This is a genomic window from Capnocytophaga sp. CM59, assembly GCF_000293175.1.
Lineage (GTDB): Bacteria > Bacteroidota > Bacteroidia > Flavobacteriales > Flavobacteriaceae > Capnocytophaga > Capnocytophaga granulosa.
Window position 1 is genome coordinate 1 of the sequence record NZ_ALNN01000008.1, and the last position, 55,105, is coordinate 55,105.

43 protein-coding genes are annotated in these 55,105 nt (G+C 42.3%); 25 read left to right on the top strand and 18 right to left on the bottom strand.

The genetic code is table 11. The annotated features are described in order from the left end of the window. Positions 1-32: 32 nt before the first annotated feature. From HMPREF1154_RS02295 to HMPREF1154_RS02305, 3 genes are read right to left on the bottom strand one after another with little or no spacing between them, the layout of a single operon-like run. Positions 33-470, bottom strand: coding sequence for a hypothetical protein (locus tag HMPREF1154_RS02295; RefSeq protein WP_034566741.1), 438 nt, complete (start codon positions 468-470; stop codon positions 33-35). 7 nt (positions 471-477) lie between these two features. Further along, on the bottom strand, positions 478-2,112 hold the full coding sequence (trpD, locus tag HMPREF1154_RS02300) for an anthranilate phosphoribosyltransferase (RefSeq protein WP_009640973.1): 1,635 nt from the start codon (positions 2,110-2,112) through the stop codon (positions 478-480). Beyond that, complete coding sequence (locus HMPREF1154_RS02305) at positions 2,109-3,386, bottom strand: anthranilate synthase component I family protein (protein ID WP_009640945.1); 1,278 nt, start codon at positions 3,384-3,386, stop codon at positions 2,109-2,111. Before HMPREF1154_RS02305 ends, trpD begins: the two co-directional genes overlap by 4 nt. Before the next feature lie 187 nt (positions 3,387-3,573). On the opposite strand from HMPREF1154_RS02305, the gene radA reads away from it, so the two are divergent. Genes radA through HMPREF1154_RS02325 form a run of 4 tightly spaced genes read left to right on the top strand, consistent with a single transcriptional unit; the run spans position 3,574 to position 8,345 of the window. Beyond that, positions 3,574-4,950 carry a DNA repair protein RadA gene (radA, locus tag HMPREF1154_RS02310; RefSeq protein ID WP_009640950.1) on the top strand — a complete coding sequence of 459 codons (1,377 nt, stop codon included), beginning with the start codon at positions 3,574-3,576 and terminating at the stop codon, positions 4,948-4,950. Between the two features lie 34 nt (positions 4,951-4,984). Continuing rightward, on the top strand, positions 4,985-5,779 hold the full coding sequence (locus tag HMPREF1154_RS02315; protein WP_009640941.1) for an alpha/beta hydrolase: 795 nt from the start codon (positions 4,985-4,987) through the stop codon (positions 5,777-5,779). A 17-nt stretch (positions 5,780-5,796) separates the two neighbouring features. Further along, positions 5,797-7,131 (top strand): hypothetical protein, encoded by a 1,335-nt coding sequence (locus HMPREF1154_RS02320; RefSeq protein ID WP_009640935.1) that lies wholly within the window; start codon positions 5,797-5,799, stop codon positions 7,129-7,131. Between the two features lie 14 nt (positions 7,132-7,145). Further along, positions 7,146-8,345, top strand: coding sequence for an RHS repeat protein (locus HMPREF1154_RS02325; RefSeq protein WP_009640932.1), 1,200 nt, complete (start codon positions 7,146-7,148; stop codon positions 8,343-8,345). A gap of 10 nt (positions 8,346-8,355) precedes the next feature. Here HMPREF1154_RS02325 and HMPREF1154_RS02330 read toward each other — a convergent pair whose 3' ends face one another. The 3 genes from HMPREF1154_RS02330 to HMPREF1154_RS02340 form a co-directional block, all read right to left on the bottom strand. Next, complete coding sequence (locus HMPREF1154_RS02330; protein WP_009640967.1) at positions 8,356-9,444, bottom strand: PD40 domain-containing protein; 1,089 nt, start codon at positions 9,442-9,444, stop codon at positions 8,356-8,358. A gap of 160 nt (positions 9,445-9,604) precedes the next feature. Then, a complete protein-coding gene (locus tag HMPREF1154_RS02335; RefSeq protein WP_009640938.1) occupies positions 9,605-9,964 on the bottom strand; it encodes a ribosomal maturation YjgA family protein in 360 nt (119 codons plus the stop codon). After that, positions 9,961-10,476: an NUDIX hydrolase gene (locus HMPREF1154_RS02340; RefSeq protein ID WP_009640943.1), complete on the bottom strand. Its 516-nt coding sequence runs from the start codon at positions 10,474-10,476 to the stop codon at positions 9,961-9,963. Before HMPREF1154_RS02340 ends, HMPREF1154_RS02335 begins: the two co-directional genes overlap by 4 nt. 144 nt (positions 10,477-10,620) lie before the next feature. Here HMPREF1154_RS02340 and HMPREF1154_RS02345 point away from each other — a divergent pair, with 144 nt between their 5' ends. After that, the gene (locus tag HMPREF1154_RS02345) at positions 10,621-12,162 is read left to right on the top strand and encodes a YifB family Mg chelatase-like AAA ATPase (RefSeq protein WP_009640966.1); all 1,542 of its coding nucleotides are present in this window, start codon (positions 10,621-10,623) and stop codon (positions 12,160-12,162) included. A gap of 7 nt (positions 12,163-12,169) precedes the next feature. Here HMPREF1154_RS02345 and HMPREF1154_RS02350 read toward each other — a convergent pair whose 3' ends face one another. The 3 genes from HMPREF1154_RS02350 to speB form a co-directional block, all read right to left on the bottom strand. Beyond that, the gene (locus tag HMPREF1154_RS02350) at positions 12,170-13,699 is read right to left on the bottom strand and encodes a lipase (protein ID WP_009640947.1); all 1,530 of its coding nucleotides are present in this window, start codon (positions 13,697-13,699) and stop codon (positions 12,170-12,172) included. Positions 13,700-13,773: 74 nt separating this feature from the next. Then, positions 13,774-16,509, bottom strand: coding sequence for a PD-(D/E)XK nuclease family protein (locus HMPREF1154_RS02355; RefSeq protein WP_009640946.1), 2,736 nt, complete (start codon positions 16,507-16,509; stop codon positions 13,774-13,776). 76 nt (positions 16,510-16,585) lie between these two features. Beyond that, on the bottom strand, positions 16,586-17,473 hold the full coding sequence (gene speB / locus HMPREF1154_RS02360; RefSeq protein WP_009640972.1) for an agmatinase: 888 nt from the start codon (positions 17,471-17,473) through the stop codon (positions 16,586-16,588). Positions 17,474-17,619: 146 nt separating this feature from the next. On the opposite strand from speB, the gene HMPREF1154_RS02365 reads away from it, so the two are divergent. The 5 genes from HMPREF1154_RS02365 (at position 17,620) to HMPREF1154_RS02385 (ending at position 24,071) form a co-directional block, all read left to right on the top strand. Beyond that, positions 17,620-18,789 (top strand): DNA polymerase III subunit, encoded by a 1,170-nt coding sequence (locus HMPREF1154_RS02365; protein WP_009640958.1) that lies wholly within the window; start codon positions 17,620-17,622, stop codon positions 18,787-18,789. A gap of 140 nt (positions 18,790-18,929) precedes the next feature. Further along, entirely contained in the window at positions 18,930-21,005 is a 2,076-nt protein-coding gene (metG, locus tag HMPREF1154_RS02370) for a methionine--tRNA ligase (RefSeq protein WP_009640937.1), read from the top strand. A gap of 15 nt (positions 21,006-21,020) precedes the next feature. Next, positions 21,021-21,515: a hypothetical protein gene (locus HMPREF1154_RS02375; protein WP_009640942.1), complete on the top strand. Its 495-nt coding sequence runs from the start codon at positions 21,021-21,023 to the stop codon at positions 21,513-21,515. A gap of 4 nt (positions 21,516-21,519) precedes the next feature. Further along, a complete protein-coding gene (locus tag HMPREF1154_RS02380; RefSeq protein ID WP_009640951.1) occupies positions 21,520-21,849 on the top strand; it encodes a nucleotide pyrophosphohydrolase in 330 nt (109 codons plus the stop codon). A gap of 14 nt (positions 21,850-21,863) precedes the next feature. Then, positions 21,864-24,071, top strand: a complete 2,208-nt coding sequence (locus HMPREF1154_RS02385) for a patatin-like phospholipase family protein (RefSeq protein WP_009640960.1) — start codon at positions 21,864-21,866, stop codon at positions 24,069-24,071. A 1-nt stretch (position 24,072) separates the two neighbouring features. Here the strand turns inward: HMPREF1154_RS02385 and HMPREF1154_RS02390 are convergent, their stop codons facing one another. Then, the gene (locus tag HMPREF1154_RS02390) at positions 24,073-24,780 is read right to left on the bottom strand and encodes a tRNA threonylcarbamoyladenosine dehydratase (RefSeq protein WP_009640934.1); all 708 of its coding nucleotides are present in this window, start codon (positions 24,778-24,780) and stop codon (positions 24,073-24,075) included. Between the two features lie 242 nt (positions 24,781-25,022). Here HMPREF1154_RS02390 and dapF point away from each other — a divergent pair, with 242 nt between their 5' ends. From dapF to dnaK, 8 genes are all read left to right on the top strand, one after another. Then, entirely contained in the window at positions 25,023-25,829 is an 807-nt protein-coding gene (gene dapF / locus HMPREF1154_RS02395) for a diaminopimelate epimerase (RefSeq protein ID WP_009640931.1), read from the top strand. A gap of 4 nt (positions 25,830-25,833) precedes the next feature. Beyond that, complete coding sequence (locus HMPREF1154_RS02400) at positions 25,834-26,331, top strand: GNAT family N-acetyltransferase (RefSeq protein ID WP_009640965.1); 498 nt, start codon at positions 25,834-25,836, stop codon at positions 26,329-26,331. A gap of 115 nt (positions 26,332-26,446) precedes the next feature. Next, the gene (locus HMPREF1154_RS02405; RefSeq protein WP_009640949.1) at positions 26,447-27,445 is read left to right on the top strand and encodes a beta-ketoacyl-ACP synthase III; all 999 of its coding nucleotides are present in this window, start codon (positions 26,447-26,449) and stop codon (positions 27,443-27,445) included. A 186-nt stretch (positions 27,446-27,631) separates the two neighbouring features. Next, complete coding sequence (accB, locus tag HMPREF1154_RS02410) at positions 27,632-28,138, top strand: acetyl-CoA carboxylase biotin carboxyl carrier protein (RefSeq protein WP_034566744.1); 507 nt, start codon at positions 27,632-27,634, stop codon at positions 28,136-28,138. Between the two features lie 41 nt (positions 28,139-28,179). Beyond that, positions 28,180-29,538 (top strand): acetyl-CoA carboxylase biotin carboxylase subunit, encoded by a 1,359-nt coding sequence (gene accC, locus HMPREF1154_RS02415; protein WP_009640954.1) that lies wholly within the window; start codon positions 28,180-28,182, stop codon positions 29,536-29,538. A gap of 21 nt (positions 29,539-29,559) precedes the next feature. Then, on the top strand, positions 29,560-30,501 hold the full coding sequence (gene trxB / locus HMPREF1154_RS02420; RefSeq protein ID WP_172539824.1) for a thioredoxin-disulfide reductase: 942 nt from the start codon (positions 29,560-29,562) through the stop codon (positions 30,499-30,501). 7 nt (positions 30,502-30,508) lie between these two features. Next, positions 30,509-31,177, top strand: coding sequence for a uracil-DNA glycosylase (gene ung / locus HMPREF1154_RS02425; protein WP_009640929.1), 669 nt, complete (start codon positions 30,509-30,511; stop codon positions 31,175-31,177). Between the two features lie 94 nt (positions 31,178-31,271). Then, the gene (gene dnaK / locus HMPREF1154_RS02430) at positions 31,272-33,179 is read left to right on the top strand and encodes a molecular chaperone DnaK (RefSeq protein ID WP_009640936.1); all 1,908 of its coding nucleotides are present in this window, start codon (positions 31,272-31,274) and stop codon (positions 33,177-33,179) included. A gap of 65 nt (positions 33,180-33,244) precedes the next feature. On the opposite strand, the gene HMPREF1154_RS02435 is transcribed toward dnaK, so the two are convergent. Beyond that, the gene (locus HMPREF1154_RS02435; RefSeq protein WP_009640933.1) at positions 33,245-34,564 is read right to left on the bottom strand and encodes a 5-methylcytosine restriction system specificity protein McrC; all 1,320 of its coding nucleotides are present in this window, start codon (positions 34,562-34,564) and stop codon (positions 33,245-33,247) included. Next, on the bottom strand, positions 34,545-36,659 hold the full coding sequence (locus HMPREF1154_RS13665; RefSeq protein ID WP_009640955.1) for an AAA family ATPase: 2,115 nt from the start codon (positions 36,657-36,659) through the stop codon (positions 34,545-34,547). Before HMPREF1154_RS13665 ends, HMPREF1154_RS02435 begins: the two co-directional genes overlap by 20 nt. A gap of 137 nt (positions 36,660-36,796) precedes the next feature. Between HMPREF1154_RS13665 and lipB the strand changes: the two genes are divergently transcribed. Beyond that, positions 36,797-37,489, top strand: coding sequence for a lipoyl(octanoyl) transferase LipB (gene lipB, locus HMPREF1154_RS02445; RefSeq protein ID WP_009640970.1), 693 nt, complete (start codon positions 36,797-36,799; stop codon positions 37,487-37,489). Positions 37,490-37,493: 4 nt separating this feature from the next. On the opposite strand, the gene HMPREF1154_RS02450 is transcribed toward lipB, so the two are convergent. Continuing rightward, positions 37,494-39,179: a L,D-transpeptidase family protein gene (locus HMPREF1154_RS02450; protein WP_009640964.1), complete on the bottom strand. Its 1,686-nt coding sequence runs from the start codon at positions 39,177-39,179 to the stop codon at positions 37,494-37,496. 103 nt (positions 39,180-39,282) lie between these two features. Here HMPREF1154_RS02450 and HMPREF1154_RS02455 point away from each other — a divergent pair, with 103 nt between their 5' ends. From HMPREF1154_RS02455 to HMPREF1154_RS02465, 3 genes are all read left to right on the top strand, one after another. Further along, entirely contained in the window at positions 39,283-42,258 is a 2,976-nt protein-coding gene (locus HMPREF1154_RS02455; protein ID WP_009640957.1) for a VIT domain-containing protein, read from the top strand. 85 nt (positions 42,259-42,343) lie between these two features. Further along, the gene (locus HMPREF1154_RS02460; protein WP_009640959.1) at positions 42,344-45,295 is read left to right on the top strand and encodes a VIT domain-containing protein; all 2,952 of its coding nucleotides are present in this window, start codon (positions 42,344-42,346) and stop codon (positions 45,293-45,295) included. Positions 45,296-45,298: 3 nt separating this feature from the next. Beyond that, positions 45,299-48,238 (top strand): VIT domain-containing protein, encoded by a 2,940-nt coding sequence (locus HMPREF1154_RS02465; protein ID WP_009640940.1) that lies wholly within the window; start codon positions 45,299-45,301, stop codon positions 48,236-48,238. 68 nt (positions 48,239-48,306) lie between these two features. Here the strand turns inward: HMPREF1154_RS02465 and HMPREF1154_RS02470 are convergent, their stop codons facing one another. Together HMPREF1154_RS02470 and HMPREF1154_RS02475 are read right to left on the bottom strand one after the other, a co-directional pair. Then, positions 48,307-49,848 carry a flotillin family protein gene (locus tag HMPREF1154_RS02470; RefSeq protein ID WP_009640953.1) on the bottom strand — a complete coding sequence of 514 codons (1,542 nt, stop codon included), beginning with the start codon at positions 49,846-49,848 and terminating at the stop codon, positions 48,307-48,309. Between the two features lie 76 nt (positions 49,849-49,924). Further along, positions 49,925-50,491 (bottom strand): NfeD family protein, encoded by a 567-nt coding sequence (locus tag HMPREF1154_RS02475; RefSeq protein ID WP_009640962.1) that lies wholly within the window; start codon positions 50,489-50,491, stop codon positions 49,925-49,927. Between the two features lie 156 nt (positions 50,492-50,647). On the opposite strand from HMPREF1154_RS02475, the gene HMPREF1154_RS02480 reads away from it, so the two are divergent. The 3 genes from HMPREF1154_RS02480 to HMPREF1154_RS02490 are packed head-to-tail and all read left to right on the top strand — an operon-like array spanning position 50,648 to position 53,518. Next, on the top strand, positions 50,648-51,136 hold the full coding sequence (locus tag HMPREF1154_RS02480) for a cytidine deaminase (RefSeq protein WP_009640971.1): 489 nt from the start codon (positions 50,648-50,650) through the stop codon (positions 51,134-51,136). A 17-nt stretch (positions 51,137-51,153) separates the two neighbouring features. Next, a complete protein-coding gene (bshC, locus tag HMPREF1154_RS02485) occupies positions 51,154-52,794 on the top strand; it encodes a bacillithiol biosynthesis cysteine-adding enzyme BshC (protein WP_009640969.1) in 1,641 nt (546 codons plus the stop codon). A gap of 25 nt (positions 52,795-52,819) precedes the next feature. Then, complete coding sequence (locus tag HMPREF1154_RS02490) at positions 52,820-53,518, top strand: metal-dependent hydrolase (protein WP_009640961.1); 699 nt, start codon at positions 52,820-52,822, stop codon at positions 53,516-53,518. A 3-nt stretch (positions 53,519-53,521) separates the two neighbouring features. Here the strand turns inward: HMPREF1154_RS02490 and nadD are convergent, their stop codons facing one another. The 3 genes from nadD to HMPREF1154_RS02505 form a co-directional block, all read right to left on the bottom strand. Then, positions 53,522-54,109, bottom strand: a complete 588-nt coding sequence (gene nadD, locus HMPREF1154_RS02495) for a nicotinate (nicotinamide) nucleotide adenylyltransferase (protein ID WP_009640952.1) — start codon at positions 54,107-54,109, stop codon at positions 53,522-53,524. Between the two features lie 13 nt (positions 54,110-54,122). Then, on the bottom strand, positions 54,123-54,686 hold the full coding sequence (gmk, locus tag HMPREF1154_RS02500) for a guanylate kinase (RefSeq protein ID WP_009640956.1): 564 nt from the start codon (positions 54,684-54,686) through the stop codon (positions 54,123-54,125). A gap of 202 nt (positions 54,687-54,888) precedes the next feature. Then, positions 54,889-55,105: integrase core domain-containing protein (locus HMPREF1154_RS02505; protein ID WP_009640930.1), on the bottom strand; the 217-nt coding region annotated here is incomplete at its 5' end.

Below are 55,105 nucleotides of genomic sequence, written 5' to 3' on the forward strand. Positions count from 1 at the left end.
ATTATACAGATATTTTTAACTATTGATTCGCATTAATGGTTAATGCTTTCTATTTCTTTAATGAGCTTATTTGTCAGAAGAACATATATAATCATAAGCATAGGGAAATATCTATAAGAATTCCAAAATATAGTAATCCATGTCTCCTCAAAAGAATAAGTATTCCAAGCGGCAACTCTATCTACAAAGAGCATATAATTAATATAGTAGAGCGTGGATAATAGAAATAATAAAATCAATCCATACAAATACACACTCTTCTTCACTACTCTAAACAAAAGAGTAAGTAGTACCCCTAAAACACCTATTTTTATGAGTAAAAATACAAAAATATCCTCTCCTAAGGAACATTCTAAACAAGAAGAGGACATACCCCCCTTATAATCCTTCATGGATAAGAATAGGAAAATAACATCTGTTACAAAAACAGCTATTAGAAACAGTATGTATTTTAATAGCTTTTGTCTCATACTCCTTTTACCTTTTATCTTTTACCTTCAAATAGTGTTCGTACACCTTTCCGCTACGGATAGCCTCCTCTATAAGCGGTTTAGCCTCGGCAGGGTGCTTGACAAAGTCAGCTGTATAGAGGGCAAACATAGCATTGAGTATCACGATATCCGACTTAGGCGATTGCTCCTCGCCCTTGAGCGTTCTTAGCAGTATGGCCGCATTTTCCTCTGGAGTACCTCCTTGTATATCGGCATGGAAAGCCCTTTTGAAGCCAAACATCTCAGGGGCTATGGTATATTCAAGTATCTTTCCGTCCTTGACTTCCACAATCTTAGTCTCATCGCAGAGGGTAATCTCGTCCAACCCATCATTACCCCTTACGACCAAGGCATGTTTTCTACCCAATAGCTGGAGCGTCTCGGCATAGAGGCGCTGTACAGGCTCGTGGTAGAGACCTACCAGCTGATACTTGAGCTTGGTATTGGGGTGCAATAAGGGGCCTAAGACATTGAACACCGTACGTATACCGAGCCTTTGCCTAACCTCCTTCACCTCCCCTACCAAAGGGTGAAAGAAAGGCGCATGGAAGAAAGCCAAGTGCTCTTTCTGGAGGTGTGTTAGTTGTTCCAAGAGTGATGTTTCCAAAGGAATCCCCAATTGGCCTAATACATCAGAGCTACCACTCTGGCTGGTTACTGAGCGATTGCCATGTTTGGCTACCTTTACCCCCATAGCAGCGACGATGAAGGCCACGGTAGTGGAGATATTAATCGTTTTAAGGCCATCACCCCCTGTCCCACAAAGGTCTATCATAGGACTCTCGTCGGCAAAGGTAGTACTATAGGCCAAAATATTCCTTACAAAAGCAGTCAGAGATTCAGGATAAAGACTTTTCTCTGAAATCAAGACCAAAAGAGCCCCTAACTGAACAATATCATACTGTTTGGTATGGATAACAGCGCAAATTTCCTTGAAATCTTCGTTGGCTAAAGGGATATTCTCCTGCAACTTCTTCAGTGCTGCCTTGAATACCTCATTGGCTCTTGCCTTCTCAAGCGTATGATCAGCTTGTGAGGGTTGTACCTTCTGAGTATGGGTGATAAAGTTCTTGATGATATGTTTGCCATACTCGGTAAAAAATGATTCGGGGTGAAACTGTATGCTATATATAGGCTTTTCCTTATGTTCTAAGGCCATAATGATATCATCGTCCGAAAGAGCTGTCACACGAATATGCTCAGGGAGTTGCTCCTTTCCTACATAGAGAGAGTGGTAGCGCATCACCTGAAACTGTTTGGGTAAGCCACTGAAAAGCAGGGTGTTATCATCAGTTACCGTAAGGGTAGAAGTTTTCCCATGTAGGGGCACTTCCATACGCTTAATTTCTGCCCCATTGACCAGACCAAAAGCCTGATGTCCTAAGCAGATACCCAATACAGGAATGGTAGTAGTCTTCTGAAGAATCTCCAAACAGATACCACTATCCTTAGGATGCTTTGGCCCTGGAGAAAGCACAATGCGAGAGGGTTGTAGGGCGGTGATCTGCTCCCAAGTAATCGCATCGTTGCGTACGGTTCTCACCTGCTCATCGGTGAGTTCTTGGAGGTATTGAGCGACATTGAATACAAAAGAATCGTAATTATCTATCAGTAATATCATTTCTCTTTACAATTTTTGGTAAATACATTCAGTACAGAAGCCCGCTTATGGCAGATTTCGTCATACTCCCTTTCTGGGGAAGAATCATAGACAATGCCTGCCCCTGCTTGGATAAAGACCTTTGAGAGCTGCTTGTCCTTGTCTGTTTTCTCAAAAAAGGCACTGCGTATGACAATAGCCAGCTGTACGTTGCCATTGAAGTGTAGGAAACCTATCCCCCCTCCATAGACATTACGACGGAAGGATTCGAGTTCGCTTATGATCTCCATCGCTCGTATTTTGGGAGCGCCGCTGAGGGTGCCAGCGGGGAAAACGATAGAAATCACCTCGAAGGGAGACACTTCGGCACGCTTGGTACCATATACATGGGACTCTATATGCATGATATGTTCGTAGCGAAGTATATGCATCATGTCTTTGACCACTACGGAGCCTTTTTCAGCAAATTTGCCAATATCATTGCGCGCCAAATCCACCAACATACGATGTTCAGCGCACTCTTTGGGGTCAGCCAAAAGCTCCTGTTCTAAGCGTAAGTCCTCATTGGCATCTTTTCCACGTGGGCGAGAACCTGCAATAGGGGCTATATGAATTTGGCTACCTGTGATATCTACTAAAATTTCGGGAGAAGAACCCACCACATCGCCATATTGGGTTGGAAAGTGGAACATATAGGGAGAAGGATTGGCCTTACTTAAATAGCGGTAGAAATCAAGCGAATCCAAATTACTCTGCAAAGACAACTGCTCACTGAGTACCACTTGGAAGACATCGCCTGAACGTATATACTCCTTGGCTTTCTCTACCATTTGATAGAAATGTGCCCTCTCCTGGGCAAGGTCGGTCTGTAGCTGGTAAAAAGCCTCTTGTGCTGGGGGTAACTCTTGGTTATTAGCCTCCTCTAAGAAGTGGAAATACTGCTGCTCATCACCATAGAAAGAATACACCTTACTCACCTTGGAGTAGTGCAGATAAGCCTTGGCGTTGGCAAAGACAAAAGCAGGAAAATCATACTGCCTTTGGGCTTTCTCAGGAATTTGTTCAAAGAAATGAATCGTCTCATAAGAAAACACTCCAAAAAGCCCCGCAAAAGGAGCAATGGCTTTCTGCTGCTGATGATACTGTTCTAAGGAAGAATAACTATATTGGTTAGCATCTAAGTAATCACAGTCAATGCCTATAATCACCTGATTGACGTCCTCTGCCAAATAGGAGTTTTCGTATCTTTCTCTGATACGTGTATAATAAAAAAGAGGGGCGGCGGTTAGGAACATATTTTCAGTTGTTAGTTGTCAGTTATCAGTGGTTAGTGATTTAAGGCGCAAAGATAAAAAAAATTTGGTGATTTACCAATTATTTAGCATATATTCAGCAGTAAATTAGTTTTTGGCAAAATAACTCATTGGCAAATGAGCTAATTGACAAATTATTCTTATCTTTGCTGTCAAAACAAAAGACAAAATGGCAAAGACAAAAACTGCTTTTTTCTGCCAGAACTGTGGGGCACAATACAGCAAATGGCAAGGACAATGTTACGCTTGTAAAGAGTGGAATACCATTGTGGAAGAGGTCATCCAAAAGGAAGAAAAACACCAATGGAAAAAGGAAGATGAACAGGATGATACCCCCCGCTCAAGGAAAACCAACAAATACGTTCCCTTACATGAAATCACCACGGAAAAGGAAATGCGATTGGATAGTGGTGACCAAGAGTTGAACAATGTACTTGGGGGAGGTATTGTACCTGGTTCGGTTGTACTCATAGGAGGCGAACCTGGAATAGGGAAGAGTACACTGCTGCTACAAATCGCCATGCGTATGCCCTACAAGACCCTATATGTATCGGGCGAGGAAAGTCAAAAACAGATCAAGATGCGTGGAGAGCGTATCACCAATGCTCGTAACAATTGCTATATACTTACTGAAACCAAGACCCAAAACATTTTTCAACAGATAAAAGACCTTGACCCTGAAATCCTTATCATAGACTCCATACAGACACTCCACTCGGATTATATAGAGGCCTCGGCAGGGAGTATCTCCCAGATTCGGGAATGTACAGCGGAGCTCATCAAGTATGCCAAGCTCACAGGCGTACCCGTGATTATCGTGGGTCATATCACCAAGGATGGCACCATAGCAGGGCCTAAAATATTGGAACACATGGTAGATACCGTCTTACAATTCGAGGGCGACCGCAACCATGTATTCCGTATCCTTAGAGCGCTGAAAAACCGCTTTGGCTCTACCTCCGAATTGGGTATCTATGAGATGCTCTCCACAGGCCTTAGAGAGGTGAACAACCCCTCGGAAGTGCTCCTTTCCAAGACCGATGAGAATAGCTCTGGCACGGCCATAGTGGCTACTATTGAGGGTATGCGTCCGCTTATGATTGAAATACAAGCGCTTGTGAGCAGCGCTGTATATGGTACCCCTCAACGCTCCACCACGGGCTTCAATGCCAAGCGCCTGAATATGCTCCTTGCGGTACTGGAAAAGCGCGCAGGCTTCCGCTTAGGTAGCAAGGACGTGTTTCTAAACATCACTGGAGGAATCTCGGTAGATGATCCTTCCACTGACTTGGGCGTGGCTATGGCTATCCTCTCCTCCAACGAAGATGTGGCAATCCCTAAGACCTTTTGCTTTGCTGCCGAAGTAGGCTTAGGAGGAGAAATACGACCCGTACAGCGCGTAGAACAACGTATCTCGGAGGCGGAAAAACTCGGTTTTGACACCATCTTTATCTCTAAATACTGCAAGCTCACCGCTGCTAAAAGCAATATCAATGTCATTGCCTATGCCAAAGTAGAAGAGGTCATCGCTCACCTCTTTGGCTAATGCTATATTTCTATAACCCTAAAACCCTAAGATTATGAAACAGATCTTTTTACTCATCGGTCTTGTCCTATCTCTCTCTTGTTCAAAGACCACTCATACAGGCAGTGCCCCAGCGCCCCCTTCCTCTGATGCCGCCATAGACCTCTCCCCTACCCTTGAGAGCAGGATCTTGGGCGGGAAGCAACACTATGCGGTATATCTTCCCCCCAGCTATGCCAAGGAACCCGAACGCAAGTATCCTGTGCTCTATCTGCTACATGGTATGTATCAGGACTATAAGAGTTGGTTCAGCGACGGAGGCCTACAGGCGGCAGCCGACAAAGCCATAGCCGAAGGCGCTACAGAGATGATCATCATCTGCCCTAATGGGTTCAACTCTTTCTATTACAATAGTAGCGATATGCGTTATGAAGACTTCTTTATCCAAGAGTTTGTTCCTGAGATAGAAAGGAGATACCGTATTCTTTCTGAAAAGGAACACCAAAACATAGCGGGGCTTTCTATGGGCGGCTTTGGAGCAACTTACTTAGCTTTCCAACATCATGAGCTCTTTGGCAATGCTTATTCTACCAGCGGCGGATTTATAGAACCTGCCACTACCCTACTCAAAAACATTATCAATGCTAAATTAGCTACAGAGAAAAGCCATTTTCCTACTTACACCTTGGAATGTGGCGAAGAAGATGCTTTAGTGATTGAATCCAACAGAACACTCAGTCAGTTCTTGGACGAAAAACAAATAAACTACACCAAAATATTCCGACAAGGCACTCATAACTGGAAGTTTTGGAAGGAATCACTACCAAAAATACTCCGTTCTGTAAGATAAATTTAATTTGTAATGCTATGAAAAACTATTTATTTCCCTTTTTATTCCTTTTCTCTATTGTTATATGTGGGCAAAATGCAGCTAACAAAGTAGAAAAATACAGAATAGATCCTGAATTAGCTTATCCTTTTAAGAAACCTCTTTTAGGAAAGGTAAAAACTATGCATACTGCCCACTATTTTATAGAATATAATAAATATGACACTATAAAAAAGGAGCTTTTTGATAATAATTATACTTATGGCTTTGATAAAGAAGGAAAAGAAATTCTATTTATCAAATATGATATGCACGGCAATATAAATAGCAAATATGAAAGGAGATACAACGAAAAAGATAGTCTTATTTATCTAAGAGAATTTATATGGGGAGAAAACTTTGGAACTTATATAGAAGAAAATTCTTATTTCTATAATCCATTAGGACTATTACAAGAATTAAAAGGTTATAGTCTTAAAGAAAGTGATCCTCTTTTTATTTACCGAGAGCTATACAAATATAATGACAAGCAACAGCTCTTAGAAAGTCATTATTACAGCAATGATACACTCACAGAAACTACTATCTATTCTTACAATAACAAGGGAAAGCTTATAAAGAAACTTGATTATTTAAAAGGAAAATTAGACTCTGAATACAAACTTGAATATGATGAAAGAGGCAACCTTATCAAAAAAGATTATTATTTTACACAATTCTCTATCAGTCAAAAAAGTATCACTAAGTACCAATATGATGACCAGAACAGACTTATCTTGGCTACAGAAAATATAGATGGAGATGAAAATATTCTCATCAAGAACATTTATAAAGACAACTTACCTATAGAAAGTTATGAGAAGAAAAGGAATGGAGACGAAATACATATATTTTATCATTATAAAGACAACCAACTTATAGAAGAAGAAAAATTTACCAAATTTTTTAACGGAAATTATTACAGTACTACTAAAGAAAAGATACAATATGATGAAAAATGTCGTATAAAGAGATTCTATGATTATGAAGAAGAAAAGATAGTAAGAACTTATACTCATTATTATGATGATAAGGATAGAATAATAAAAACAGAACTATTATATGACAATAATAAAAAAGAATATTGTACAAATAGTTATGATATGGCTGATAATCTTACAAAAACTATTTATAAAAATAATAAAGAAGCCAACAAAGATATTTATAGATATGACAAAAACAATAACTTACTCTCTAAAATAATTTATAAAGGAAATAAAACAATAAGAAAAATACTTTATACTTATGATAGCTATCAAAATCTTATCAAAATAGAAAAATATAATAATGGAAAGAACTATATCTACGAAAGAACTTTTACCTATTATGAATAAAATATTTTAATACTATGAAACATTTTTTATTTAGTTTGTTATTTTATTTTTCTTCTTGTTTTTATGTATCTCTTTTAGCACAAGAAGATGACCCTAATAGATATACTAACGAACATCTTAGAAACTTAGGTATTACTCCTCAAGGAAAAGTAAAATCAGTAGAGAAATTCATTTACCATTATGAAAATAAAAACGGAAAAGAGGCAAAGATATTTCCTAAGAATGCCAAAGTAGAACGTATGCCCGTACATAGCCGATACATCTTTGATAAAAAGGGAAATATCATAGAATTTTATAACTACTATACCGATGGGAAACTTTTCCAAAAGATATTTTACCAATACAACACGGATAATCTACTTACAAAAGCTGATGAATACAAATACAAAGAGGAAAACAATCCCGAACATATAGAAGAAGAAATTTTCTACGAGGGAAAAGTAATGATCTCTAAAAAATACAAGATTGATGGCAACTTATTTGAAATAAGAATGTTGTTTGATAAAAACAAAAGGAAAAAAGCTATTTCAGAATATAGGAATAATACACTCATTAATAAAAATAGATATTCATATAATAGCAAAGGGAATATTACATATGAAAAAAACAAATCTACTAGCCTTTTAGGTGATGAAGCCTATGATACTTGGTATACATATACGAAAGAAGGTACATTGCTTGCTGAAAAGAAAGAATGTTACTCCTTGTTTTGTTTTTATACTACTTATCAATATTTAGCCAATAATGAAGTATATGAAGAGACCACCTATACAACTCCTTTACATGATGAGAAAGATATCTCTGACAAGAAAACAAAATATTATATCTATGACTCCAAAGGAGCTATAGTAGAGATACAAACATACAAGGGAGATGAATTTCGTTCCTACCACTGTATGGAAAACGATAAGGAAGTAGAAACTTATAGTTATTTTCTAGAAGGAGAGGTTATAAAGACTATTTTTTCTTACAACAAGGACAACCAATGTATCAAAAAAGAAAATTTTAATCTCCTTACAGGCGATTTTACCTCTGGAACGTATTATACGTATGATGAGAAAGGAAATTTGCTACAAATAGATGACGGACAGATTCCTTCCCCTAATAGAACCATCTACCACTATGACAAATTCAACAACTGCACAGAGGAAATTTGGTACAAAAATAACAAACCTGCTGCCATTGTAGAGCGCATCTTTACCTATTATCAATAAGTGACTTCTTTTATCTCCAGATGAGTCGTTGCTCTGCTGATATGGGGTATTTCCCATCTTTGGGATAGAATATAGTACCGTCATTATCGGCATCAAGATCTCTGGTTTTGCCATTATTCTCTATAATGATAAGCATATTGACTACCCCTGCAGTCCCAAATACCGCTGGGTCATAGGCATAGGGCACTGCAGAGTGTCTGGGCTGTCCTGTAAAGGCAATATACTTCCCATCTGGAGAAAAGGATGGGAGACGCTCTCCACCTGAATAATAAGTTCTTGCATCGGTAATGCCATCTACCTTTGAAGTAGTTACTTGGTAGGATGAGTCCTCTTGTATATCATAGAGCCAAATATGCTTATCACCCCTTCTGAAGACAAATTGTGTCCCTTGTGAGTTCATATTGAGCATCTCTATATCATCAAATGGGAGCTTTTTTACATAGATCATACGCCAATTATTGCTTTCTGAGGCTTTTGCTAATTCATTATCTACACTAAGGAAAAGTTCCCCAGCACTTGACCAGCCTACGATATTGATCCTATGCGGCTGATATCCGTCAATATTAAATTCTTTTAGCACACGCCCGCTACTCCTATCCAATATACTTGCAGGATTATCATCATTATAACCCATAGATTTTTGGGCTTGTACAGCGACAAAGCACTCGTCAGGCGAGAGGAAAAAACCTACCCCGCCAGCGGCACCTACCTCATAACCATTGAAGTCAAAGGAATTGATTTGACGCTTCTCGAAATCATCATCACTGGTAGCTGCACCAGATTTCTTCTCAAGCATAGGCAGATAGGTAAATTGAAGATAATCCGTCTGATATTGGCCATAAGGTCGTTTTGCCCAAGCTACCAATAGCTTCTGGCCATCCCAAGAGACATCATACTTATCAACTATATTGCTCTTGAATATCTCAGTAATGTTTCTCCCTGAGCGAAGGTCATAATACCCATACCCTCCTGCAAATTGGTAGTATATACCACTGCCTGTAACCCCTAAGGTACCTGCTGCTGATGTCTCATTATCTTTACTGCAAGAAAAGCACAAAAATAACGAGGCAATAACTATTGTAAAAGTTAATTTCTTCATATCTATATTATTTATTGAGGACAAAAATATAAAATCCTGAAATACAAAACAAAATTACACCTTTATATTTTTGTTAATCTTCATCTCTAAAAAGTTAATCCTCAATGGATAGCAGGCTTTGCATGAAAAGGAAGAAATCGTTACTTAAAGTAAAATCCTGTTATTTGTCAAAGATAAATACTAAGAAACAGCCAGTGGCATAGCAAAGAATATCCTCATAGGAAAAATGATTCCCTAAAAGAATATACCCAAGAGTACCTTTGCCAAAACCGAAGAAAGTAGCCAGCTTAAAGTACTGTAGTATCTCCACAAATACAGCAAAGCAGAAAATCCCTATAAGTAATTTCTTGGTGTTCTTGATACGGAAAAAGGCTCTAATAAAGCAATAAATCAGTATCACTACCAGAATATCCCCCAAGTATGCCCGTACAAAGGAAACACTCTTGAATAAAGTGGCTATGGCTACCTCTACCAAAAAGATGATCAGGGCAGCGAAGAAGTATTTGGAATTGAATTTCATTGGTTTAAGTAATATTTTTCAATGACTGTTCTTACAGAGACGAAACCTATTTTACTAAGGTTTATTTCAGGTATGGGAATCCATTGTAAGGACTTTATTTCATCGGCTGCCCTTACAGAAACAGGCACATCCAAGGGGCATTCGTAGAAGATATCCATAGTGCGATAGGGAATATTCTTGTACAAATAGTGATTGGGTTGAGTCGTTACATATTTTAGTTGGCTTGGCGTTATCTCTAAGCCCAATTCTTCATTTACCTCACGACAAGCAGCGGCTTCGGCATTCTCATCAGGATCTATAAAGCCTCCAGGGAGGTCAAGCTTGCCCTTGTCAGGGTCTATATTTCGCACCGCAAAAAGGATCTCCCTCTCGTGCCTAAAGATAACTGCCACGGCAGCAGCTATATTGTGGTAATACACAAAACCACAATGGTGACAGAGAAAACGCACCAAATTAGGAAACTCTATATCCTTGCTTCCACAGTGGGGACAATAGGTAAAAATATTTTCCATGATTACTCATTTTAGAAAGACAAAAGTAGTGAAAATTACGGATATAGCCATGTAGAAAAAGAAAAATCATTTTTATAACCCAAAATTCGTTATTTTTTCGTAAATTTGCTCTACACAAAAAATCTTTTTTCAAAAACGAAGAGCATGTTAGTAAAGATCTATGGCAGTGCTGTTTATGGCGTAGAGGCAATTACCATTACCATTGAGGTCAATATAGATAAGGGTGTGGGCTACCACTTAGTAGGCCTACCCGACAATGCAATAAAGGAAAGTAACTTCCGTATAGAGGCAGCGCTACACAATAACCAATACAAAATCCCTGGAAAAAAAATCACGATCAATATGGCGCCTGCCGATATGCGCAAAGAGGGGTCGGCCTATGACTTGAGCTTTGCTATAGGCATCTTGGCGGCCAACGGACAGATACAGTGTGAGGAGATAGAGCGGTATATCATCATGGGTGAGCTCTCCTTGGACGGAAGTCTACAACCCATCAAGGGTGCACTGCCTATTGCGATCCAAGCTAGAAAGGAAGGGTTCAAGGGATTTATACTCCCTATGCAAAACGCCAAAGAAGCTGCTATTGTCAATAACTTAGAGGTGTATGGTGCGGAGAATATCAAGCAGGTTATAGACTTTCTCAATGGGGAAGATAGCTTGCAGCGGGTAGAGCTAAACACCCGTGAGGAGTTCTTCAAGCATGTGGAGACCCCTGAGTTTGACTTTGCCGATGTCAAAGGCCAAGAAAGTGTCAAGCGCTGTATGGAGATTGCCGCGGCGGGCGGACATAACATTATACTCATTGGCCCTCCTGGTTCTGGTAAGACCATGCTGGCCAAGCGCCTACCTGGCATACTGCCTCCTATGACCTTACAAGAAGCCTTAGAAACTACTAAGATACACAGTGTAGTGGGGCGGGTCAAAGACAATGGACTTATCTGTCAGCGGCCTTTTCGCAGTCCGCACCATACCATATCGGACGTGGCGCTAGTGGGAGGAGGTAGCTATCCACAGCCTGGGGAAATCTCCTTGGCGCACAATGGAGTACTCTTTTTGGACGAACTTCCCGAATTTAAGCGTAGTGTATTGGAGGTGATGCGCCAGCCCTTGGAGGACAGAGAGGTTACTATCTCTCGCACTAAGTTCTCCATCACCTACCCCGCTTCGTTCATGTTGGTTGCCAGTATGAATCCTTCACCCAGCGGTTATTTCAATGATCCTGATGCACCTATGGTAAGCTCCCCTGCCGAGATGCAGCGGTACTTGAGCAAGATTTCTGGGCCTTTGCTCGATAGGATAGATATACATATAGAGGTCAATCCTGTACCTTTTGAAAAACTTGCCCAGCGGGAAAAGGCCGAAAGCAGTACCGCCATTCGCGAGCGGGTTATACGCGCTAGAGAGATACAGACCCAGCGGTTTGCCCAGTACGAACATATCCACTACAATGCCCAGATGAGTAGCCAACAGATAGGCAAATACTGCCATGTAGAAGCCTCCTCCTTGGCCATGCTCAAGAAAGCCATGGAACGACTTAACCTTTCAGCGCGTGCCTATGACCGCATCCTAAAGGTAGCCCGTACCATAGCCGACTTGGAAGGAGCGGAAACCATACAGGAGCACCATATAGGCGAGGCCATACAATACCGCAGCCTTGACCGAGAAGGCTGGTTGGGCGGGTTCTAAAAGTAGCCTATTTTTTGTACATATCGGGAGATTGTACCGAAAGCAAGTCCTCTACCAAGTTCTGGAATAACAGTTGTGCCATACGCTCGGTACCCTTGTCAGAGAAATGTACCAAGTCGCTGGCTGCCATGCGGTTATCATACCATATCTTCATAGAGTTCTTGCCGCCCATGGCCTCGTACATACTAAAGAATGCAAAGCCATTCTCAGCCGTTTGCTTTTTCATCTCCTCTACTAGTTCTGGGATAATGTCATAAGTGGTCTTGGTACTTCGCTTAAGCATATCGCTGGGGCCTATTAGGATAAAGAGGGCATCGGGGTTACGCTTCTGCACCCACTGCATATTGGTAATGATACGCTTTACGCTGGAAGCTACCTTGTTTTTGGTCAGATAGGGAACGAGGTTTCCCCCGAATTGGAAGATGATAATATCGGGTTTCAGCTCGCGACTCATCGCATCGTAAGTATCCTGAATACGGGTAAAGTGAAAGCCCGAATCCCCACGTGTAGGAATATTATCAGCCTGTACCCCCTCAGTACTACCTGCTGTTACCCCATAGAAATCAGGACTTTTGGTACTGGAGAACTGCACACGGAGTTTCTTGGGCGTAGCAGAAAAGTTCAGCTTATAAGCATGGTAGGCACCATCGTCTATAAGCGTATCCTTTCTTATCTCCTTATCATCTTCATAGACAGTGACTAAGGCAGGTGTCGTACAATTACCATAATGTATAGTTACTTGGTTGTACTGGCTAAGCCTATTGTAATAAGAGTGCGAAGGAGAAATGGTAAAAGAAGCCGTCTTAAGCCCTGCTGTCTCACCACGTGCGGGAGCAAAACGGCAAACATTGGCATAAAGCCCATACTGATTGTTCTGTAAAAGATCCTTGTTTTTGCGCTGTTCGGCATTGAAAAGCGCGTAGCGATACCAGTTTCCTGAGGTTTGTTCTATGATACTGCGTTGCCCATAAGGCATCTTGATAGGAAAGTAGCCAGGCCCTGTCCCTCCATAGAGTGTTTGTAGACCATTACGTAAATAAGCAGTGATACGATCGCCCTCTAGCTTGGAATCTCCATAATGAAGAATACGACAAGAGGGCTGGCTGAGCTTCTCATGTAGCTTCTTAACGAAGTCCTTGGCAGGAGCAGGATAGTAGATCTGCCCCTCCACATTGCTCACCAAGGGAGGATTCCCCGCTGAGAGGAAAGCACCAATGGAGTCTCGCAATTGATTCATATCCTCTGGGAAGACGAACTTATGCCTATTGACCATAGTTGTCACCCCCATTGTATCTTTTTCAACTTTCTCAAGATCAGGCTCTTTTCCCTGTATAATCGCCATAGCCTTATCGTTGGTAATATGCTCTTGACGGGAGAAGATATCCCAGAAAGTAGGGTACTTCATTTGGAAATTACCGATTCTTATTCCATGGGCTACTTCGTTCTCTTCGTCCATATATTCACGGCTAACAAAGGTAAGCCATAGCAAAGAGAGCAATACACCGAGCATAAAGATTACTATTTTCTTAGGAGACATCTGCTATTATTTTTGGGTGCAAATATAGGAATAAAATGTAATACCAAAATATACAAGCACATAATTTCATTAACTTACTTTTCAACAAAGGGTAGCGCAGGGTCATATATCTCTTTTAGGAGCTGTATGAGCTTTTGTTCAAATGCATCTCGTACATGCGTATCCACAGGGCTTATATCCTTATCCTTACCATTTCTAAAGCCTATAAAGCCCAATTTGAGTCTTCTAAAGGAGTAGTTCCCTACATATACCCGCTTATCCTCCCCTATCATTCCCGTTTTGAACAGCAAATAGGCATACATAAGCAATTGGAAGGCTTTAGAGTAATCGTAATCCACAATCAGGTTTTCCCATTTCTTCTCATTGAGGGCTACCTGTCCTTTCTCTACAATACCCGACTTATAGTCTACTATATAGATATCTTCGCCTCGTTGTTCTACACGGTCTATCGTTCCATTGAAGCGAATAGGAAAAGGAAAATCTTCGTATTGGACATCTATCCGTATCTTTTCTTCTAAGTATAGGAGCTTTACCACATTATTAGATACATTCCTCTGGTCTATATCCAAGAATTTCATCACATATTCCTCAATGGTACGTTGTACAAAGATATTTTTCCCTGCTATTTCTTCATTCTGTTGGTATTCTTTGAATACTGTTTTCGTTGTCTCGGCTACTTTTTTTCTTATTTTGTCTATATCCTGCTTGGAAATTACATGATTTAGATATGGTTTGTATAATAGTTCCAATATTCTATGAATGATAGTTCCCAGTGAGCGGTCTTCTACAATTTCCTCTACTTCGGCATCGTCCCTTATATCCAAGATTTGCTGCTGGTAGAAGTCAATAGGGTTTCTTACATAGGTAGTAAGTGAGGAAGAGGAGAATCCCTTTCGGTGTTTGGGATCACCTCCTGTGGCTATCGCGACCAATTTGTCTATAATCTGTTTGTCTTTAGCTATCTCAACAGGTTGTTGTTCTATTATCTTCACCTCAGGGAATCTTACTTCGGGCTTTATCTTGTAGTCAGAGAGCAATTGTAGTATAAATCGGCTCTTCTCACTTCCTTTAAGTCCATCGGTTTCTGTATTGTAAAAAAGTATTGCCTTTTCCGAGTGCTGGAGTATTCTATAAAAGTAATAAGCATACATATAATCAGACTCTTTGTAAGTAGGCAATCCCAAATTAGCTCTGACATCAAAAGGAATTAGCGAATTAACCGTATTTCCTTTAGGGAAAATACCCTCGTTCATAGAGGTGAGTAGTACATTCTTAAAGTGTATGTTCTGCGCTTCCAGTATACCCATTATTTGCAATCCTTTCAGTGGCTCTCCCCTGAAATTAAGCTTTTGTTTGACCAACAAATCATTATAGATATAGTACAAAGACTTCACACTATCTACGAAATGATGTTTTTCTTGTAAGTGATAGATCTGATTGAAGAGTTCATAGAAATTGTACAAGTATTCTAAGTTCAGAAGGTTTTCTTTATCCTCTTTTTCCAAAGATTCTTTAATCACTAAAAGCAATTCTATGATGTTTTTAATCAATTTGCTTACTGAAATATTCTTTTGGTCATCAAAAAGCAAATCTATAATAGCAGCATCTTTTTCTTTTTTATATTTGTCCAATGTTTTTTTATATACATAGGACAAGTTATGTTCGTTGATATAGGTTATAGTATCTTTTTTATAGTTTTCTGAAAGCAAATTACTCAAGAAAGGTTGCTCTAAGAGAGACTTTACTTCCTTGTGATACCATCTTCCTGAAATATAGAGCTTGAAGTAAGCTGAAATAAGATCATGTACAGGCGTTTGTTGTAAGGGGTAGCCCATGGTGATATTGATAGAGAGTTTGTTAGTATCTATAGCCTGTAATAAGGGTAGTAACATATCACTATCACTAAGAACGATGGCTGTTTGTTCGAGTTCATTGGTAGGAATTTCCTCTAAGAGGGAGGTAAGCAGGTGTATTTGGTTCACTTGCTTAGGTGTCCCATACACTTGTATCTTTGTATTGAGCTGGTCTTCTACAATCCATTTCTTAGTTGCTCCTCTTCTGTAGTAGCGCCATTTGTCTAAGTAGTTTTCTATAAAGTATCCCGCACTATGTTGGCTATTGAGGAAGTGTTTTTCTATATCCCAATAGATATCTCCTTGCATCTCCTCCAAGATATACTGTATTACCTTCTCTTGCGCTACACTTAGGGCGTTGAACCCTACAAAAAGGTGTAGTTTCTCTTCGTTTGCACTCTTGTATGCGTCCATCTGCTCATAGGCTACCCGTGCGATAAAGCCTTGGTAACCTTGTCGCTGCTTATACATCTCCTTATGGAGTGCGTTGTAATAAGTACCCAGAGTACGCCAAAAAGCCAAGTGCTTTTCTTGCATCTCGGTAAGTTTTTCGCCTAATGACCAGTGTTCTACTTCCTTTATTGCTTCCACATAGGGGAATATATCTTTATAAGCGATGAGGTATTGGTCTATATCGTCGAAATCTTTCCAAAGCATTTTCCCCCAGCCGACAAACTTTTCAAAGTCATCTACCTCAGTGGTAGTATGCTCTTTATATACTTTGTAGAGTTCAAATAGGCCTTGCACCTCGGACATCTTTTTTATCCCAGAGATACGCTCCAATAAGTTGTCTAAGGTAATAAATTCAGGCGAGATACCTGCTTTACGGTACTTCTTGGCGAAGATTTCTCGCAAAAAAAGTGCCGACCGCCTATGGGGAGTTACCAATATAAGGTTTTCCGTAGGTACATCGGCATAGTTTTCTAAATAATCTTCAATGACTTGCTCTAAAAACATAACCATTTAAGTTTGAATTTTGAGTTTTGAATTTTGAGTTGTTGCATAACTCGAACTCAAAACTCAAAACTATTTATCATTTTTTCTTTTTCTTGGTCTGCTTGCTGTGTTTGTTATACTTGTGGTAGTAAGCCAGCATCTTATAATATAGTTTGGCAGCTAAGAAAGCCGTTGGTTTAGCCGCAGGGCTGTCCATAAGCTCTACGATGTCAAAGGCAACCACATGGCACTTCTTAAATACTTTTCTAAGCAACTTTAGCGTTGGGTACCACTGCAAGCCTCCTGGTTCAGGAGTTCCTGTGGAGGGGGCTATAGAAGGGTCAAAAGCATCTAAATCTATAGTGATATATACATTGCCTGTTACCTTTTCCAACACTTCATTGATCCAATTCTCATTCTTGGCTATCTCATGAGCGAAGAATACCCTATTGTGAGGTAGGTATTGCTTTTCTTCAGCATCCATAGAACGGATACCCACCTGTACGAGTTTGTGCTTTTGGTTGGCCTCAAATACAGCACAAGCATGGTTATTTTTGGAGCCATGGTATTCGGGACGCAAATCGGTATGAGCGTCCAATTGCAATACAGTTAGTTGCTTATACTCCTCCCCTACGGCTCTTATAGAACCGATAGAAACGGAATGTTCCCCGCCTATCAGGGTAAAGAGTTTTTCTCTGTCTTTGACCAGTTCTTTAGTTTTTTGATAAACCGCCTCTACCATCTTCTCTGGGGTGCTGTTCTCCGATACTTCTCCCGCTCTATAGACCCCATGTAGGTAGGGTTCGGAATCTGTTTCTATATCGTAAAGCTCCATATTCTCGGAAGCATCCAAGAACAATTCTGGTCCCTTATCAGCACCCTTGCCCCAAGTGGAGGTGCCATCGTAAGGAACGGTTACCAGTACTACTTTTGAGTTTTCATACGTTGCATTTTCGGCAGGTATGCCTGCATATGTATTTTCCATTACTGTAAATGTTTTGATTTAAATAGGGGTAAAATTACTATTTTTAGAGCAATTACTACGCTTATTTAACTATTATTTGTGAGTTATAATACCCTCTCTTATTTTTTTCGGAAGGGTTTCCTCGTTATCTAAAAAATTATGTACTTTTGTACTGTTTTTTCTTGGTCACCTTGGCCGAGACAATCAGCTATATTATGGATTTTGAAAGCGTTCTAAGTAACTCACATACAAAGAAATATCTAAAAGAAACTATTGATACCAACCGCATAGCTCATGCCCAACTCTTTGTCGGAGAGGAAGGGGTAGGTACGCTCCCTATGGCCATTGCTTACGCCACAGAACTACTATGCAAGAGGGGTGATGCACATACAGCCATTAAGTGTGCACACCTGAATCACCCTGACCTGCATTTTGCTTATCCTACGGCTATTACCACTCAGGTGAAAGACCACCCCACCAGCTCGGCTTTCTTGGAGCAATGGCGCCAATTTGTCTTGGAAACGCCTTATGGAAGCCTTTTTGACTGGTATCAGGCCATTGATATTGCCAACAAGCAGGGGAAAATTGGGGTAGATGATGCCAAGGAGATCACCAGCAAGCTCTCCCTGAAATCCTTCGAGGGGGGGTATAAGGTGATGATTATCTGGATGGCGGAGCTAATGAATACCGATTGTGCCAATAAGCTGCTGAAGCTTTTGGAGGAACCACCCGCCGAAACCATCTTTATCCTTGTGGTAGAGAACGAAAATGCCTTGCTCGATACTATTCTCTCTCGCTGCCAAATCACGCGCTTTCATAGGCTCTCCCAAGAGGTTATCACTGAGGCCTTGGTCAAGCAAGGTCTTAGCCAGCCCCAAGCACAGAAGATCGCGCTACGCTCACAAGGTAACTACCGCAAAGCGCTCTCTTTTATAGGAAAGGACAACGATCGTATCTTTGAGGAATGGTTCGTTGAGTGGGTACGTATGGCCTATAGTGCTCGCGGCAACAAGGGGGTACTACCCAACCTATTGGCTTGGTGTGAGAAAATCGCCAAGGAGGGCAGGGAGACGCAAAAGCTCTTCCTCGAATACTGTTTGGAGGTGTTCCGACAGGCACTCTTGGCCAACTATGGCGCTGATAGCTTGGTATATATGGAGTTTCAGTCCAATTTCAAGATAGAGAACTTCGCCCCCTTTGTACATCATAACAACATAGCGGAAATCCAGCGGAATATAGAAGAGGCTATCTATCATATAGAACGCAATGGTAACTCCAAGCTGATCCTCACCGACCTCTCTATCAAGCTCACCAGACTGATACATGCTAAAGTATAAGGAAAAAACTTGACTTTTGAGGAAAAATATTGTAATTTTGCAGTCCTTAAAATAAGTGAAAAGTGAAGAGAGAAAAATGAAGAGTTACCTCTGATAACTGACCTCTGACAACTGACCACTGATAACTAAAAACTATCTAAATGTCCGAACGTTATACCATTACGGCAGCTTTGCCTTATACCAATGGCCCTATTCATATTGGCCATTTGGCAGGAGTATATGTCCCTGCTGACATCTTCGCACGCTATCAGCGATTGAAAAACAACGATGTGGCTTTTATCTGCGGAAGCGACGAACATGGAGTGGCTATCTCTATCAAAGCAAAGAAAGAGGGTACCACTCCCAAGCAAATTATTGATAAATATCATAAGATTATCAAGGATTCACTCCACGATTTTGGTATTTCCTTTGATAATTATTCTCGCACCTCCCTGCCTATACATTACCAAACAGCCTCGGAGTTCTTCCGTACCCTCTATGACAAAGGGGATTTTATAGAAGAAACTTCCCAGCAGCTCTATGATGAACAGGCTGGGCAGTTCCTCGCTGACCGCTTTGTGATTGGTACATGTCCTAAGTGTGGCAACGAAGAAGCCTATGGTGACCAATGTGAGCGCTGTGGCAGCTCGCTCAATGCCACCGACCTTATCAACCCCAAATCCACCCTTACAGGGAGCAAACCTGTACTAAGGGAGACCAAGCACTGGTTCCTACCCTTACAGAATTACAGCGAGTTCCTTGAAAAATGGATTATTGAAGGTCATAAAAACGACTGGAAGCCCAACGTATATGGTCAGGTGAAGAGTTGGCTCGACGACGGCCTACGCCCTCGTGCGGTAACACGTGACCTTGACTGGGGAATCCCCGTACCTGTAGAAGGCGCCGAGGGCAAGGTACTCTATGTGTGGTTTGATGCACCTATCGGCTATATCTCCTCTACCAAAGAATGGGCTGCCCGCGTGGGCAAGGACTGGGAACCTTATTGGAAGGATGAGAAGACGAAACTTATTCACTTTATCGGTAAGGACAATATTGTCTTCCACTGTGTAATCTTCCCTGCCATGCTCAAGGCCGAGGGCTCTTATATCCTGCCTGAGAATGTTCCTGCCAATGAGTTTCTCAATCTTGAAGGTAACAAGCTCTCCACTTCCAAGAACTGGGCAGTGTGGCTCAATGAGTATTTAGAGGATTTCCCTGCTCAGCAGGATACCCTAAGGTATGTAATCACTGCCAATGCGCCTGAGACCAAGGATAATGATTTTACTTGGCGTGACTTCCAAGCGAGAAATAACAACGAACTAGTGGCTATCTATGGGAATTTTATCAACCGTGTGATGGTGCTAACCGAGAAATATTACAAAGGTGTGGTGCCTACCCCTCATGAATTGACCAAGGAAGACCAAGAAGTATTTGCTCAGATCAAGGAACTTACCCAGAAGATAGAACAATCCTTGGAGCGCTATCGTTTCCGTGAAGCTCAACAGGAACTGATGAACATTGCCCGCTTAGGCAATAAGTACTTGGCCGACGAAGAGCCTTGGAAGCTCATCAAGGAAGACCCCACAAGAGTGGAAACCATCATGTATATAGCCTTACACATTGCTACAGCTCTGGCGGTAACCTCTGAGCCTTTCTTGCCTTTTACCTCTGCCAAACTCAAGCAGATGCTCAATTTTGCTACCATGAGCAAAGCACCTGTATGGGAAGATGTATTACATTCCGATAGCCTGATCTCCTCTGGACATACCATAGGAAAATCTGTTCTACTCTTTGAAAAAATAGAAGACGAGGCCATCCAAAAACAAATAGATAAGTTGGAAAATAGCAAAAAGGCAAACCAGCAGGCTGCTGCGGCTAACTTAGCCACCGCGGTTACTCCTCAAAAAGAGCTTATCTCTTATGAGGATTTTGCTAAGATGGACATACGTATTGGCACGATTTTGGAAGCTGAGAAAATGCCTAAGGCAGACAAGCTCTTGATTTTGAAGGTTGATATAGGCCTCGACCAACGTACCATCGTATCGGGAATTGCTCAGAGCTTTGACCCTAAGGAGATTATCGGGAAAAAGGTTACCGTACTGGCTAACCTCGCTCCTCGCAAACTCCGTGGCGTGGAGAGTCATGGTATGATCCTGATGATAGAAAACAAGGAGGGTAAGTATGTCTTCCTAAACCCCGATGCTGAAGGTATTGCCAACGGAACTGAAGTAAAATAACCTAAACCATATTACATGAAACAACTCAAATGGCCTTTATTATTCCTCTTTGGAGGAATACTCTTGGCCTCTTGTAAGAACAAAGGAGAGAAGCAACCTTCTATGCAGACAACTCCTGCCCTATCGGTAGAACGCTTACAGGATTCTATTCAAAAACTCACTGATGAGCTGGCCGAAGAACGGTATTTTGATATTCGCTTTAACGAAGATGGCCGATATTTCTTCCATGAAAATGGCATAGAAGATCCCGAAGAGTTCGTACGCCAACAGCTTATGGCAACCAATATAACCAAGGACGAAAACCACCCCTTGATTTCCTATCGGCCACGCCGCAATGCTAAATTCCAGATCAATAAGATCAAATTGCTCAACCACCGCTGGGTAATCTGTGATTTCTCCGATGGCTTGGACTGGGGTGAATTGCTGATCAAAATGACCCTCAATGACGACAAAACACTGTCCTTTGATGTCCTTGACCAGACCCTCTATGTAAGTGAACAAAAACCTTAACCCTATGAACATAAAAAACGCCCAAATCGCAGTAGATAATTGGATTAAAGAACATGGTGTCCGCTACTTCAATGAACTGACCAATATGGCTCAACTTACCGAAGAGGTAGGCGAAGTAGCTCGTATCATTGCACGCCGCTATGGCGAACAGTCGGAGAAGGAAAGCGATAAAGCCAAAGACCTCGGTGAGGAACTGGCCGATGTGGTCTTTGTGGTTCTATGCTTGGCCAACCAAACAGGTATAGACCTACAACAGGCCTTTGATAAGAAGATGGACGCCAAAACCAAGCGCGACCATGACCGACACCAGAATAACCCTAAGCTAAAACAATAACCTATGTTTCTGCTATGAAACGACTCTTCTTCCTTCTCTTGTTTCTATATACAATCGGCGCCTTTAGCCAAGAGAAAATCCGCTCTTTGGCCGACCTCAAGGGTAAGAAAGACCTTAAGGTAGGCCTAGTTCTCAGCGGAGGGGGGGCTAAGGGCTTGGCTCATATTGCTGCCCTAGAGGCTATTGAGAAAGCGGGAGTGGAGATTGATTATATAGGGGGTACTAGTATGGGAGCCATTGTAGGGGGCTTGTATGCAGCAGGCTATAGTGCCCAGCAGCTGGACTCTATCTTCCATGCCACCGACCTAGAGGAAATTATTCAGGACAATGTTCCTCGCTCCGCACAGACTTTCTATGAAAAGGAGAACCGAGACCGCTATATGGTGTCCTTGGCGCTACGCGATGGAAAATTCGCGCTTCCCGCTGGACTTACTCAAGGAGTAAACCTCTATAACTTCCTAAGCCAACTCACCTATAGGGTACGAAAGATTGACGATTTCTCTAAGCTACCGATTCCCTTCCTCTGTATGGCTACCGATGTGGAAACAGGCGAAGAAGTAGTCTTAGAACATGGCGACCTGGCTCAAGCTATCATGGCCAGTGGCTCCTTCCCTACCCTTTTTGCTCCTGTAGATGTAGAGGGTCGCTACCTTACCGACGGAGGGGTGATGAACAACTACCCTGTAGATGAGGTCAGAGCCAAGGGTATGGATGTGATCATAGGAGTGGATGTACAATCTCCCCTGAAAAAGCGTAAGGACTTGCGCTCGGCCAATAGCGTATTGCTCCAGATTACTGGCTACAAGATTGCCAATGATATGAAGGAGAAAAGAGAGAAAACAGACATATATATCCACCCGGATATGAGTGGTTATAATGTCATTTCCTTTCAAGACGGACAGGCAATTATTGACTCTGGGCGGGTAGCTACCAAAAAGGTACTCCCTCACTTGTATTGGCTCAAGCGACATCTCAAAAAGAAAGACCCTGACATTATAAATACCAAAATCCCTGATTCTCTGCGAATTAGCAACATTACCTTTTCAGGTAACAAACACTATTCCGATGCGTATCTTAGGGGAAAATTGGGCTTTCAGTGGAATGAAAAAATTTCCTTCAAAGACCTCAAAGATGGGGTGCAGAACATCATGGCTACCCAGAATTTTAGGGGTATCAACTACCATATCTGCTCCACCGATGAGGGGGAAGAATTGCGGTTTACCTTGGAGGAAGCCCCTGCACAGACTTGGGTGAAGATGTCTTTGCACTACGACAACCTTTACCAGACGAGCATACTACTGAACCTAAGCCGTTCGAGCTTCCTACAGAAGGACGATTTTATTTCCTTTGACTTTATTGCTGGTGACAATCTCCGCTATAAGTTTGATTATTATGTAGATAAGGGATTCTATACCAGTTATGGTTTTCAGAGTAGGTACGACCATTTCCGCCGTGATATCTCTTTCAATGGGTTTTCGCTTACCACAGGGGATACCAACTTGGCACTCTCTCGTCTGAAGAACCAACTATACTTGCAGTCTATTTTCTTCCGTCGTAAGTTCTTAGTGGGAGCAGGGGTAGAGCATGAGTTGTATAAAGCGAAAGTACAGCCTGACAACTTCAATGAACAAGTGAATTACTATTCTCTTTTCAGCTATCTCCGCTATGATTCTTTGGACAATGCTCTTTTCCCTACCGAGGGATTGTACTTTGATGCACGTGGCCATTGGTACCTACATTCCACAGGCTACGGAGAGACAATCAACCCTATTATTCTGATCAAGGCCGATATAGGAGGCGCTTGGCGAATCACCGATCGGCTTTCTGGAAAAGCCATGTGTTCGGCAGGCTTCCACTTGGGACTACCCAATGCTCCTTTCTTGCAGTATGTATTCGGGGGACAAGGGGATAACTTTTTCGGAAATATTCTCCCCTTCTATGGGTATGATTACTTGAGCTTCGGGAATTATGACTTCCTCAAGGGAGAACTTTCTTTCAACTATCGTTTTTATAAGAAGAATTATATCAAGGCCATTGCCAATATTGCCAATGCCAACGATAATATGTTTGCAGAGCGCAGTTGGTTTGCCATGCCCAAATATACAGGCTATGCCTTGGGGCTAAGCTCCAATACGATCTTAGGCCCCATTGAGCTAAAGGCTACCTATTCTCCTGAGACGAATAAGATCCTTTGGCTCTTCAATATTGGTTTTTGGTTCTAAGCTACTCTATGAGTTTGCGTACAATCACCCCTGCTACATGGATACCGAAGAGGGCAGGCATATAGCTCATGGTGCCATAATAGGAACGCTTGAAGTTTGCCCCATCAGTGAGCGCCATCATATCCTTATCTGGGAGTTCTAGGGAGAACACGGCTTTGAACTTAGGCTGGATACCTTCTTTCTTGAGTCTTTTGCGGATAGTACGTGCTAGCGGACAATCACGGGTTTGGGAAATGTCGGCCACCTTTACCTTGGAGGGGTCTAGTACACCTCCTGCTCCCATACTGCTGATGACCTTCACTCGACTATCATGACAAGCCCTAAGCAGACTTATCTTAGGAGATATGCTATCTATACAATCAGCCACATAGTCAAACCGACTATCCACCAAGTCGTAAGCCGTCTCAGGGGTAAGAAAGTCATTGATGACCTCCAGCACTATATGGGGGTTAATGTCCCTAAGCCGCTGAGCTACAAGCTCTGCTTTAGGCTGCCCTATAGTAGAATCAAGGGCTATAAGTTGTCTGTTTTTGTTAGTGATGTCCACCACATCGCCATCTACTATGGTAAGGTGTCCCACCCCTGCACGGGCTAAAAATTCGGCAACAAAAGCCCCTACACCCCCCAGTCCTACTACAAGGACATGAGAGTGCTCCAATTTCTGTAAACCCTCGTCTTTAACGACTAATTTTGTTCTCTCTCGCCACACAACTATCTAAATTTAAAGTAAAAGGTAAAAAGTAAAAAGTAATAATCCTTAAAAACTAACAACTAACCACTAATCACTTTTCACTAATCACTTTTCACTAATCACTTTTCACTATTTTCGAGGGGCAAAATTACAATCTTTTCAGTAAAAGACAAAATAAAAAAATGCTTTCTTAAAATTTTTTTTCTATTTCTTTGTTTATTCTGTTATTTTTCCTAATTTTGCCCTTAAAAACACAGATAATGAGAGTTATACATTTTTACAAATACCAAGGGGCAGGCAACGATTTTATCATGGTCGATAACCGTACTGCTACCTTTCCAAAGGGCGATACCAAGCTAGTGGCACAGTTGTGTGAGCGTCGTTTTGGTATTGGTGCTGATGGGTTAATCCTGCTAGAGAATGACCCAGAGAACGATTTTTCCATGGTCTATTACAATTCTGACGGCAATCCAAGCTCCATGTGTGGCAACGGCGGACGCTGTATCGTAGCCTTTGCTCGCAAGCTGGGTGTTATCTCTGCTGAGGAAACGACCTTCTCCGCCCCCGACGGACTGCATAAGGCCATCTTCAAGAACAACCTTATCCACTTGCAGATGCAGGATGTCAGTGATATCCAAAAGGTGAAGAAGGGAGTAACCCTTGATACAGGGTCGCCTCATTATGTGGAAGTAGTTAAAAACTTGGACAGCTTGGACGTTAAGAAAAAAGGAGCTGAAATACGCTATGGAGTACCCTTCAATATTGAGGGAGTCAATGTCAATTTCGTAGAACCTATATCCGACAATCGTTTTAAGGTGCGTACCTATGAGCGAGGCGTGGAGGATGAGACCTATTCTTGTGGTACAGGTGCTACTGCTACCGCTATTGCCATGCATAAAACAGGAAAAACTAAAGCCGAATACATCATCTTGGAGACCAAAGGGGGGACACTAGAGGTAACTTTTGAGGTAAAAAAGGAATTTCTTGGACTGAAAATAAAAGAATATACCAATGTTTGGCTCATTGGCGGTGCTGATTTCGTTTTTGAAGGAACTATAAGCATATAAACTTATGGTACAACTAAGAGCACTTGAACCCGAAGATATAGATTTTTTATATAACTTAGAGAACGACCGAACGCTCTGGGAAGTAAGTGAGACCCAAGCCCCCTTCTCTAGGCAACTATTACTATCTTATATAGCCAATGCGCACCAAGATATCTATCAGGCCAAGCAACAACGCTTTGTTATTACCTACCAAGAAAAGGCTGTTGGCTGTGCCGACTTATACGACTATCAACCAAAGAACAAACGTGCTTCTGTAGCTATAGTCGTTGCTGCTCCTTTCAGGCAAAAAGGAATTGCTACCAAGGCCTTAGAACAACTATGTTCCTATGCCTTTACTTTCTTAGACTTACACCAGCTTACCGCCTATGTACATCAGGGAAATCTCTATAGTCAAAAACTATTTCTGCGACAAGGATTTCTATGTACTGCCACCCTCAAAGACTGGTGCTTCTTTGATGGTAATTTCCAAAACGTATATCTATACCAGTACTTTAAACCTTAATTTTTAGGCCATAAGTAAGAAAAAAATAACTTTATTGTACCATAATTCGTATTTTTTTCGTAACTTGCGCCTCTATTTCATATGCTCTTTTAAGAGCAGTTAAACTTTGATTTCTATGACAAAAATTACAGCTGCTATAACAGGCGTGGGCGGATATGTACCCGATTTTGTTCTATCCAACAGTTTGTTAGAAAAAATGGTAGATACCACCGATGAGTGGATTACCACCCGTACAGGTATCAAGGAAAGAAGGCTTTTAAAAGAAGAAGGCAAGGGAGCTTCTTTCTTGGGCATAAAAGCGGTTGAAGATTTGTTCCGTAAGACAGGCACTAACCCAGCCGATATTGACTTAGTGCTTTTTGCCAGCGTAACTCCCGATATGCCTGTGGCAATCTCTGGCGCTTACTTGGCTACCCAGATTGGAGCGGTCAATGCCTTTGCTATTGACCTACAAGCGGCCTGCTCTAGCTTCCTCTATGGTATGTCTGTGGCAGCTCGCTATATAGAATCGGGCAGATACAAAAAAGTACTCTTGATCGGTGCTGACAAAATGTCCTCTATCGTGGATTACACTGATCGCGCTACTTGTATCATCTTTGGTGATGGGGCGGGTGCCGTCCTTTTGGAACCCAACTATGAGGGCTTAGGTATACAAGATGAATACCTGCGCAGTGACGGATCTGGCCGCGAATACCTCAAGATAGAGGCTGGAGGCTCTATCCTTCCTACAACCCCTGAAACCCTCAAGGAAGGTAAAAACAACTTGTATCAGGACGGAAAGACAGTTTTCAAATACGCTGTCTCTCGCATGGCCGATGCCACCGATGCGATCCTTGAGCGCAATAACCTATCGGCTGATAACCTCGACTGGCTGGTACCTCATCAGGCCAACAAGCGTATCATCGACGCTACAGCTGACCGTATGGGACTCCCTCATGAGAAGGTGATGCTCAATATACAACGCTATGGCAATACCACTTCTGCCACCCTACCTCTGGCACTCTATGACTACGAGAAACAACTCAAAAAAGGAGATAATCTCGTCTTCGCAGCCTTCGGTGGTGGCTTTACTTGGGGCGCCCTATACCTCAAGTGGGCTTACGATCCTAAATAAATAATTATAAGATATATACTTTGTATTTTTTATAATCTTTATTGAAAAATATTAAAAGTATCTCAAGTTTTAATTTTTTGCTAAAAAAACAGGGGACATGTGAAATATTTTTAGTATTTTTGCCCCCCGAAAAAATATCATACCAATAAGATAATGTCTAACTCATTGAAAATATAATTATTTGCTATGGATTTAAAAGATATTCAAAATCTAATCAGATTCGTTGCCAAGTCAGGCGCAAGCGAGGTAAAGCTAGAGATGGAAGATGTGAAAATCACCATCAAGACCTCTGGAGAAGAAGGACGCCCTGAAACGGTCTTTGTTCAACAGCCTTATATGGCACAAGGAATTCCTCAACCACAGATCCCTGTGGTGCCACAACCTGTATTCCCTGTAAGTGACCCAGCCAACATTGTGGCAACCAAAGAGCACGATGACGAAGAAAACGGAAAATATATTACTATAAAATCTCCTATCATCGGAACCTTCTACCGTCGCCAAGCACCTAACAAACCTCTTTTGGTGGAGGTAGGGGACAATATTGTACAAGGTCAAACCCTTTGCGTGATTGAGGCCATGAAACTATTCAACGAGATAGAATCCGAAGTCTCTGGTAAGATCGTAAAGGTACTAGTGGACGACGCTTCCCCTGTGGAATACGACCAACCACTCTTCTTGGTTGACCCTTCTTAAGTTAGGGTTGTGTATTAAGTGTGACCTAAAATTCTTAGAACATGTTTAAAAAAATCTTGATAGCCAACCGTGGAGAAATTGCCCTACGGGTGATTCGCACCTGCCGTGAAATGGGCATTAAAACGGTGGCCGTATATTCTACAGCAGATGCCGATAGCCTTCATGTACGCTTCGCCGACGAAGCTGTATGTATCGGCCCTGCCCCTAGTAAGGATTCTTATCTGAAAATTACCAATATCATCGCCGCTGCTGAGATTACCAATGCCGATGCCATCCACCCTGGCTATGGCTTTCTTTCCGAAAACGCTAAGTTCTCCAAGATCTGTGCTGAAAATGGTATCAAGTTCATCGGAGCTTCAGCCGAAATGATTGACAAAATGGGGGATAAGGCTACCGCCAAAGCTACTATGAAAGCCGCAGGGGTACCTACCATTCCTGGCTCCGATGGCTTGCTTAAGGATGTTGCCGAAGCCAAGAAAATCGCCAAGAAAATGGGCTATCCTGTCATGCTCAAAGCCACCGCTGGTGGAGGAGGAAAGGGTATGCGTGCTGTATGGAAAGAAGAAGACCTCGAAAAAGCCTTCGAGAGCGCTACTCAAGAGGCCGCCGCTGCTTTCGGTAATGATGGTATGTATATGGAGAAACTCATTGAGGAACCTCGACATATCGAAATCCAAATCGTAGGAGACCAATTCGGCAAAGCTTGCCACCTCTCCGAACGCGACTGCTCTATCCAAAGAAGACACCAAAAACTTACCGAAGAAACACCTTCTCCGTTTATGACCGACGAACTCCGCCAAAGAATGGGCGAAGCTGCTGTCAAGGCTGCCGAATCTATCAAATATGAAGGCGCAGGTACCGTAGAATTTCTTGTGGATAAGCACCGCAATTTCTACTTTATGGAGATGAATACTCGTATCCAAGTAGAACACCCTATCACCGAACAGGTGATTGACTATGACCTGATTAAGGAACAAATCCTCGTAGCGGCTGGAGTACCTATCTCTGGGCGCAACTATACTCCTAAACTACACGCTATAGAATGCCGTATCAATGCAGAAGACCCCTTCAATGACTTCCGCCCTTCCCCTGGCCGTATCACTGCTTTCCATGCCCCTGGGGGATTCGGAGTACGTCTTGATACCCATGTGTATGCTGGCTATACCATTCCACCCAACTATGACTCTATGATTGCCAAACTCATCGCAACAGCTCAGACACGCGAAGAGGCTATAGCTAAGATGAAGCGCGCGCTGGACGAATTCGTCGTAGAGGGTATCAAAACAACCATCCCTTTCCACAAACAGCTTATGGAACATCCCGACTATATCGCTGGAAACTATACCACCAAGTTTATGGAGGATTTCGTGATCCAGCCCATAAGGGACGACGAGGAATAAAAAATAATTTTTTATACCAATATTATGTCTGTAGAAAAAATCAAATGCTTAATTATAGGCTCAGGCCCAGCAGGTTATACTGCTGCTATCTATGCCTCAAGAGCCAATCTCTCTCCTGTACTCTACCAAGGGGAACAACCTGGCGGACAGCTTACCACTACCAATGAGGTGGAAAACTTCCCTGGCTACCCCGAAGGGATTACAGGAACTGAGATGATGATGCAGTTCGAACAACAAGCCCGCCGCTTCGGAGCCGACATTCGCACTGGCTGGGTTACCAAAGTCGATTTTTCTGCCAAACCGCTCAAAGTATGGGTCGAAGACAAGGAAATCCATGCCGATAGTGTGATCATCTGTACAGGTGCTACTGCCAGATACTTAGGACTGCCTTCCGAGCAGCATTATTTACATACAGGAGGAGGCGTATCGGCTTGTGCTGTATGCGATGGCTTCTTCTATAGAAACCAAGACGTGGCTATCGTAGGGGCAGGAGACTCCGCCTGTGAAGAGGCGCTTTATCTTGCCAAAATCTGTAAAAAGGTAACGATGATCGTTCGTCGCGATGCCTTCCGTGCCTCCAAGATTATGGAAGAGCGTGTCAAAAAAGCAGAGAATATTACTATTTTGTTCAATTCGGAAACCGACGAAATCCTCGGAGATGGACAATTGGTTTCTGCTGTCAGAGTACGTAATAACAAAACTGGAGAACTTTCCGAAATTCCTATCACTGGTTTCTTTGTAGCCATTGGCCATAAGCCTAATGCGGATATCTTCGCTCCTTATCTGTCTATGGACAAAGATGGTTATATCCAAAATATACCAGGAAGTAGCCGTACCAATGTAGAAGGCGTATTCGTAGCTGGCGATGCAGCCGATAAGTACTACCGACAGGCTATTATTGCCGCTGGAAGTGGTGCCATGGCTGCCCTCGATGCCGAACGCTATCTAGCCGCTCAAGAATAAACTGCTTATGAATGTACGCATCAGCCCCTCTTGGAACGCACTGCTGAGCAGTGAGTTCGAAAAACCTTATTTTCAGGCATTGACAGCTTTTGTCAAAAAGGAATATAGTGAACATACATGCTATCCCAAAGGGAAAGAGATTTTTGCAGCCTTTGACAAGTGTCCTGTAGAAGACCTCAAGGTGGTACTCTTAGGCCAAGACCCATACCATGGGGAAGGTCAGGCCAATGGGCTTTCTTTTTCCGTAAGAGACGGTATTGCTCACCCGCCTTCTTTGGTGAATATATTCAGGGAAATAGAAGAGGACTTGAAGTTGCCCTACCCTGAAAGCGGCAACCTCTCTCGCTGGGCGGAGCAAGGCGTACTACTGCTGAACGCTACCCTTACTGTCCGTGCCAATACGGCAGGTAGTCATCAGGGACAGGGCTGGGAAACCTTCACCGATGCAGTCATCAAGAGTATATCTGACAATTGTCAGCATATCGTCTTCCTTCTTTGGGGCAGTTTTGCCAAAAAGAAAATAGCCTTGATTGATACTCAAAAGCATTGTGTACTTTCCTCTGGACACCCTTCTCCACTGAGTGCTAATCGCGGTTATTGGTTTGGAAATAAACACTTTAGTAAGACCAATGCCTATCTCTCCTCTGTAGGTAAGCAGGCTATTGATTGGAAATAACATCTGTCATTTTGTCATGTTTTTACTTTTGGCACAATCCTTGCCTATTAGTAAAGCGTAAATAACAAAATAAGAAATAAAGATAAATACGATTATGAGTAAGATTATTGGAATAGATTTAGGAACCACGAACTCGTGTGTTTCTGTAATGGAAGGTAATGACCCTGTGGTGATTACCAATGCGGAGGGCAAAAGAACTACCCCCTCCGTGGTTGCCTTCGTAGAAGGTGGCGAAATAAAGGTAGGGGATGCCGCTAAGCGTCAAGCCGTTACCAACCCTAAGAAAACGATTTATTCTATTAAACGTTTCATGGGGAACAAATATTCTGACTTAGGTCAAGAAATAGCACGTGTACCTTATGCTGTAGTACAAGGTGACAACGATACTCCTCGTGTGGATATTGACGGCCGCCTATACTCTCCTCAAGAGATCTCTGCGATGATCCTTCAGAAAATGAAAAAAACCGCTGAAGATTTCTTAGGACAAACAGTAAGCCGTGCGGTAATTACAGTACCTGCTTACTTTAACGATGCACAACGTCAAGCTACCAAAGAAGCGGGAGAAATCGCAGGCCTTAAGGTAGAGCGTATCATCAACGAACCTACTGCTGCTGCTCTTGCTTACGGGCTTGATAAGCAACACAATGACCATAAGATTGTCGTGTTTGACTTCGGGGGGGGTACCCACGATGTCTCTATCCTCGAACTTGGTGATGGTGTGTTTGAAGTACTTTCTACCGACGGGGATACCCACCTTGGAGGGGACGATGTAGATGAAAAAATCATCAACTGGCTCGCTGAAGAATTTGAAAAAGAAGAAGGTTTAGACTTGCGCAAAGATCCTATGGCGCTACAACGTCTTAAAGAAGCTGCTGAAAAGGCCAAGATTGAGCTTTCCTCTTCTATGCAGACTGAAATCAACTTGCCTTATATCACCGCTACTGCCACCGGACCTAAGCACTTAGTACGTACTCTTACCCGTGCCAAATTTGAACAACTTATTGAGGACTTAGTACAACGTACTATTGAGCCTTGTAAGAAAGCTCTTGAGAATGCAGGTCTTAGTGTAAGTGATATCAATGAGGTAATCCTCGTAGGGGGTTCTACACGTATCCCTGCCGTACAAGAAGCCGTTGAGAACTTCTTCGGTAAAAAACCAAATAAGAGTGTAAATCCAGACGAAGTAGTAGCCATCGGGGCTGCTATCCAAGGAGGGGTTCTCACTGGAGATGTAAAAGACGTATTGCTCCTTGACGTTACACCACTTTCTCTTGGTATTGAAACCATGGGGGGAGTAATGACTAAGCTCATCGAGGCCAATACTACAATCCCAGCCAAGAAATCTCAGATATTCTCCACCGCAGCTGATAACCAGCCAAGTGTGGAAATACATGTGCTACAAGGAGAAAGACCTATGGCTGCGGACAATAAGACAATCGGACGTTTCCACTTGGATGGTATCCCACCCGCACCACGTGGCGTACCTCAGATTGAAGTAACCTTTGACATTGATGCCAATGGTATTATCAATGTTTCAGCTACCGACAAGGGTACAGGTAAGACACACGACATCCGTATCGAGGCTTCTTCTGGACTTACCCAAGAAGAAATCGAAAGAATGAAGCGTGATGCTGAAGCCAATGCCGAAGCCGATAAGAAAGCACAAGAAGTAGCTACCAAAATGAACGAAGCCGATGCGCTTATCTTCCAAACCGAAAAACAACTCAAAGAGTTCGGTGATAAGCTCCCTTCTGACAAGAAAGCGGCTATCGAAAGTGCTTTAGAAGAACTCAAATCAGCTTACGAAAGCAAAGATATTGCCACTATCGAAGTTGCTTTAGAGAAAATAAACAATGCTTGGAAGAGTGCTTCTGAGGATATCTACAAAGCACAACAAGGCGGCGGTGCAGGAGCAGGAGCTAACTACTCCGAACCAGGCCCTCAGCCTAACCAAGGCCCTGACAACAACGTCCAAGACGTAGATTTTGAAGAAGTTAAATAGCGGAGCGCCTCCGTAAAGCAAATAATAATAGCCCCATCTAATAAGGTGGGGCTGTTATTTTTTACTTACATCGAACTCACGTTAATTAAAGGTATGGAAACGCCTAATTTGTAGATATTTCTATATTCAGTGATTTTACTTTTGTTTTCTAGGTTGAATACTCTATTTTCTTCCAATGAAGGATAGATAATTAAGCAATCTATAAGTTCGTTACTGTCTTCTAAGCCAAGTCTTTTATAAACCTTTTCCAAACGAGCATAACCACTTACTTGTCGAATGTCATCTATCACTCTACTGTCTTCATAAATAGGCTTATACTTAGCATCAATCACCATTTTTTGCGTCGGGGTGTTGAGCAAGAAATCCAATTCGGTATAATCGGCTGTGAGATGATAAGTAACCGCTTCCCTACCGAACTGTTCCTGTAACTTTACATATACATATAACTCAAAAAGTTTGGGCATATCTATCCAAAAAGGAGGAATCGCTACTTTTTGTTGGGTAGTTTCAGTGATATTGTAGGAAAAACGCTTGAGAATGTGCTTACCTATCTCTATAGCTTCCTTATATTCCTTGAAAAACGGATTTATAGTAATATTTTTCAGGTTTTCTACATTGAACTCTTCTGAAATAAGTTCAAAATATGGGGTACAATAGGTAATCAATTCATCTATAGCAGCTTCATTTCCTGCAAAAAGAGTAGAATGTGTATTCTTAAAGCTGATAACAAACTGCAATACCTTCTTTAGGAAACGATTCTCTATACTATCCACTCCAAAGGCTTGGTATTGGCATATATGAGAGGTTAGTTTGTTCTTAAAAACATTCTGCTTTAGGTGTTTTCCTATCTGTATTTTACCTTTGATACGGCTACAAAGGTTTTCTTCCTCCTTATAGTACGACTTTTTAAGTCCTTTGCGAACGATACGCTTTAGCAGTTGGAGAAACTGTATTACAAGGAAAGGAGTTAGAAAATCTTTTTGCTGTTCTATAGTAATTTGTGGTTCTTTCCAATAGATTTTTATAAGGTCCTTAATATCATTAGGAGAGGATACCACAATCTCTAAAAGCATTTTCAGATAGTCAATCTCTGCCCATTCTTCTTCAGTAGAATCCCCTTCTATCATTCTCTTTTTATTCATCTTTGGCGCTATATACACATATTTTTGATGTTTTACCAGCCATAAGACACCTATATAATAGCCTGCTTGTAAGCAAATCTCTTCCTCATTTATGTGGCTAATTTCAAAAGGATAAACAGAATTTCCCCATCTATCTTTATTGAGTTCATAAGGTACTCTATAAGGAATTGCCTCAAAGAAATCCTCTTCTACATCATTCTTTTTGATGATGTACCTCTTATGTTCAAGCAAGGCTATTTTCATAGACTATTTTTTCTATATTTTGTATTTTTTCCTCCACATTTATCAGTACACCATCTTTTATATATTCAAGCAAAATAGGTTTAATCTCGTATTCCCAACGGATATTAATAGGAGTATGCTCTGTAATGAAGTAGGAGTGCCCTAACTGTACTTCTTCTTTCCTAAATTCAGGAGATAATGTATTACCCTCAAACAACTTAGAGACTTCTTCATATAATCTGGTTGCAAAATTATCACCCAATTCATTTGTTAAGTCTTTAGGTAAGATATCCACAAAAGCAAACCTACGACGAATGGCATAGTCTATATGACCTACGGAGCGGTCGGCTGTATTCATTGTACCAATGATATAGAGGTTAGCAGGAAGTATAAGGGTATTATCATCATCAATAGCGTACATACTTTGCACTGCTTCACCTCGGTATTCCAAGGCATAGATAAGTTCACCGAGTACTGCCGAGAGGTTTGCTCGGTTGATTTCGTCGATAATGAGGACAAAGTTTTTGAGAGGAATTTTATCAATTATAGGCTTATAGTTTTTTCTAAATTCATAATATTTTTCTATGATTCTTAAAAAATAAGAAGCATGTTGTCTGGCTAGCCCTCCTATATTTGTTAGCTTAGTTATTCCTTGTCTATCCTTTATTCCTGATTCGATTATCCTCTTAATATCAATATAGTTCATATTTAACCCCTTTCTATGAGCTTCCCAGTTATCCCCTTTATATTTAAACCGTTTATTATCGGCATCAAAAATATAAATGGATTCTGTTAATGGATATTTATAGTCTTCATTTTGAGCTAATTCCTCTTTGACATACTCAATAAAAGCCTCAAAGATATCCTGTTCTTTTAGTGTTTGTGTATTTTGTTGTGCTTTATTCCAGTTATTAAAAGCCTCTTTTGCAAACGCTCCTAATATTTTATTTTCAGCAGTATATACAATACCGTCGCCCTCTTCATTAGGTTTAGCTACAATGCCTCGCACGAAATCCTCATAGGAGTAACTGGGGTGAAACTGAATGAGTTTAAACTGCTCACAACCTTCCAAAGAATCATTTTCCTCTAAGCCTAATAGTTCTCTGGCTATACGCTTAGCCTCACGGGTTTTACCAGTACCTGGAGGTCCTTGTAGAATGATTTGGGGTTTGTAATGAAGGAGGTCTATATATTTTTGTATTTTGCTTTCAGTATTCATTTTGTTTTCTTTTATAAGGTTTACATTACTAAAAATGAGTTTATAGGCCTCAAATTGTTTTCCTTCTAAGTCATAGATAAGCTCAAGAAAACTACTTCCTTTGATATAAGTATCTCCATCGGTATCTTCTTCTACTTTTAGTACTTTTCCTAATAAGATTCCTTCTCCTTTTTTAATTTCTTGGAGAGACTGTTCCATAGTACTTTCTATATCTGTTTTCATATCATCAGTATAGAAAGTATAATCATTAAGAATAGTTTTTATTTGTTCTTTATGATTGAAGTAACTTTTTATAAAAGGTAGTATTTCCTCCACTGGAGAAAGATTGAATCTTTCTTGGTAAGCACTGAACTTTAGCCCATAGTGTAGTTGTCCTTCTAATCTATATAACAAATGATATTGCAGTTCTTTTGTACTACCTATATTGAACGTCCAATCATCATTTTTAGGATCTGTAGCACCAGCAAAAAGAGCATTTTTTGAAGCTACCCTACTATTCCCATTGAGTTCTATTCTTGTCTTTTGAAACTTTTCAATGAAATTATTTTCTTCAAACTCTTCATGAATTTTATCTATAAGCTCTTGTAGGTTTTCAAAATAGACATTTTCATCATATTCTAAAAACTTTCTATAATGAGTGTTGATAATTGCTTTGGGAACTCCTTTCCCTTTACTCATTGAATAATCCTCAAAGACATTATCTATATTTTTTATATCCAAATCCTCTAAGGATATATTCTCTTCAAAAGGATTAAAACCATAACTCTCTTGATATTTATCGATAAGTTCCTTTATATTCTTATCAAAATTATCTTCATTGAAATAATTTTTGTATGATTGATTGTTGGGAAGAACTACCCTTAGGTAAAATTCTTTAAACTCAGATAATCTGGTCATGACTATTTTTTTAATGCAAACGTATTTAAACTTTCTTGTACAAAGATACGATTTCTCTATCAAATTTCATTACTTTCCCTATAGGAAAAATTCCCTTTTTTTCGTAACTTTGCCTTCTCTTATCTTGTATAGATTCTATGAACAAAAAAATTACCCTTATTGATTGGGGATTAAAAGACTATAAAGAGGCTTGGGAGGCGCAAGAAGCCCTCTTTCAGGCTACTATTGACCAAAAAACCGCTAATCGCAGTGCGGAGAACCCCTCCCCTACTCCTAATTACTTGATTTTTGTAGAACACCCTCATGTGCTGACCCTCGGCAAAAGCGGTGTGATGGAGCACCTGCTTATGAGCGAGGAATTCCTTAGGGCAAAACATATTTCCTTCTATAAGGTAAACCGCGGAGGAGATATCACCTACCACGGACTGGGGCAGGTAGTGGGTTACCCTATATTAGACTTGGACAACTTCTTCCCTGACATCCACAAGTACCTACGCTCCCTTGAGGAAGTCATTATCCTTACCCTTGCCAACTATGGTCTTAAGGGCGAACGTAGTCCTGGGGAGACAGGAGTATGGTTGGACGTGGGCACGCCTAAGGCGCGTAAAATCTGTGCTATGGGGGTGAGAGCCTCTCGCTGGGTAACCATGCATGGCTTCGCGCTCAATGTGAATACGAACTTGAGTTACTTTGGTTATATCGTACCCTGCGGTATCGCTGATAAGGCGGTAACTTCCCTCAAGGCGGAAATGGGCAGAGAGGTACCCATGGAAGAAGTGAAGCAGCGTATCACCAGACATTTCTTGGAGGTATTCGCCGCTACACTATGATAAGTTACATCTTCTTATAACGTTCTAAGAGCTTGAGTTGTTCCTTGTCAAACTGATAAGGATCGTTGCGAATTACAAGCTGTCCTGCCTCATCTACCCAAGCGGTGAGGTAGGATATATCCACTACAAAGTGTTGTTCTGGCCGTGCACGGTATTGGTTTCTCCCCTTGTGCATAGCGTCATTGACCTTTTGATAATTCCACTCTGCGGTATGCTTAAGCAGCTGGTAAGCCAAGCTATCGGGATATTGTACCCTCACGCAACCATGGCTATAGGTGCGTTGGGTATTGTCAAAGAGTTTTTTGCTCGGAGTATCATGTAGGTAGATACTCATATCATTGTGGAGGATAAACTTAACCAAGCCCAAGGAGTTATTAGCCGAGGGGTTCTCCACAAAAGCCAAATTGCGCTTAAGAGTCTTCTCGTCTCTCCAGTTGATCGTAGCTGGGTCTATCTCCTTATTATTCTCATAAAGCTTATACCCGCGCTTAGCATACTTGAGCAAATCTCCACTATCTACTATACGAGGGATCATCTCCTTGCGCACAATACTTATAGGTACCGACCAGGTAGGACGAAACTCTACAAACTTAAGGCTATCGGAGAAAATAGGGGTTGGTGTATCTGGTCTGCCTACTACTACCTTAGTGGTAAACTTCAGCGAATCCTTATGGTAGAGGTTTAGTCGGTATTCAGGAATATTGATCAATATATAATCCTCCCCCAAGTCCTTATTTTGCCAGCGTAGGCGCTCCATATTAAGCAGTAGCAAGTCGCGTTGTTGCGTTGGAGTCATCTGCAAATAGCTCATTGTCAGCGCCCCTGGTACTCCATCGGCTGTAAGCCCTACTTGTCGCTGAAATTGTTTAACGGCCTCTATCAGCAGTGAATCTACCTCAGCAGGAGCACCCAGTGCCACAGGTTTGTAACCCCTAAGCCCCAACTGGTTACGCAGGGCTACCACAGTACTATCACTATAGCCCACAGCAAAGCTCTTCAGATCAGCAATAGCAAAGGGCATATAGGAGGTCGTATCCTTAAGCAATTCCTTATACTTCTGTGCCATCGCTTTGTAGAAAGTTTGTTGAGGCTGTAGCGCTTCTATGACAGTGGACAGGTTATCAGTATCCTTGAGCTTCAAGAGCAACTCTACATTGTCAAATATAGGCTTGTTGCGCTTCCATACACGGACATCATCGCCTACCTTAGGGATACGCCCTTGAGTAAGGTGACGGGTAAGCAGCAGAAAGGAGGCCGTAATCTCTCGGTCGGTCGTCTCCAACTGCTTTAAGAACAAGGAATCCTTATGCTGGTAGAGGTGCCCTACTAAGGAATCCAACTCATGTTGCCTATAGTTCTGTGGGAAAAAACCATAATCGGTAAGCTCCGTAAGGGTCTTGATATAAGAGGCAAAAAGCGGTGAAGGCTTGTTCTGGTACAGCCAGCGGGTTTGATAATTATATTTTTTGTAGAAGTTCACCACTTCTCGCTCTATAGCAGGCTTATAGTAGTTGTCCTTAATAGTAACCTTCTTCAAGGAAGCTACCGCAGTGTCTTGTAGGAAAATAGGCTCATAGGGTTCGTTGATCTCTCTACCTGCCATCTCATCCAACAAATCACCATTCTTTCCTTTATCCCTGCAAGCAGCAAAAAGAATGACTACAGAAAGCAAACATATATGTTTTAACATAGGAATTATTTTGGTGTGCAAAGATATATATTTTTTTAAGATTATACTTACTCTTTGGCATATTTTTTGTAATATAAAAGTATTTATTTTATCTTAAAAGCATATGAAACAATTTCTATCTTTTATAGCACTTCTTTTTTCTATAGGGAGTGCTACTGCACAGAAAATCATCCTACCTCAGGTAAAGGTAAGCCAAGAGGATAATGCCAAGCCCATGCAACTACAAGACCTTTCGGTGGATATCTTGGTGGTAGGACAGACAGCGGTAACCACAATGGAGATGACTTTCTACAATCCCAACAGCCGCGTGATGGAGGGTGAGTTTGAGTTTCCCCTCTCCGATGGGCAGCAAGTCTCTCGCTTTGCTCTGGATATAGACGGCAAGCTCCGCGAGGGAGTTGTAGTGGATAAGGCCTTGGGGCGCAAAGCCTTTGAGGACATCGTACGCCGTGGAGTAGACCCTGGTTTGCTCGAAAAAACCGAAGGTAACAACTTCCGCGCCCGTGTATATCCTATGCCTCGCAGGGGAACGCGTAGAATCCTCATCGCTTTCGAGCAGGAACTCTCCCAAAAGAACGGACAGGACTTTTACTTCCTACCCATTGCCAATGCCGTTAAGCTCAAGAAGTTCAAAATCCATACCGAGGTAGTTTCTCGCTTTGTCAAAGCGGATATCCAGAACTCTCTACAGCTGGACTTTACCCAAAGCCGCAACAGCTATATCAGTGAGGTAGAGCAGACCAACTATACTTTGGACAAAAATATTGCGCTTCTCTTCCCTAAAATAGACAAACCGCAACTCATTACCGCCACAAACGGGAATGAAAGCTACCTTTATGGAAATATGACATTGGAAAAACAGTCTCTAAGGGAAAAAGAAGCACCCAAAAGCATAGGTATTCTTTGGGACAACTCTCTTTCTAACGAAAAAAGAGACTTTGCCAAGGAATATGCGCTCTTAGATGCTTATTTTAAGGAGATCAAGAATACAAAAGTAACCCTCACCACTTTCCATATCCGTGCTGCCAAGCCCGTAGCCTTTGAGGTGAAGGACGGCAATTGGCAGGAGCTGCGGGAATATTTGGAAAAACAAGTTTATGATGGGGCAACCGACGGCAATGCTATGGTATTCCCCAAAGGTGCTGACCAGTACTTACTCTTTTCCGATGGTATTTTCAATTTCGGTGCTAAAGAATTTGATCTGCCATCACTTGTCAAGTCCTTACAAGCTCCCGTGAGTGTGATTAGCTCTCTACAGGTAGCCAACTGGGACAAACTCCAATACTTGGCTGGAGCCACTGGAGGAGCGCTGATCAACCTTACTACCCAAGGACTCCCTGAAGCGCTCAAGGCCTTGCGCTACCAGTCTTTCCAACTCTTGGGTTATAAAGTAAAGAGTGGAAATGTAACCAATATATATCCTCAGAAAGGGGCTTTGGTAGGGGAAAACTTCACTTTTGCGGGCCAACTAAGCTCCGAAGAGGCGACCGTAGTGGTCTCCTTGGGCTACCCTGGCAAGGTCATCGTGGAAAAAGAGCTTACTTTTAATAAAAATAATACCGCAGGTGCAGGAGAGTTTGCCCTTTTGCGTCGTATATGGGCAGAAAAGAAGATTGCACAGCTACAAAGAGAAGGCGCTTTGGCTAAGGATATTGATGCCGTAGGTCGCCAATATGGGATCGTAACCGAGGGTAATTCTCTGATCGTTCTGGAGACCATAGCGGATTATGTGCGTTACCAGATTACCCCTCCCAAGGAACTCCAAAGGGAATACGAACACCTTGTCAATAAGGGAAAACAAGACAAGGATAAGGAAAAGAAAGAGCACCTTGACTACGTGGTAAAACTCTCCGAAGCACAAAGCAAATGGTGGAATACCTCCTTTCCTATCTCAGGTACCAAACCTGTCAAGAATACAGCAGAACGCTCTTCCGACGAGAGTACCGCTGGTATAAATATGCGTACCAGTGTCAGCAGCTCCACACTCGCTATACGTGGTATTGGCTCTATTTCAGAGAGTAGTGAGGCCGAGTTGGCTGAAGTAATGGTAAGCGGCTATAGTCGCTCCTCAAGGAAAGAAAGACGACAGAACAAAAAAGCTGCTAAAGAAACTGCGCAAGTTCTTAATGATGAAGAGGAAAGCGAGGCGGAAGATCGTAGTGGTGAGCTGGCCAATACCTCCAAAATAGCCCTCAATGAGTATAATCCTGATACGCCCTACCTAAAGGTGATGGAATATGCCGACCCTGCCAAAGCGGTAGAGACTTATTACAAACTCAAAAAGGAATATGGACAAACGCCCTCCTTCTATGTAGATGTGGCTGATTATTTCTTTAAAAAAGGAGATGCTGAGCAGGCTATATTGGTGGTGTCCAACTTGGCCGAACTGAGCTTAGAGGATGCTCAACTACTCCGCGTATTGGCTTACAAACTCAGTGCTTACAAGGCCTACCCAGAGGCAGTGTCCATTAGCCGCGAGGTGGTAGCCATCCGTGAGGAAGAACCCCAATCTTATCGTGATTTGGGATTGGCCTTGGCCCAAGCAGGGGAATACCAGCAGGCGATAGAGACCCTTTACAAGGTAGTGGAACGCCGTTGGGATCAGCGCTTTAGAGATGTACAGCTAATCGTTATGAACGAGATCAACAACATTGTAAATACCCAAAAGGGCCTCCGTACTTCCTTTATTGACAAGCGTTTGCTCAAAAAGGAACCTGTGGATATTCGTGTAGTGCTCACTTGGGATACCGACAACTCTGATATGGACTTATGGGTTACCGACCCCGAAGAAGAAAGATGCTATTATGGACACAGGCAGACCTACTTAGGCGGTATCATAAGCCAAGATGTAACTGGCGGCTATGGCCCTGAGGAGTTTATGCTCAAGAAAGCACCTAAGGGTAATTACAAAATAGAGGTAAATTACTACGGTAATCGCTCCCAAAAGCAGCTGCTACCCGTAAGCCTTCGCATCACTTTCTTTACTCACTATGGCACCCCTCAGGAGAAAAAACAAGAGACTACCGTACGCCTCTCTAACCAAAGAGAAGTCATAGAAGTGGGAAGCTTTGAGTTTTAGTAGGGGCAAGTAGCAATTTGTACTTAAGGTAATTGTAATTTGTCCTTAAAATAATGACCATTCGTTCAAAATAAACAATAGATTTATGAAACCTTTAATAACCTCCATAGCCCTCCTTGCCTCAGTAGGAGGTGCTATGGCTCAAAAAACTGTCCTGCCCGAAGTGAAGGTCAGGAGTCAGTACAATGCCAACCCCATGCAATTACAAGAGCTCTCCATGGATATATTGGTCATGGGACAAACGGCTGTAACCACTATGGAAATGACCTTCTACAACCCCAATGATAGGGTGATGGAAGGCGAGTTTGAGTTTCCCCTATCCAATGGCCAAGAGGTCTCTCGCTTTGCCTTAGATATCGACGGTAAGCTCCGCGAGGGGGTAGTCGTGGATAAAGCTTTAGGGCGCCAAGCCTTTGAGGATATCGCACGGCGCAATGTAGACCCTGGGCTTTTGGAAAAAACCGAAGGTAACAACTTTCGCGCTCGTGTATATCCTATGCCTGCCCAAGGAGTACGTAGAATCCTCATCGCCTTCGAGCAAGAACTCTCCCAAAAGGACGGACGAGATTTCTATTTCCTACCCATCGCCTCTGGAGTGAAGCTCAAGCACTTTAAGCTACGTACCGAAGTGGTTTCGCGTATGGTCAAAGCGGATATAGAAAATACACTACAGCTCAATTTCGGACAAAGCCGCAACAGCTATATGAGTGAGGTCAAGAAAGACAACTATACCTTGGACAAAAATATAGGGCTGACCTTCCCTAAAATAGACAAACCTCAATTGCTAACGGCTACCAAAGGAACGGATAGCTACCTCTATGGGAATATAGCCTTGGAAAAGCAAACGCTAAAGAAAAAAGAGAAACCCAAACGCATAGGGATTCTTTGGGATTGCTCTTCTTCCAGCCAGAAAAGAGACTTTGCCAAGGAATTTGCCCTTTTGGATGCTTATTTTAAGGAAATAAAAGAGGTAAAGGTAGCCCTTACTACCTTTCATATCCGTTCCTCTGCTGCGATCCCCTTCAAAGTGGAAAACGGCAATTGGCAGGAACTACGACAGTACTTAGAAAAACTAATTTATGACGGAGCAACAGATCCTCAAGCGATGCTATTCCCTCAAGAAAGTGATGAGTACTTCCTTTTCTCCGATGGTATCTTTAACTTTAGGGATAAGAATTTTGACTTTACTCGGCTTATTGGGCAGCTACATGCCCCTGTCAATGTAGTTAGCTCCCAACCGGTAGCCAACATGGACAAGCTACAATACTTGTCAGGAGCTACTGGAGGTAGTTTTATCAATCTCAATACCCAAGAGGTCTCTGAGGCGGTAAAAGCATTGCAATATCAAGCCTTCCAAGTATTGGATTATAAGGTAAAAAAGGGAAATGTAGTGAACTTATATCCTCAAAAAGGTACTTTAGTAGGGGAAAATTTTACTTTTTCAGGTTATCTAAATAGTGAAGATGCTACTTTGGTCGTATCTTTAGGCTATCCAAACAAGGTCATCGTAGAAAAAGAACTTACCTTTAGTAAAAACACAGCTGCAAGCGAGGAGGAATTTGCTCTTTTGCGCCGCGTATGGGCAGAAAAGAAGATTGCACAACTCAGAAGAGAGGGGGCTGAAAGCAAAGCCATTGATGTGGTAGGTCGTCGTTATGGTATCGTAACCGAGGGCAACTCCCTAATCGTTCTGGAGACAGCTGAGGATTATGTTCGTTATCAGATTACCCCTCCCAAGGAACTCGAACAGGAATATAACAAACTTTCTGCCGAGATAGAAGCAGAAAAAAAGGAAGCTAAAGAAGAAGCCTTAGAGGATGTCCTTGCCCTTTCCAAAGAACAAACTTCGTGGTGGCAAACTTCCTATCCTATCAAGAAAAAGAATACTAAAAAAAATAAGGAATACGGAACACCGCCTCCTCCCCCTCCTGCTATGATGGTACATGCAGAAGAAATAGCGGAGTACAAGTACAACAATGCTGCTGAAATACTTAGGTATGATGCCAGTGATGATAATGCTAAGATGGCTGATATGGGTACTGCTGGATATGATATAATTGCAGACAATAGTGCTCAACAAATGGAAATGGAACTGGCTGAACCTGCTGCTGAATCCTTAGGGTACAATCCTCCCCAAGCCTCTATTGTACTGAACGCTTACGATCCTGATACACCTTACCTCAAGGTCATGGAATACACCGATCCTGCTAAAGCCATAGAGACTTATTACAAACTCAAAAAGGAATACGGACAAACACCCTCTTTCTATGTAGATGTAGCGGATTACTTCTTCAAGAAAGGAGACCTTGCACAGGCCGTATTGGTAGTGTCCAACTTGGCCGAACTGAACTTGGAGGACGCTCAGTTGCTCCGTGTATTGGGTTACAAACTCAGCAATTACAAGGCTTACAAGGAAGCCATAGAAGTATTCCGAAAGGTAGTGGCTATCCGAGAGGAAGAACCTCAGTCCTATCGTGATTTAGGTTTGGCCTTAGCTGAAGATAAGCAGTACCAAGAAGCTGTAGAAACACTTTACAAAGTGGTAAAAAACGCTTGGGACGAGCGCTTTGGTGATGTACAATTGGTTACCATGAATGATATCAATAGCCTCGTGGCGCGCCATAAGGGAATCAAAACAAACTTTATGGACAAGCGCCTGCTCAAGTCAGAACCTGTGGATATACGTGTGGTACTCTCTTGGGATACCGACAATTGTGATATGGACTTATGGGTGACTGACCCCACTGATGAGAAGTGTTTTTTTGATAACAAACTTACCTACCTTGGCGGAAAAATCTCTAAAGATGTCACCCAAGGCTATGGGCCAGAGGAGTTTATGATCAAGAAAGCCCCCAAAGGCACTTACAAAATAGAGACAGATTACTTTGATACTCTCTCTCAAAAGCAACTCATGCCTGTAACACTCCGTATTACCTTCTATACGCATTTCGGTACCGATAAGGAGCAAAAACAAGAAACGACTGTAAGGCTTACCAATGAAGAGGACGTAATAGAAGTAGGGAGCTTTAAATTTTAATTTATGAAATCATTAATAACTCTCATAGCACTCTTAGCCATAGCTGGGGGTGCTATGGCTCAAAAAACCGCCCTACCTCAATTGAAAATCGTCGGTGAGCGCGATGCCAATCCTATGCAGCTACAAGAACTCTCTTTGGATATATGGGTCATGGGACAAACCGCTGTAACCACCATGGAAATGACTTTCTATAACCCCAACGATAGGGCGATGGAAGGTGCCTTTGAGTTTCCCCTCTCCAATGGCCAAGAGGTCTCCCGCTTTGCCTTAGATATCGACGGCAAGCTCCGCGAGGGTGTGGTCGTGGATAAGACCTTGGGACAACAAGCCTTTGAGGAGATTACCCGCCGAAAGATCGATCCCGGTTTGCTCGAAAAGACCCAGGGGAACAACTTCCGTGCCCGTGTGTATCCTATGCCGCGTAGAAAAACACGTAAAATCCTCATCGCCTTCGAGCAGGAACTCTCCCAAAAGAACGGACAGGATTTTTACTTTCTACCCATCGCCTCCGGGGTGAAGCTCAAGCACTTTAGCCTGCGCACCGAAGTGGTTGCTCGCCAAGTCAAAGCGGATATAGAAAATACACTACAACTCAATTTCGAACAAAGCCGCAACAGCTATATCAGTGAGGTAAAGAAAGACAACTATACCTTAGACCAAAATATCGGGCTGACCTTCCCTAAGATAGACAAACCTCAGCTGCTGACTGCTACCCAAGGAACCGATAGCTATCTCTATGGGAATATAGCCTTAGAAAAACAAGAGCTGAAGGAAAGAGAAATGCCTAAGCACTTGGGTATCCTCTGGGATGGCTCTTCTTCTAGCCAAAAAAGAGACTTTGACAAGGAGTATGCCCTCTTGGATGCGTATTTCAAGCAGGTGAAAAATGTAGAGGTAAGCCTTAGCACCTTTCATATCTATGCCTCTCCTGTGGCCACCTTCAAGGTAAAAGATGGTAATTGGCAGGAGCTACGTGCACACTTGCAAAAGCAGGTCTATGACGGAGCTACCAATCCTCAGGCGATGCGTTTCCCTCAAGGTGCTGACCAGTACTTGCTCTTCTCCGATGGGGTGTTCAACTTCAGGGAACAGTCCTTTGAGCTGAACAAACTCATAGGTGAGCTTCGTGCCCCTGTTCATGTTGTCAGCTCTCAACTGGTGACCAATTGGGACAAACTCCAATACTTGGCTGGAGCTACAGGTGGGGGATTCTGTAACCTTACCACCCAAACGCTCCCTGAAGCACTCAAGGCCTTGCGCTACCAATCCTTCCAACTCTTAGGTTATAAGGTAAAGAGTGGAAAGGTAACCGACTTATATCCTCAGAAAGGGGCTTTGGTGGGGGAAAACTTTACCTTTTCAGGACATTTGGAGAGTGATGAAGCGACTGTAGTGGTGTCTTTAGGCTATGCTGGTAAGGTTATCGTGGAAAAAGAGCTTACTTTTACTAAAAACACAGCTGCCAGCAGTGAGGAATTCGCCCTCTTGCGCCGCATATGGGCAGAAAAAAAGATTGCTCAGCTCCGAAAAGAAGGAGCTGAAAGCAAGGCTATCGATGCTATAGGTCGCCAATATGGGATCGTCACCGAAGGCAATTCCCTCATCGTACTGGAGAACGCTGGGGATTACCTACAATACCAGATTACCCCTCCCAAGGAACTTCAAAAGGAATATAAAAGACTTGCCGCCGAAATGGCAAATAGAAAAAGAAAGCCGAAAGAGGTGTTAAAACTTATCATCGCCCAATCCAAAAAACAAACGTCGTGGTGGCAGACCTCCTATCCTACCAAGGAACAACAAAAGAAAGCTAAGAAAGATAAAGATGTTCAGACTTCTCCCCCGCCCCCACCTGCAGATGTCCCCTTAGAAACAGCCCAATATGACGATAATGCACCCATCAGTGAAGATGATATCACCTCCGAGGTATCCCTCAGTGAGGTAGATGAGGACGAGGAGGAAGAAGCGTTCAATACTGCCGGATATGAAATCTTACCCATTGATGAGGATAATGTAAAGCCTACTGGCTATAGGCCACCTAAGGCTTCTATAGTACTCAATGCTTACAACCCTGATACACCTTACCTTAAGGTCATGGAATATGCCGAGCCTGACAAAGCGATAGAGACTTATTACCAACTCAAAAAGGAATACGGACAAACGCCTTCTTTCTATGTGGATGTAGCGGATTACTTCTTCAAAAAAGGAGATACACAGCAGGCTATTTTGGTAGTGTCCAACTTGGCCGAACTGAGCTTAGAGAATGCACAGCTACTCCGTATACTGGGCTACAAGCTCAGCAGTTACAAGGCTTACAAGGATGCTATAGCGGTATTTAGAAAGGTAATGGCTATCCGTAAGGAAGAACCGCAATCCTATCATGATTTGGGATGGGCCTTAGCTGAAGATAAGCAGTACCAAGAAGCGGTAGAAACACTCTATAAAATCGTGCTGGACGTGCGAGATACACGCCTTGGAGACCTGCAATTGATAACCATGAACGGTATCAATAGCCTTATCGCACGCCATAAGGAGATCAAAACTGACTTTATAGACAAGCATTTGCGCAAAGAAGAACCGGTGGATATACGAGTAGTACTCTCTTGGGATACCGATAATTGTGACATGGACTTATGGGTAACCGACCCTACCAATGAGATGTGCTTTTTCCAAAATAGGCTTACTTATCTTGGTGGAAAAATCTCCAAAGATGTCACCCTAGGCTATGGCCCAGAGGAGTTTATGCTCAAAAAAGCCCCCAAGGGTACTTACAAGATAGCGGTGAATTACTATGGCTCACATTCGCAAAAGCAACTCATGCCTGTAACCCTCCGTATTACCTTCTATACGCATTTCGGTACCGATAAGGAGCAAAAACAAGAAACTACCGTAAGAGTAACGAATGAAAAGGACGTAATAGAAGTGGGAAGTTTTGAATTTAAGTAAAAAGAGAGAAAAGTGAAGAGTGAAAAACGTTTTTCACTCTTCACTCTTCACTTTTCACTCTTCACTTTTCACTCTTCACTTTTCACTTCCTCTTGAGGGGCTTCATTTGCTTTCGTCAAATAAGTAGGCAGATTAAGCCCTGCCATATTAAAGAGGTCGTTGAGCGGGGGTACGGTCTTCATCATACCAGAGACAAAGTTCGCTGTAGAGGTATTACCATTTTCGCCTTGACCTGAATCCCATACGGTAATCTTATCAATCTTGATGTTCTTAACCGCTTCCACTTGTGTTTTCACCAGTTCAGGAAGTTTTTCTATAAGGAGCAATTGGAACGCTTTGGTAGGATCGCCTCCTGCGGCGCTGACCACATCTTTGTACCCTTGTGCTTGCTTGGTAAGGATTTCAAAGAGACCCTTAGCTTCGGCTTCCATTTTCGCATAGATGGCGTCGGCCTCCCCTTTGGCATTCTCACGCAAGCGGTCTGCTTCGGCTTGGGCTTCTATGATGACACGTTGTTTGGCTATTTCGGCAGGGACTATGATGTTGGCCTGTTGGGTAGCACGCTCCCTTTCAGCACGAGCCGATTCGGCTTTTTCCTCAGCAGAGTAGGCTTCTTCCAAGGCTTTGGCCTGTTGTACCTTCTCAGCTGAAATCGCTATACGCAAGGATTCGGCTTCTTTTTCCCTACGAAGGGCATCAGAGTTGGCAATCTCTATCTTAGCCTCATTCTCTCCCTTGATAGCGGAGGCATTGGCTTCGGAGATCTTGATACGGCTATCACGGTCAGCTTCGGCTTTCCCGATAGACTCGTCCTTCTTAGCCTCGGCAATACCCACGGTCTCGTCCTTTTTAGCTTGGGCGATACTGATTTCCTTATTCTTTTGAGTAATCGCAATTTTCACATCACGATCGCGCTGTGTTTCAGCGATTTGCGTGTCACGTTCTCTATCGGCGAGGGCTTTACCAGTCTCCCCTATCTTTTCTTGTTCGGCTACACTAATCTTGGCTTCGTTGATAGCCTTAGCAGCGGCCTCCTTACCGAGGGCTTCTATATAGCCTGATTCGTCCTTGATATCCGTTACATTGACGTTGATGAGTTTCAGACCGATTTTCTTGAGTTCACTATCCACATTCTTGGAGATATTATCAAGGAACTTATCTCGGTCGGAGTTAATCTCCTCGATAGTCATGGTAGCAATCACCAAACGAAGTTGACCGAAAAGAATATCCTTGGCAAGCTCTTGGATTTGCTCTGGAGAGAGCCCCAAGAGGCGCTCGGCGGCCGCATTCATATTCTCCGGTTCAGTGGAGATGGCTATGGTAAAGCGACAAGGCACATCCACACGGATATTCTGGCGGCTCAGTGCATTGTAGAGGTTGGCCTCAATGGAAAGCGGACGCAAATCCAAGTAAGCAAAGTCCTGAATCACAGGCCACACGAAGGCGCCGCCCCCATGGATACAGCGTGCAGAAGAACCTCCTGTACGCCCGTAAATAACTAATATCTTGTCCGAAGGACAACGCTTGTAACGCGCCGTAAGCGACATGATGGTTACAAACAATACGACTGCAAATACAGCAATCAAACTAATGGGTGATGAAAAATCCATTCTATTAATTATTAATTGTTAATTCAAATACTGACCACTGACGTCTGACCACTGACCACTGACGTCTGACCACTAACTACTGTGCCCTCTTGACAAAGAGTACTTGGTCTTGTACTTTTACGATTCTTACTATAGTATTGGAGGGGATTTTTTCCTCTTCGGTCATGGCATCCAGCTCACGAAGAGAACCTCTTACACTTAGGGTTACTTTCCCTGTCCCTGATAAGTACTCAGGAATAGGAATATATACCTGTGCTGTCTTGCCCAGGGTCTCCTCTATCTTGAAGGAGTTATCCTCGGCCAACTTCATTAGGGCTTGTACTGTAATGAAAAAGATATATACAAACAAGCAACCTACAAGAACCGCAAAGATAATCAAGGTAATCTTATTGGCTATCAACTCATAAAAAGAAATGCCTGTCCAGCTGAATCCCAATAGGAAATTCACCAGGTTGCGCAAGGAAAAGAGCTGGAAAGGAGCATCCTCACCCGAAAAATCTCCGTCAAAGTCAGCCGCTAAGCCATCGGAAGCATTCGCTCCTACAAAGGTCATCACTGTTTGAATAACAAAAATAATAGATACAGGAATCGCTATAAACCAAAATCCTTGTAAGTAAGTATCCATTGAACTAAAAAATTCCATAATACAACTATTAAATCGGCAACAAATGTACAAAAAACTTTCGTTTTACTAAATTTATTTAGCTTTTTTTTAATTCTGATAAAGAAAAAAGAATTTCACTTTTTCGTAGGATTTTACTTATTTTTTTTCTACCTTTGCTCTCTTAATAGGCTGCTTATGAACGAACATCTCTACCAATTCAAATACAAAACTCTCAAACTGAGCGAACTCAATGAGCAGGATAAAGCACTCGTTCTCAGCGCTATGAAAAGTAGAGAGCAAGCCTATGCCCCTTATTCGTCCTTTTGGGTAGGGGCGGCGCTGCTGCTAAGCAATGGAGTGGTTATCACAGGAAACAATCAGGAGAATGCTGCCTATCCCTCTGGCTTATGTGCCGAACGCACTGCGCTTTTTTATGCCAAGGCCAACTATCCACAGGAGAAAATTCTCAAGATAGCCATCTGTGGAGATGATGCCAAGACGCCCCAAGGGGAAATCACCACTCCTTGTGGTAACTGTAGACAGGCGCTCTTGGAATACGAGTGTACCCAAGGCAGCCCCATTGTGGTACTTTGCGCCAGCACCCAAGGAAACATCTTGGAAATAGGCTCCATAAAAGACTTATTGCCTTTTTGTTTTGAACTTTTGTATAAGGAGACTGATTAATAATTTCAAATAATTTTATGATTGACTATATTCCTTTTAAAGAAACAGGGTATTTTTCTGAGTTTATCACCGATTATCTCGCTCAGAAGGCAGAATTGCGCTGTCTATACCATCGTTTTCCCTTGACTACCAATTTTCCAGCCCAGATAAAGGAAAAACAAGCCCACTACTCGGCTGAAAATAGGAATACCCTAGCCGAAGCATTAGAAAAACAATACAAAAACCTATCTATTTCTAAGAAAACCTATCATAATATAGAGGCTATACGTCAGGAAAACACCTTTACGGTTACCACTGGCCACCAGTTGAGCCTCTTTACAGGCCCTCTATATTTCATCTACAAAATTGTTACCACTATTGTAAGCTGTGAGCAGCTCAAAAAGTTGTACCCACAATACAACTTTGTCCCTATCTACTGGATGGCAACAGAAGATCATGATTTTGAAGAGATTAACCACTTTAGTTTTCGTGGGCAAAAGCTCTCTTGGCACTCAGAACAGGGGGGTATGGTAGGCGATTTCTCCACCGATGGGCTGGAGCGCATCACTAAGATTCTCAGAGTCCTCTTAGGCAAGAGCCACCAAGGGCAATACTTGGCCTCCCTCTTTGAAAGAGCCTATGAGCAACACCCTACCCTATCGAGCGCTACCCGATACTTAGTCAATGAACTCTTTACCTCCTATGGCTTGGTAATTATTGATGCCAATGATAAGTGCCTCAAGGAATTATTCGTTCCTCACTTCAGGCAAGAGCTTTTACAGAACGATGCCCACAAGGAAGTGGAAAAGACCCTTGCTTATATCAAGAGTGTCAATAAGAATTACCCTGAACAGGTACACCCACGTGAGATTAATATCTTCTATGTCAAGGACGGTATACGGGAGCGCATCGTAAGGGATTCCGAGGGCTATGCAGTGCTTAATACCTCTATCCGATTCACAGAGGAGGAAATCCTACGACACTTAGAGTGTTTCCCCGAATACTTCTCGCCCAATGTGATCCTACGCCCCCTCTATCAAGAGGTAATTCTGCCTAACTTGGCCTATGTAGGGGGCGGAGGGGAAATCGCTTACTGGCTGGAACTCAAGGATATGTTTGCCCTTCACAAGGTGCCTTTCCCTATGCTCATGCTGCGCAACTCAGTGCTGCTCATCAGTGAGACCCAAGAGAAGAAACTGCACAAGCTGGGACTTACCCATTATGATATTTTCTTAAAAAACAATGTCTTAGAGAACAAAATTACTCAAAGACTCTCCGAATACCCTATTGATTTCACTCCACAGCGACAGAGCCTTGAGGAGCATTTTGCCCATCTGTACCAGATAGCTGCCCATACCGACAAATCCTTCCTTGGCGCCGTCAAAGCCCAAGAAGCCAAGCAACTCAAAGGATTGACCAACTTAGAAAAGCGCTTGCTCAAGGCGCAGAAAAAGAAATACCGAGAAACCCTTGATAGAGTGATTGACCTACGGGTGAGCCTTTTCCCAAAAGAATCCTTACAGGAGCGTGTGGACAACTTCAGTGAGTATATGATTGAGAGTCAAGGAAAGTTCATAGATACCTTAGTTACACACCTCAGTCCTTTTGACTTCCGCTTTGTTGTCCTCTCCTATGAAAGTGGAGCAAGCAAAGAGGATTGTATAGAATATTTTATATAGAAGAAAACACTAAATTACTAAAAATATGAAAGTTACTTATTTAGGACACGCCTGTGTCAATATTGAGATAGAAGGAGCACACTTTCTTGTGGATCCATTTATCAGTGCCAATCCGCTTGCTCAGCATATCAATATCAATAATATAGAGGCTACTTATATCCTACTAACCCACGCCCATGGCGACCATATCCTTGATGCAGAAGCCATTGCCAAACGTACAGGCGCCTCTCTGATTACCAACCCTGAAATACTTGCCCACTATCGTGCTTTGGAAATTGACGGACATGATATGAATATAGGAGGTTCCCATCGTTTCTTGGACGGAAAGGTGAAGATCAAGATGATCAAGGCCGTACACTCCTCTTCCTTCCCCGATGGTAGTTATGGAGGCAATCCAGCTGGCTTTTTGATCAATTACAATGATAAAACTATCTATGTATCTGGTGATACTGCCCTTACTATGGATATGAAGATTATCCCCCATCAGTACAAAGTGGATTTGGGCATCTTCCCTATAGGCAATAACTATACTATGGGCGTGAGAGATGCTCTTACTGCTGCCAAATTTGTAGAAACCGATAATGTATTAGGTGTTCACTATGATACCTTTGAGGTGATAAAAATTGACAAAGAAGCCTCCAAACGCAAATTCAGTGATGCTCATAAGCGATTGCATCTGTTAGAGATTGGTGCTACTTTGAATATAGATGACTTGATAAAGTAGTGATTATTTATAAAAACCCCATTTATCTATATAGGACCATATCTGAGGGGGGAGCATAGGTCTTACATCTTTGCCCTGTGCTATATCCTCTCGTATAGCGGTAGCCGATAGCTCTATAATTGGGGTTTTTATATATACTATATGTTCATGCCCCTGTAAAGCGTCAGGCACATTCCCTTCGCTCAAGCGAGGATATACATAGATGAGGTAACGACTGAGTATCACCTCATAGTTCTTCCATTTGTGAAAGGATTTTAGGTTGTCCTCCCCCATAATGAGCGAAAAACTATGTTGTGGATACTTCTCTTCCAAATGAATAAGTGTATCAATCGTATAATTGGGCTGTGGCAAATGAAATTCTATATCACAAGGCTTGAGCTTATCATACTCCTTAAGCGAAAGTGCCACCATCTCCAAGCGTGAAGCATTATCCAGCAAGGATTTTTTGTCCTTAAAAGGATTCTGAGGGGTAACCACCAGCCATATTTCATCTAAATCGCTATGCTCGGCCAAATAATTGGCCAAGATCAGGTGACCTATATGAATAGGATTAAAGGAACCAAAATAAAGACCTATATTCTTGGGTTGCATATATACCTTTTTATCAATGATTTAAGAAAGTACGAATCAGTTGTGCTACTTCCTCTACGCACACTTGCAAATTGTCATTGACAACAATCTTATCAAAATAAGCGGCCTGTTCTATCTCATAAGCAGCCTTATCTATACGCATGGCAATCTTCTCAGGCGTATCGGTTTTTCTATGTTCTAAACGCTTTTTAAGCTCTTCCAAGGAGGGCGGTTGTAGGAAGATAGCAAGCGCCTTATCCCCAAAGTGTTTCTTGAGGTTAATCCCCCCGAAGACGTCCAAATCAAAGACAATGTTCTTACCCATGGCCGAGAGTCGTTCTATCTCGCTGGCATAAGTGCCATAGTAGTTTCCAGCATATACCTCTTGCCATTCTATAAAGGCTTGTTGCTTTATTTTTTCTTGGAATCTTTCTGCTGTAACGAAATAATACTCCACCCCATCGCGCTCACTGCCTCTGGGGGCACGTGAGGTAGTGGAGATAGAAAAAGCCAAATTCAGGTCTGTTTGCTTGAGTAATTCCCTGATTACACTGGACTTACCTGTACCCGAAGGAGCTGAGAAAATAATTATTTTCATAATAATAACCCTATAATAGTGACTAATGACAAGTGACAAGTGACTAACAACTATGTCATGTCCTAAAATTAGTTGACACTTTTAGTTATTTGTTTAACATCATTTTTATCAAGTCACACTTTATGTAACTTCAGGAATAACTTTAGTTCTGTAATCATATATAAGCATGGCTTTTATCTTTAATAGCCTATAATATCTATGTTTATGCTACTTGATTAAAGAAAATACTATCTGGTGTCTTCAACTCTAATGACCAGTGTAGGCGCTCTTGGTTATAAGTCTCTATAGCCGAACGAACAGCTCTTTCAGCTAATTGTTCGTCATTAAATGTCCTATCTAAGAGAAATTCAGCTTTCAATATCCCATTTACACGCTCTGCACAAGCATTTTCATAACAATGATCCTTCTCTGTCATACTG

What these genes read in the sequence shown, in the direction of transcription:
- lipB (WP_009640970.1), top strand. Translation starts at nt 36,797, where the DNA reads ATGAACAAAAAAATTACCCTTATTGATTGGGGATTAAAAGACTATAAA.
- HMPREF1154_RS02490 (WP_009640961.1), top strand. Translation starts at nt 52,820, where the DNA reads ATGAAAGTTACTTATTTAGGACACGCCTGTGTCAATATTGAGATAGAA.
- HMPREF1154_RS02405 (WP_009640949.1), top strand. Translation starts at nt 26,447, where the DNA reads ATGACAAAAATTACAGCTGCTATAACAGGCGTGGGCGGATATGTACCC.
- trpD (WP_009640973.1), bottom strand. Translation starts at nt 2,112, where the DNA reads ATGATATTACTGATAGATAATTACGATTCTTTTGTATTCAATGTCGCT.
- nadD (WP_009640952.1), bottom strand. Translation starts at nt 54,109, where the DNA reads ATGCAACCCAAGAATATAGGTCTTTATTTTGGTTCCTTTAATCCTATT.
- accB (WP_034566744.1), top strand. Translation starts at nt 27,632, where the DNA reads ATGGATTTAAAAGATATTCAAAATCTAATCAGATTCGTTGCCAAGTCA.
- HMPREF1154_RS02380 (WP_009640951.1), top strand. Translation starts at nt 21,520, where the DNA reads ATGAACATAAAAAACGCCCAAATCGCAGTAGATAATTGGATTAAAGAA.
- HMPREF1154_RS02350 (WP_009640947.1), bottom strand. Translation starts at nt 13,699, where the DNA reads ATGTCTCCTAAGAAAATAGTAATCTTTATGCTCGGTGTATTGCTCTCT.
- HMPREF1154_RS02295 (WP_034566741.1), bottom strand. Translation starts at nt 470, where the DNA reads ATGAGACAAAAGCTATTAAAATACATACTGTTTCTAATAGCTGTTTTT.
- HMPREF1154_RS02355 (WP_009640946.1), bottom strand. Translation starts at nt 16,509, where the DNA reads ATGTTTTTAGAGCAAGTCATTGAAGATTATTTAGAAAACTATGCCGAT.
- HMPREF1154_RS02315 (WP_009640941.1), top strand. Translation starts at nt 4,985, where the DNA reads ATGAAACAGATCTTTTTACTCATCGGTCTTGTCCTATCTCTCTCTTGT.
- speB (WP_009640972.1), bottom strand. Translation starts at nt 17,473, where the DNA reads ATGGAAAATACATATGCAGGCATACCTGCCGAAAATGCAACGTATGAA.
- HMPREF1154_RS02450 (WP_009640964.1), bottom strand. Translation starts at nt 39,179, where the DNA reads ATGTTAAAACATATATGTTTGCTTTCTGTAGTCATTCTTTTTGCTGCT.
- HMPREF1154_RS02320 (WP_009640935.1), top strand. Translation starts at nt 5,797, where the DNA reads ATGAAAAACTATTTATTTCCCTTTTTATTCCTTTTCTCTATTGTTATA.
- ung (WP_009640929.1), top strand. Translation starts at nt 30,509, where the DNA reads ATGAATGTACGCATCAGCCCCTCTTGGAACGCACTGCTGAGCAGTGAG.
- radA (WP_009640950.1), top strand. Translation starts at nt 3,574, where the DNA reads ATGGCAAAGACAAAAACTGCTTTTTTCTGCCAGAACTGTGGGGCACAA.
- HMPREF1154_RS02305 (WP_009640945.1), bottom strand. Translation starts at nt 3,386, where the DNA reads ATGTTCCTAACCGCCGCCCCTCTTTTTTATTATACACGTATCAGAGAA.
- HMPREF1154_RS02340 (WP_009640943.1), bottom strand. Translation starts at nt 10,476, where the DNA reads ATGGAAAATATTTTTACCTATTGTCCCCACTGTGGAAGCAAGGATATA.
- HMPREF1154_RS02465 (WP_009640940.1), top strand. Translation starts at nt 45,299, where the DNA reads ATGAAATCATTAATAACTCTCATAGCACTCTTAGCCATAGCTGGGGGT.
- HMPREF1154_RS02345 (WP_009640966.1), top strand. Translation starts at nt 10,621, where the DNA reads ATGTTAGTAAAGATCTATGGCAGTGCTGTTTATGGCGTAGAGGCAATT.
- HMPREF1154_RS13665 (WP_009640955.1), bottom strand. Translation starts at nt 36,659, where the DNA reads ATGACCAGATTATCTGAGTTTAAAGAATTTTACCTAAGGGTAGTTCTT.
- HMPREF1154_RS02480 (WP_009640971.1), top strand. Translation starts at nt 50,648, where the DNA reads ATGAACGAACATCTCTACCAATTCAAATACAAAACTCTCAAACTGAGC.
- HMPREF1154_RS02325 (WP_009640932.1), top strand. Translation starts at nt 7,146, where the DNA reads ATGAAACATTTTTTATTTAGTTTGTTATTTTATTTTTCTTCTTGTTTT.
- metG (WP_009640937.1), top strand. Translation starts at nt 18,930, where the DNA reads ATGTCCGAACGTTATACCATTACGGCAGCTTTGCCTTATACCAATGGC.
- accC (WP_009640954.1), top strand. Translation starts at nt 28,180, where the DNA reads ATGTTTAAAAAAATCTTGATAGCCAACCGTGGAGAAATTGCCCTACGG.
- HMPREF1154_RS02470 (WP_009640953.1), bottom strand. Translation starts at nt 49,848, where the DNA reads ATGGATTTTTCATCACCCATTAGTTTGATTGCTGTATTTGCAGTCGTA.
- gmk (WP_009640956.1), bottom strand. Translation starts at nt 54,686, where the DNA reads ATGAAAATAATTATTTTCTCAGCTCCTTCGGGTACAGGTAAGTCCAGT.
- HMPREF1154_RS02375 (WP_009640942.1), top strand. Translation starts at nt 21,021, where the DNA reads ATGAAACAACTCAAATGGCCTTTATTATTCCTCTTTGGAGGAATACTC.
- bshC (WP_009640969.1), top strand. Translation starts at nt 51,154, where the DNA reads ATGATTGACTATATTCCTTTTAAAGAAACAGGGTATTTTTCTGAGTTT.
- HMPREF1154_RS02435 (WP_009640933.1), bottom strand. Translation starts at nt 34,564, where the DNA reads ATGAAAATAGCCTTGCTTGAACATAAGAGGTACATCATCAAAAAGAAT.
- HMPREF1154_RS02400 (WP_009640965.1), top strand. Translation starts at nt 25,834, where the DNA reads ATGGTACAACTAAGAGCACTTGAACCCGAAGATATAGATTTTTTATAT.
- dapF (WP_009640931.1), top strand. Translation starts at nt 25,023, where the DNA reads ATGAGAGTTATACATTTTTACAAATACCAAGGGGCAGGCAACGATTTT.
- HMPREF1154_RS02460 (WP_009640959.1), top strand. Translation starts at nt 42,344, where the DNA reads ATGAAACCTTTAATAACCTCCATAGCCCTCCTTGCCTCAGTAGGAGGT.
- HMPREF1154_RS02385 (WP_009640960.1), top strand. Translation starts at nt 21,864, where the DNA reads ATGAAACGACTCTTCTTCCTTCTCTTGTTTCTATATACAATCGGCGCC.
- dnaK (WP_009640936.1), top strand. Translation starts at nt 31,272, where the DNA reads ATGAGTAAGATTATTGGAATAGATTTAGGAACCACGAACTCGTGTGTT.
- HMPREF1154_RS02475 (WP_009640962.1), bottom strand. Translation starts at nt 50,491, where the DNA reads ATGGAATTTTTTAGTTCAATGGATACTTACTTACAAGGATTTTGGTTT.
- HMPREF1154_RS02335 (WP_009640938.1), bottom strand. Translation starts at nt 9,964, where the DNA reads ATGAAATTCAATTCCAAATACTTCTTCGCTGCCCTGATCATCTTTTTG.
- HMPREF1154_RS02455 (WP_009640957.1), top strand. Translation starts at nt 39,283, where the DNA reads ATGAAACAATTTCTATCTTTTATAGCACTTCTTTTTTCTATAGGGAGT.
- HMPREF1154_RS02330 (WP_009640967.1), bottom strand. Translation starts at nt 9,444, where the DNA reads ATGAAGAAATTAACTTTTACAATAGTTATTGCCTCGTTATTTTTGTGC.